This window comes from Stenotrophomonas sp. STK16_22 (genome assembly GCF_051984505.1).
Lineage (GTDB): Bacteria > Pseudomonadota > Gammaproteobacteria > Xanthomonadales > Xanthomonadaceae > Stenotrophomonas > Stenotrophomonas maltophilia_A.
The window spans coordinates 4,737,501-4,794,875 of sequence record NZ_CP196972.1; the positions used below are offsets into that span (position 1 = coordinate 4,737,501).

Consider the following 57,375-nt stretch of genomic DNA (forward strand, 5'->3'; position numbering starts at 1 on the left):
TGATCCAGCCGCCAGCGCTGGCGATAGATCGGGAAGTTGCCGCCGACCACGCTGGCGTACAAGGCCATCTCGCCCTCCAGCCCGGCAGCCGCAGCCCTGTCCGGTGCAGCGACCGGTGCACGATAGGGATCGGACGGGTCGCCGACATCCGGCGCGATGCCCTCAACCGCAGGGGCTGCGTCGATATCCAGGGCCGGAACCACCTCGACGGGGGTGGAAGCCTGCTCCAGTTCCGCCAACGGCCGCCATGAGGGCATACCTTCGCACCAGAGCAGGGTGCGCGCCGTAACCGTCCCTTCCTGCTGCAGCTGGCGAAGACCGGCCAGATCCACCGGCCCACTGCTCTGCCTGCCATTGGCGTACCACCATTGTGCTTCCTGCATGTTTTCCGTCCTTGCTACCTGCATCGACAAACTGAAATCGTTGCCCGCGCCTACAGCGCGGTACTGCCCAGGGTCTGCACCAGCTGATGGCGCGCACCCGGCGCAAGCGTAATCTGCTCCGGGCCTGCGTTGGCCACTTCCAGGCATACGTAATCGCGCCAGCCCTCGCCGACATCGGCCATTTTCGCTGCCGCCTCCGCACCGGGATTCCAGGCCACCAGCGTCTGGCTGCCTTCGCTGCGGATCTCGATCCGCCTCTGCAGTACGGGATCACGCAGCACGTAATGGCCGCCGGCACCGGTATAGATGCGATCGCTGCGACCGGGGTCACGCGGATCGCGCAATGACCACGGTCCCTGTTGCAGGCGAAGCTGCGCATAGTCCTCGTACTTGTCCAGGTACTGCAGGCCGTCAAGGCCCTCGACCTCGATCTGGTTGGCATCGCCCACCCGGAAATAGCTGTGCAGGGCCTGGGTGAAGGTCACCGGCGAGGTTCCGGTGTTTTCGGTGACGAGCTGCTGACGCAGCTGGCGGCCGATGCGCAACTGCATCTGCAGGCGCAGGCCGGGATCGGCGCAGGGTGCAGGTGCCAACTGCAGCTCGACCTCACCGTCATCGCTCTGGCTGGCCTGCAGAAGCTCCCAACGCGCGGTGCGCACCAGGCCATGCGCGGGCACATCATTGTTCTGGCCCTGGCGGCCGAACCACGGCCAGCACACCGGGACGCCACCGCGGATGGGCGTGGGCAGCTCGGCGCGCGTGGGCGAAAGCCACAGTACATCGGGCTGCCCATCGGGAATGAACGACAGCAGCTGTCCGCCGAACACGCTGATGACCGCCGTCGCGCTGGGGGTGCGCACGTGCCAGGCCTCCAGCCCGTGATACAGGCCGCTGCTGATGTCCGGATCCGACTGCATGCGATGACGCTCCTTGAAGACCGCGGCGATGATGTCGCGGTCAGCGTGCCTGGGGCAAGGCCTTCTGCGCAGCGGGTGCGATGGCGGCCGCCTCTTCCTGCAGCGCGCGCAGGATGCGCTGGCCGGCACGCCCATCGGCGTTGGCCCAGCCCAGGCGCTGCTGCTCGGACTGGATCGCGCGACGGGTGGCGGTACCGATCATGCCGTCGGCGGTACCGATGTCGTGGCCACGCGCCAGCAGCAGGGTCTGCAGCTGACGGCGTTCATCACGGCCGATGCCGGGATCATCCGTCGGCCAGGCGGTAGCCAGCCCGTTGCCGCCACGCAGCTGGTCGGCCAGCGTGGCGATCGCCAGCGCATAGCTTTCGGCGGCGTTGTAGCTGTAGATCGCGTCATAGTTGCGGAACACCAGCAGCGCCGGACCCTTGATCCCTGCCGGCAGCAGCAGGGCGGCGCGCGCATCCGCCGGCAGGTTGGCCGGAGCCAGCACACTGCCATCCAGCGCGGTCAGGCCCTGCGCACGCCAGTCGGCCAGGGCGCGACGCTGGGTACGTCCGGCCTGGCTGGCGTTGAAGCCAGCGGGAACAAGAACTTCCATGCTCCACGGCTCGCCACTGCGCCAGCCGGCGCGCTTGAGGTAGTTGGCAGTGGAGGCCAGCGCATCGGGAATGCTGCCGACCAGATCGCGGCGGCCATCGCCATCACCGTCCACGGCGATGCGTGCGTAGGTGCTGGGCATGAACTGCGTATGCCCGAAGGCACCGGCCCAGGAACCGGTGAGGCCCTGTGCCTGCAGGTCGCCGCGGTCGATCAGCTTGAGCAGTGCCAGCAATTCACCGCGGAAGAAGGGTTGGCGACGGCCGGCGCAGGACAGCGTGGCCAGTGACTGCAGCAGGGGGCGCTTGCCGAACACGCGGCCGTAGTCGCTCTCCACGCCCCAGACCGCGACGATGGTGGCGGCATCGACACCGTACTGCGCCGACACCCGATCGAGCAGGTCGCGATGCTGCTCCAGCATGGCGCGACCATCAGCCACGCGCTGGCGATCGACCAGCGCGGCCAGGTAGTCCCAGATCGGCGTGGTGAATTCCGGCTGCGCATCGAGCAGGCCAAGCACACTGGGGTCCGGGGTGAGCCCGGCGGTGATTTCATTGAAGCGATCGGCACTGATGCCCTGGCTGGCGGCCGTGGCCTGCAGGCCCGTCAGGCAGCGGCTGAAGGCCGGATCGACGCTGGCATCCGGTGCTGCAGGCAGCGCGGGGGGCGAGGCGAGAGCGGCCGCCAGGCCGAGGGTGGTCAGAATGGGCATGGCGTCCTCCGTGTTGCCGTTGCACGGCCATCTTAGGGGTAGCGGTGCTGCAGAACCTGAAGGGGTACCGGCTGGCCGGCCGCCCTAGATGGCACGCAGCAGGCGCATGCCGTAGGCGGGACTGTCGGCATTCCAGCGCTGCGTGACCTGCAGGCCCGCCTGCTGCAGCAGCGCCTCGAAGCTGTCGTCGGTGTACTTGTGGCTGTACTCCACACGGATCGGTTCGTCGGCGGCGAAGTGGAAGGTGCGGCCGTCCAGATGCACATCCTGCGCCCAGCGGCTGACCAGATCGGTTTCGATGCGCAGCCGCGCGGTGCTGTAGCAGGCACGGTGGTGGAAGCCGTCGAGGTCGAAGTCGCTGCCGATCTCGCGATTGAGCCGGGCCAGCAGGTTGAGAGTGAACGCGGCGGTGACGCCCTGCGCGTCGTTGTAGGCCGCTTCGATCAGAGCCGGGTCCTTGTGCAGATCGATGCCGACCAGGGCCAGGCCGTCGCGGCCCATCGTCTGGCGCATCGCCCGCAGCAGTGCGTCCGCGTCTTCGCCTTCAAAGTTGCCCAGCGTGGAACCGGGGAAGAACAGCAGCCGTCGCGCGGGTTCGCGCTCGGGCATGGGAACGGCGACGGGGCGGGTGAAGTCGGCACAGACCGGCAGCATCTCCACCTCCGGCAACGCCGGCGCCAGATGATCGATGCTGGACAGCAGCGCGGCCCGCGAGATCTCGATCGGCGTATAGGCCACCGGGTCGTGAAGTGCGGCCAGCAGCAGCGCGGTCTTGCGTCCGCTGCCGCTGCCCAGCTCCACCACGTGCAGACGCGGGCCAACGCTGCGGGCGATGTCCGGCAGCACACGCTTCAGCAGGGCCAGCTCGGTGCGCGTGGGGTAGTACTCGGGGGTCTGCGTGATCTGCTCGAACAGGCGCGAGCCACGCGCATCGTAGAAGTACTTGGACGGCAGCTGCCGCGGCGTACGTGAGAGCCCGGCCACCACGTCGGAGAGGATCTGCTGCCGCCCGGGGGTGAGATCGGTCAATGCCTGCAGCGCGTTATGCACGGTGCTCATGTGAGGTCCCTGGCCAGGCGCAGCCCGGAGAACTGCCAGCGCGCCGGCGGCATGAAGAAGTTGCGGTAGCTGGCGCGCACATGGCCGCGGGGTGTCGCGCAGCTGCCGCCACGCAGCACCCACTGCCCGCACATGAACTTGCCGTTGTACTCACCGAGGTTGCCGGCGAAGGGACGGAAGCCCGGATAGGCGCCATACGCGCTGTGGGTCCACTCCCAGACATCGCCGAACAGCTGCCGCATTCCACTGCCCTGCGCTGCCAGCGGGTGCAGCCGGTCGTCGTCAGCGAAATGGCCGCGCAGCGGCTGCGACGCAGCGGCGGCTTCCCATTCGTACTCGCTGGGCAGGCGCGCGCCGGACCAGCGGGCGCAGGCATCGGCCTCGTAGTAGCTGAGGTGGCAGACCGGCGCGTGCGGATCCAGTTCGCGCCAACCGCCCAGGGTGTACTCGCGCTGCAGGGCGTCATCCCAGTACAGCGGGTGCTGCCAGCCCTCGGCTTCGCGCAGCGCCCAGCCTTCGCTGAGCCACCAGCGCGGTTCACGGTAGCCGCCGGCGTCGATGAAGGCCCGATACTCGGCATTGCTGACGGGACGCTCGGCCAATGCGTGCGCGGGGAGCAGCACGCGGTGCGCTGGCGATTCGTTGTCGTAGGCGAACGCGGCCTGCTGCGGCCATGCCGCGGCGCCGACGGTGACGATGCGCTCGGGTGATTCGATCCAGCCCTGCGCACTGGCAGCGCTGGTGGCAGGCTGCAGGTCCTCGCGGTAGGTGGGCTGCAGCGGGTTGCACCAGAACGCATGCTTGATGTCGGTGAGCAGCAGCTCCTGGTGCTGCTGCTCGTGCTGCAGGCCCAGCTGCAGATGTTGCAGTGCCTGTTCATCGAGATCGCCCGCCGCCAACCGCGATTGCACCTGCGCATCGACCTGCTGGCGGTAGTCGCGCACCTGCTGCAGCGAGGGCCGCGACAGCAACCCGCGCTGTGGCCGCGCATGCGCCGGGCCGATGCTCTTGTAGTAGCTGTTGAACAGGTAGTCCCAGGCAGGGTCATGCGCCGGTGCAGGTGGGAAGCCGGCCAGCACGAAGCGTTCGAAGAACCAGGTGGTGTGAGCCAGGTGCCATTTGCTCGGGCTGGCGTCAGCCATGCTCTGCAGCATGGCGTCCTCGGCGCTGAGCGGCGCGGCCAGCTGCAGGCTGCGCGTCCGTACATGGGCGAACTGGCGGGCGAGATCGTGCTGCGGGGCAGCGACGGCGGCGGGTACGCTGTCCATGTGGGCAGCATCGGCGCTGGACGGTGAGTGCGACGTCATGGTTCGGCGTCACTTCGTTCACATGGATGAGCCTGCCGCATTCAAGAAGCCACCACGAACGCCGCTAACGGCAATGCTGCGGCCGCGTCGTCACCGCGCTGGAATTCCTGCTTGCCCCTGCATCCGCTCCGCCAGCCTGCGCATTACCTGTTCGTGCTGCCTGCCGTGCTGGTTGCCGTGGTGGTGTGGACCGCATTGGATACCGCAGACGTAGCCAGCCCGGCGCAGCGCATCCTGCCCTGGCTGCTGGCCTGCCTCGGTGCCGGCCTGGCCCTGCTCTACCACCAGGTGCGCACGTTGTGCCTGCTGATGGTTGTGGCGGTGATGTTCGCGCTGCTGCACCAGGACGTCGCTGGCTACCTGCGCAATGGCCATGTCACCACGCTGACACCGCTGCGCTTCCACGCCATCTCGGCCTGGTTGCCGCTGTTGTCTGCCGGCCTTGCGTTGTGGCCGGAGCGCGGACGGCGGCGCCAGGACCTGCTGCTGCGCGGTATTGCCATCGGCACCGCGGTGATGATCTTCCTGCTGCTAGCCACACAGCAGCCGCGCGGCATGCACGATCTGCTGTCGAACCGTCACTGGGCCTGGATTCCCGCCGACTGGAACGCGCTGGCGCAGCTGCCGGCGCTGCTGTTCCTGCTGGCGACCGCAGCGTTGGGCTGGCAGGCGTGGCGGCACCCGCGCCCACTGCATACGGCGATGCTGCTGGCCCTGCTGTGCCTGTGGTGGATGCTGCCACGGGTGTTCCTGCACCCGGTGCTGCTACCGGCGCTGAGCAGTGCCGCCCTGCTGCTGATGCTGGGTGCGATGCTGCAGGAGTCCTTCCACATGGCCTTCCGCGATGAGCTGACCGGCCTGCCCGGACGCCGGGCATTCAACGAGACCCTGCAGCGGGCACGCGGCACCTACAGCATCGCGATGGTGGACGTGGACCACTTCAAATCATTCAACGACACCCATGGCCACGACACCGGAGACGATGTACTGCGCCTGGTGGCCTCGCGGCTGGCGCGGGTGGGCGACGGTGGCCGTGCATTCCGCTATGGCGGTGAGGAGTTCGCGGTGGTGTTCCTGGACCGCCCTGCGGCGGCCTGCATGGATGCCGTGGAGGCGCTGCGGCAGAGCATCGAGGAGACCCGCATGCAGCTGCGCGACCGCAGCACCCGCAGCCGCGATGACGAAGCCGGCCGCCAGCAGCGCGGACGCGGTGGCAGCGGCCAGGTGGTACAGGTGACGGTGAGCATCGGCCTGGCCGACAGCCATGTGGATCCGCGCCCGATGGCAGTGGTCAAGGCCGCCGACCAGGCGCTGTACGTGGCCAAGGACGGGGGGCGCAACCAGGTGCACGCGCACGGCGGTCAGCGCGTGCTGGCCGTGCGTGGCGGCTGAGGCTCAGACCGCGTCGAGGTAGTACCAGCGGCCGTCGATGCGCTGGAAGCGGCTGTGTTCGGTCATCTTGACCGCACTACCGCCGCCGATGCGATAGCGCGCGGTGAAGCGGACATCGGCGCTGTCAGCACCGGTGACGGTGTGCTCGTGCACGGTCAGGCCCAGCCAATGGGTACGCTGGCCGGGCGCATCATCCAGCGACAACTCGGCCGGACGCGTGTCCGGATGCCAGCTCTGGCGCAGGTAGTCAGCCAGACCGCGCACGTAGGCGCTATAGCGCGAACGCATCAGGCGCTCGGCATCGGGCGCGGGTTCACCGGCGTGGAAACGGCCGCAGCAGGCGGCATAGTCGGCGGGCAGGCCACAGGGACAGGGATCGGCGGGCTTTCGGCTCATGCCGGCATTGTCGCCGGGTTGCGCGGATTGATCCACGCGCGGCACGGGCCAGCTGAAGCAGGACAGGCGTATGCTGTCGCGCCCCCACCTTGATTGATCGCCGTGCTGGAACTGGTTCCCCCTGAGTTGTGGTGGCTGGTGGTGATCGCCTTCATCGCCGGCCTTGTGGATGCCGCCGTGGGTGGCGGTGGCCTGGTGCAGCTGCCCGGCCTGTTCACGGTGCTGCCGCAGCAGACGCCGGCGATGCTGTTCGGTACCAACAAGTTCAGTTCGATGTTCGGCACCGGTGCGGCTGCCTGGCGCTATGCGCGCAACGTGCGCTTCCCGTGGAAGCCGGTGCTGTTCGCGGCCGGCACCGCCTTCATCTTCTCCTTCGCCGGGGCCACCGCGGTGAGCCTGCTGCCCAAGGACGCGGTGCGCCCACTGGTGCTGGTGCTGCTGATCGCGATGCTGGCCTACACGTTGTGGAAAAAGGACTTCGGCGCGCTGCACCGGCCGCAGGAAGTCGGCCGCCGCGAGCTGGTGATCGCGCTGGCGATCGGTGCGGCGATCGGCTTCTACGATGGTTTCTTCGGGCCGGGCACCGGCAGCTTCCTGATCTTCCTGTTCGTGCGCTTCTTCGGCCTGGATTTCCTGCGCGCGTCGGCCGCGTCGAAGGTGGTGAACCTGGCGACGAATGTTGCAGCGATCTCGTTCTTCGTGCCGACCGGCAACATCCTGTGGCTGTTCGCGCTGCCGATGGCGGCGGCCAACATCATCGGTTCGGTGGTGGGCACGCGGTTGGCGCTGAAGGGCGGCACGCCGTTCATCCGCAAGCTGTTCGTGGGGCTGGTGGTGGTGCTGATCGCGCGGATGGCGTGGGATACGTTGCGCGGAGCGTGAGTGCGGTTGCCGGCCAGCGGCCGGCACTACCGGGTCATGAACCCCGCCCATGGGTAGTGCCGGCCGCTGGCCGGCATTCCCATTCAATCGGCCGGGTCAGGCCTCGGCTTCTTCCGGTTCGTTGGCCTGCTGGCGGCTGCGCTCGGGCAGCTTCAGGCGCTTGCCTTCTTCGTCGTACTCGATCAGCAGCACGCCGGAGTCGTGGCGGCCGCTGATTTCGACGAAGCAGGCGCCACCGATGAACGGCTCCAGCGTCATCACCGACTTCAGCGGGGTGGCCACCACCATCTGGAAGCCGAAGTTGTCGAAGATGTTCATCGCCAGTGCGGTGAACTCGTTGTCGGCCTTGTCGAAGGCTTCGTCAAGCACGACCGCGGCGTAACTGGGCAGCTGGCTGTCGGCACCGCCAAGCTGGTAGCGCAGCGCTGCCGCCAGGCAGGTGGTAGCCAGCTTCTGGCGCTGGCCGCCGGACTTGCCGGCGCCGCTGCGGTAGATCTCGACCTGCTGGCGCGTTTCCGCATCCAGCTCGACGCCGATGAACTCCACGTGCATGCGCACGTCCAGCACCAGCTCGCGCCAGCGCTTGTCCTCGCCTTCCTGCGAGCCGAGCCGGTTGACCAGCTGGCGCAGCACGGTGAACTGCGACTCGGCCAGCTCGCGCTGCTCGGTCTGCTGCTGCGACAGCACCTCACGCAGCTGCAGGTGGAATTCGCCGACTTCGGGCAGGCGGCGGTCGCTCAGTTCGATGGTCAGCAGCGTGCCACGGTTGAACGGCACCTGCTCCAGGCTGGCGTTCACTTCGTCCAGGCGCTGGCCGATCGACTTGCGTGCCTCTGCACTGTGGCGCTGCAGGGCCAGCAGGTTGTTCTTGCTCTGGTTCTGCAGCAGATCGAAGAAGCGCTCTTCGTGCTGCGGCAGGCCATCGCGCTCCAGGCGTTCGAGGCGGGCGAGGAAGTCCTCGGCCGAGGCCACCGAGACGGTGAAGTCGCCCGATTCCTCCGGCCACTGCTGGATGAAGCGACGGAAGCAGCCGATCAGCTGGTTCTCGATGCGGTTGAGGTCCTGCTGCGAGGACGACAGCTGCTCGTTCAGCGCGTTGCTGACCTGGCGCATGTGCGCTTCCAGCGTTTCCAGGCTGAGCGGGCCCTGCTCCTGCAGGCGCTCGGCGAGGCCGGCTTCCTGCTCCTGGGCCAGGCTCGGCAGCACCAGCGCACGGCTCTGCTGGCGGGCGCGGTCGAGGCGATCACGTTCCTTGACCAGCTGGCCACGCTCGACACGGACGTCTTCATAGGTGCGGCGGGATTGTTCGATGTCGGCGCGCACGGCGTCGATCTGCTTGGCCAGCTTGGCGAGATCGGCATTGCCTTCGCGCAGGTCGCGCAGGGTGGCTTCGATATCGGTCAGGCGCTGCTGCGGGGCAGCGATGTCGATCTCGTTCCAGCTGATGCTGACCAGCTCGTGGCAGGCCAGGCGACGTTCGTTGTCGCGGTCACGCTGGCCGCGCAGGCGCGCGATGTCGGTCTCGCAGCTGGCGATGCGCTTGGCCAGTTCCTGCGCTTCGCGCTCGAAGGCGCCCACCTTGTCGTGGTTGTTGAAGCCGAGGATCCAGCGGCGACGGTCGCCCACCGCACTGCGGTCGTCCTTCTCGAAACGGTCGCCCGGATGCTTGACCTGGCCTTCGCGGGTGATGCCACGGTCGACGTTGCGCAGCTGCTTGGCATCCACGCATTCGTAGTCAAAGCGCTTGCCGAGCTCGCGCCGCAGCCAGCTTTCGAACACATGCTCGCGCAGCTCCAGCTTGTGCAGCAGCGACTTCGCCGACGGCTCGCGCGCGAACGCATCATCGTTGCGGCGCACGCGGTAGTAGGTGAAGCGCATGCCCAGGTGGGTACGGTTCACCCACTCGGCGACGTCGTTGTAGTGCTTGTCATCGACCAGCAGTGACAACGCGAAGCCGCCCAGCACGCGCTCGATGGCGCCCTGCCAGCCCTGCTCTTCCGAGCGGACCTGGATCAGCTCGCCGACGAACGGCAGCGCCGCTTCAGCGATGCCGGTTTCCTCGGCCAGGCGCGCGCGCAGCTTCTGCATCGGCGCCGGGATGTTGGAGGGCGTGCGCTGCATCGCTTCGAGTTCGCTGCGCACTTCACCGAAGCGGCGCTCGTCATCGCGCTTGCCGCCGAGGCGATCGCTGATCGCATCGTCCAGTGCTGCCGAGGCACGCTGGCGGTCCTGCAGTTCGTTCTGCGCGCGCTCGACCAGCTCGGCGAAACCATGGGCATCGTCGGGCAGTTCGGCCTGCAGCTGCTGTGCCGCCTCCTGGGCCTGGTCACGCTTGGCCTTGCGGCGGTCGCGCTCGGCTTCGGCGCGGCCCTGCTCGCGCTCCAGTTCCTCGATACGCTCACCGCCCTGCTGGCGGCGCTGCAGTTCCAGTTCGGCCAGGCGCTCGGTGTGGTTGTCGAGCGCGGCGCGGCGCTGGGCCTCTTCGCCGAGCAGGCCACGGTCACGCACGTCCATCTCGCGCAGGCGCGCTTCGATCAGCGCCTGGCGGCGGCTTTCGCGGAAGCTGTCGACGCCGAGCTTCAGTGCTTCGTCGTCGCCACGCTGGCGGTGCATCTCTTTCAGATCGTTGTAGTAGGCGCGTGCCGGCAGCAGGGTTTCCACCTGACGGCGCGCGGTGACCACGGCCTGGTGCGCGCCATCGAGCTCGGCGAAGTCGCTGACCAGGCGCTCGGCGGCGTCGAAGGTCTTCGGCGTGTCGAGCATGAAGTCGCGCAGGAAGACGTTGAGGTCGCCCAGGTTCTTCGCCGACTGCGTCTTGTGCAGCAGACGCAGCGCCATTTCGTTGTCGATACCGAGCAGGTCGCGGAAGCGCTCGGCGTAGCCGGAGAAGGTGTCGAAGTGGTGCAGGTCGGACAGCTTCTGCTTGAGCTTGCGCAGGTCCAGATCGAAGCCGCCGAGATCCTTGGCGATGTCGAACGGGCGCTCGGCAATCATGTAGTGCTTGCGCACGTCGCCGGCCGAGGTGCCGTTGCCGGAGATCCACAGCAGGCGCACCAGGCTGACCACGCGGCCATCGCCGGCGCGGTACTCCAGCACCAGTGCGGTCCAGGTCGCGCCCTTGCGCAGGTACTGGGTAGCGATTTCGCCGGTGCCGCTGTCCTGCTGGTCAGCCCACGCGCCACGCACGTAGGACACCAGGTTGCGGTCGCGGCCGCTGCGCTCGGCTTCACGCGCGGCGGCGTTGAAGTCGACGATGGCCGGCGGCGTCAGCAGCGCGGACATGGCATCGAGCAGGGTCGACTTGCCCGAGCCGGAACGGCCGACGAACAGGAAGCCGCGCTCGGCGATCGGCACTTCGGTCAGGCCGTTGAAGGTGCCCCAGTTGTGCACCTGCAGGCGGCGCATGCGGAACTGCTGCAGGCGCGGGTCCGGCAGGCCTTCGTTGAACAGTGCGGGAGTGTGCTTGGAGATAGCCATGCGATGGTCGGGTCTCTCAGGCCTCGGCGGCCGGGGTTTCGCGCAGCTGGCGGTACACCGCCGAAAGCTGGGACACGTCTTCGGCGGAGAACAGCAGCTTCAGCGCCGGCGAGACTTCGTGGCGGTCTTCCTGGCCGCTGAGGCGGGTCAGGATGTGGTTGTCCTTCATCTTCTGCACCGCCGAGGCGACGCGGCGGTTGAAGCCGGCGCGGTCGGTGGACAGGTTCTTCTCGTAGATGGCCAGCGCTTCGGCCATCTCGGCGTCGGCGACCACCGCGCGGTTGCCGCGCGCATCGGCCTCGGCCAGCTGCTGGCGCAGGTACAGCAGCAGCACCGAATCGATGAAGGTCAGCGGCGAGGTGCGCAGCAGCACCGGCGCATCCACGTCTTCGGTATCGGCCTGGCGGGTGAACGCCACGCCGCTGTCACGGTCGAGCACCAGTTCCAGGAACAGGTCCGCCAGCGACGAGCGGATGGCCGCCTCGCTGCGGATCAGCGCCGGCCACAGCTTGGCGTGGCGCAGCTGGTCGATGCTGGGGCCGATCAGCAGCTGGCACAGCGCACGGCGCGCATCCAGCGGCAGGCGCCCGGTATCGCCGAGGTAGTACACGTCGTTGCCACGGCGGGGCTGCGCCACGGCCGCCACCGGCTCGGCTTCGTAGGCGTCTTCCGCCACGTCGGCCTGCGCTGCGTCGATGGGATCTTCATGCCAGCTCATGGCGTCTCTCCTGGGTGAACCAAACCAGCGGGATGCGGGCGCGACGGATCTGGCCGTCGCCACCACGCCATTCGGCAAGCTCCTGCTCGCCGGCGACCACGTTGCCGAAGCGCGTGCCCAGCGACAGATAGCCGATGACGCTGCCAAGACCCTGCGGCGCCTCGCGCTGCGACAGGGCCTGGGCGATGCTGAGCCGCGGCTGTGCATCGAGCAGGTCGTGCAGGTCGCGACGCAGGGTGCGGAAGTCGATTTCGGACGAAGCGACCAGATCGCCGACGCTTTCCAGGCTGATCGCGGCCGCGTCGTTATACTCGACGTTGCCATCGACCTGGGCGCTGCGTGGATCGTGCAGCCTCCACTGCGACCACGAGCGCAGGCGGCTGGTGGTCAGCTGCAGGTCACGGCCGATGCCGCGTTGTGCGGGGAACTCGTCGCGCAGGGCCAGTGCTTCGGACTGCGCCTGCTTCAGCAGCTGGTTGAGGCGGCGCTGTTCCAGGTAGCCACGGCTCTGCACGAAGCCACGCAGGCTGCGCGCGAAGTTCTGCAGCACATCGTGCACCTGGCCACCGCGCTCGAGCATGGTGCTGGTAAAGCCGCGCAGGAAGTTGCGCTCGTTGCGGTCCAGGCGGCGCGCGAAGCCGCGCGCCAGCACCGCTTCCAGCGCGGCATCGAGCTGGGCACTCTGTTCGGCGTCGTTGAGCAGGCGCCAGAAGGCCTGGAAACTGCGCCCGGCGTCACTTTCGCCAATGACATCCACACCTTCGAACAGCTGCGACAGCACATCGCCGCGCTCGCCCTCGTCGTCGATGATGCGTTCGCGGAAATCGCGGTTGAGCTGCTCGAAGTCATCGCGCACGCGGCGGAAGTCCTCGGTCAGCTCGTCGGCCAGGCCGATGATCTGGCGGGTGCGTTCCAGCGCGCGCTTGCCGTCCAGCGCAACCACGCGGCCGGTGCCGACCCGGGCGATTTCGGCATCGATGCGGTCACGCTCGTCGTGCAGCGCGGACAGGCGCGCATCGGGATCGGCTTCGGTCTGCGCAGCCAGCGCCGAGAGCTGCTCAATGACCAGCGCCAGGCGGCTTTCGGTGGCGGCCACGCGGGCCTGCTCGAGGCCGTCGGCGAAGCGGATCGCCTGCAGTGCCGCGGTCGCCAGCTCGTACTGCTCCTGGTCGGCGCCTTCGGGCAGACGGCGTTCCAGCCAGCCCTGGGCCAGCCAGTGCGCGATGTAGGCCTGCGCGGTACGCGGCAGGTCGCGCGACAGTTCGTCGCCGTTGAGCTGGTCCAGCGCACGTTGCAGGCGCTCGTTGAGCACCGACGACGACAGCGTGCGCTCGCCGTCCATCAGCAGCCCCTGCAGCAGGCCGATGATTTCCGGAGCGTGGTCGGCGGCGAGCAGCTTCCACTGGGGCTGTTCGCGCAGATGGCGGTAACGGGAGATGCGTTCGCGATGCTTCATGCAGCGAAAGAGGTCTGTTGGGCTGACAGGGACGAGCCGCCACGCACGGCTGCCGCGCGGGCAGCCGTGGGCATGCCGGCCCGCAGCGGCCGGCGGGGTGCAGGCAAGCGGCTCAGCGCTTGCCGCCCACTTCGATGAAGCGCAGGAACTCGGCGCGGGTACGCGCGTCGTCGCGGAAGCTGCCCAGCATCTTCGAGGTGACCATGCTGACGCCGCGCTTGTGGATGCCACGGGTGGTCATGCATTCGTGGGCGCCTTCGACGACCACGCCGACACCGATCGGCTGCAGCACATCCTGGATGCACTGGGCGATCTGCGCGGTCATCTTCTCCTGCACCTGGAAACGGCGGGCGTAGGCTTCAACGACGCGGGCCAGCTTGCTGATGCCCACCACCTTGCCGGCCGGCAGGTAGCCGACGTGCACGCGGCCGATGATCGGGGCCATGTGGTGCTCGCAGTGGCTTTCGTACTCGATGTCGCGCAGGACGATCAGCTCGTCGTAGCCGGCCACTTCCTCGAAGGTCCGCTCCATGTAGGCGCGCGGGTCGTCGCGGTAACCGCTGAACCAGTCGCCATAGGCTTCGGCGACACGGCGGGGGGTATCCAGCAGGCCTTCACGGGACGGGTCCTCACCGGCCCAGCGCAGCAGGGTGCGCACGGCATCCTCGGCCTGGTCCTGGGTCACGTCGCCCTGCGGGGCGGCCTTTTCGTTGTTCTTGCTCATTGCGTACAGCGTCCCGAACGGGGGGCGAGCATCGTACCCGACCGGGGGGTGGGTCGTCCTGTTGGGACGGTTCATCGGGGGTCGTTGTTGGCGCGTCGTTGCTATCGGTTTGGAGTGGGAGAGGGGGCAGCGCAGGACACGCCGTAAACCCGTCCATGGGGGCTCGATGGCGCCATCCATGGCGCCAACGGTCCTGCGCAGCCCCCTCTCCCACTCCCTGGCGGTGTCCTGCGGGCGCGACCGGACCGCCTGAAAGCGGGGGCAAAAGCGGGGGTTCATGGCTTCGGAAGCGGCGCGCCGCTGCTGTGGTGTTTTGTGCTTTGGTGGGTGCGGACCGTTGGTCCGCACTGCTTCTGCTCTTGCTTCCAAGAGCCAACCCACCGCGCTCGCGGGGGGATGGGAAGGCAGCGGGGGCCGGGCGGGGCAGGACCGTCCGCGGCATGGGCCCGAGGCATGCCTCGGGCGGGTTGGGCAGGACGCCCAACGCCGGTCTTGCCGTGTGCGCAGGACGCGCACACGAGCAAGCCGCGGCCGAGCCCCCAAGGGTGAGGGCGCTTGCTTGCGAGGCATGCCTCGCAAGCGCCCGAACGCCCAGCCGCCAGCGGCTGGGCCGGACCCCGGAGGGGGGTTCACGGCGTGTCCTGCCCCGCCCGGCCCCCGCTGCCCTACCCGTAGCAACGTGGCGCAACGCTTTCCTCACTACACCCCGCCCATTCATAAAAACCCATTGATAGGAATGAAATTAGTAGTATCCTATCTATCTCTTATGGACCGACCCCTCGACGAACGCACCGTGCTGCAGATGCAGCTCAGCTCCGGCCTGCTTTACGCAGGGCGGCAGTGGCAGCGCCTGGCCGACAGCCGGCTCGGCAGCTACGGCATCTCCACCGCCTGCACCATGCCGCTGCTGATGATCGGCCGCTCCGGCGGTGGCATCCGCCAGGTGGCGCTGGCCCAGCAGCTGGGCATGGAAGGGCCTTCCCTGGTGCGCCTGCTGGACAAGCTGTGCGCCAGCGACCTGGTCCGCCGCGAGAGCGACGCCAGCGACCGCCGCGCCAACCTGCTGTGGCTGACCGACGCGGGACACGCGCTGGTCAGCGAGCTGGAAGACCAGCTGATCGGCCTGCGCCAGGACGTGTTCGGCGAGCTTTCCATGGATGAACTGCACGCCGTGCTGAAGGCATGGCGCCTGCTGGCCGAGGCCGCCGACCGCATCACGTAAGAGCGCTGCCCCCGAATACCGCCGCTGCCGTGCACACGCCAGCGGCTTTTGCCCGTTGCTGTTGTTTCGTTGTTCCTCCCCCTCCCCCACCTCGCCCCCGCCCCCTACCGATGCCCGGTGAATTCAGTCTCCACGGAGTGTTCGTCCCGACCCTGCTCGGGTTGATGTTGTTGGCCTATCTGGTCAACAGCGGCCTGCACGCGCTGCTGCAGCGTGCCGGCGCCTATCGCCATGTATGGCACCCGGCGCTGTTCAACCTGGCGCTGTACGGAATCGTGCTGGGCCTGCTGTTCCACCTCCTGCGTTGGATGCAATCGTGAACAAGATCGTGAAGAAGACCCTGCCGGTGCTGCTCACCAGCGCAGCCGTGATCGTCGCCCTGCTGGTGCTGCGCCAGCTGTGGGTCTATTACATGGATGAGCCGTGGACCCGCGATGCCCATGTCGGCGCCGACGTGGTGCAGGTGGCGCCGGACGTATCCGGGCTGGTGGAAACGGTGCAGGTGGCCGACAACCAGGCGGTGAAGAAGGGTGACCTGCTGTTCGTGGTCGACCGTGCCCGTTACCGCATCGCGCTGGAACAGGCCAAGGCCAGCCTGGGCGAGCGCCAGGCCTCGGTGGCACAGCTGCGCCGCGAGATCGGCCGTGACCGCAGCCTGCAGGACCTGGTCGCCGCCGAGGACGCCGAAGTGCGCCGCGCCAAGCTGCAGGCCGCACAGGCCGCGCTGGCCACCGCACAGGCCGCGGTCGACCTGGCCGAGCTCAACCTGGGGCGCACCGAGGTGCGCGCACCGGCCGATGGCCGGGTCAACGACCGCACCATGCGCGTGGGCGACTACGTGGTGGCCGGCAAGCCGGTGCTGGCGCTGCTGGATACGGGCTCGTTCCGCATCGATGGCTATTTCGAGGAAACCCGCCTGCGTGGCGTGGCCCCGGGGCAAGCCGTGGACATCCGCCTGATGGGCGAATCGACCCCGCTGCGTGGCCATGTCGAAAGCATCGCCGCCGGCATCGAGGACCGTTACCGCAGCAATGGCAGCACCCTGCTGCCGAACGTGACCCCGGCCTTCGACTGGGTGCGGCTGGCCCAGCGCATCCCGGTGCGCATCGCCATCGACGAGGTGCCCAAGGGCGTGGAACTGATCGCCGGCCGCACCGCCACGGTGACCGTGGACACCGGCCGCCATCCGCACAACGACAAGGCCGGCACCGCGCCGACACAGGCGGGCCTGTGAACGCCGCCCTGCCCCGTCTCGGCCTGATCGTCGCGCTGGCCAGCCTGGCCGCGTGCAGGACCGTCGGCCCGGACTATGCATTGCCGGAAGGTTCGGCGTTCAAGCGTCCGCAGGCCAATGCCGCCTTCATCGATACCCAGAACCCGCAGATCGCCGCCAACCAGGCGCTGCCCGACCGCTGGTGGTCGCTGTACAACGACCCGGTGCTGGATGGCCTGATCACCCAGGCGCTGCGTGACAACGTGGAACTGAAGGCCGCCGATGCGCACCTGCGCCGTGCCGCGGCGGTATACGAACAGGCGCTGGACGCCGGTGGCTTCGAGTATGAGGCCGAGGCCGGGATCAGCCGCGCACAGCTGTCGGCCGAATCGTTCCTGCAGGAGCACGAGCTGCCGGTGATCAACCTGGCCGATGGCAAGTTCGCGGTCAGTTACCAGTTCGATCTGTTCGGCAAGCTCAAGCGCGGCGCCGAAGCGGCCCGTGCCGACGAGCAGTCGGTCGCTGCGGCACGCGATCTGGCCCAGGTCAGCGTGGTCGCGCAGGTGGCCGACAGCTATCTGGAAATCTGCCACGCCAACCACGAACTGCACGTGGCCGAGCATTCGCTGCAGCTGCAGCAGCGCAGCCGCACGGTCACTGAGCGCCTGATCGCGGCCGGCCGCGGCACGCCGCCGGAACTGGCCCGCGCCAATGCCCAGGTGGCGCTGCTGGAAGCTGCACTCCCGCCGCTGCAGGCGCAGCGCTCGGCCGCCGCCTATTCGCTGGCCGCCCTGCTTGGACAGACCCCGGGCCAGCTGCCGGCCGGTGTAATCGACTGTGCACATGCCCCCAGCCTGGCGCAGCCGCTGCCGGTCGGTGATGGCCGTGCACTGCTGCAGCGTCGCCCGGACGTGCGCCAGGCCGAGCGCAAGCTGGCCTCGGCCACGGCGCGGATTGGTGTCGCCACCGCCGAGCTGTACCCGGACATCCGCCTGGGGGCCTCGCTCGGTGCCGCCGGCCTGCTGGAAGACTTCGGCACGCCGATGACCCAGCAGTGGTCGATCGGCCCGCTGATCTCGTGGACGCTGCCGTCCTCGGGCACCCACGCGCGCATCCACGCCGCCGAAGCCGGTGCCGATGCGGCCCTGGCCGAGTTCGACCACACCGTGCTGCAGGCGCTGCGCGAGACCCAGACCGCGCTGGATCGCTATGCGCAGGACCTGCGCCGGCTGCAGTCGCTGCGCACTGCGCAGGAGCAGGCCGCGCTGGCCGCCGAGCAGAACCGCCGGCTGTACCAGGGCGGCCGCACGCCGTACCTGTCCAGCCTGGATGCCGACCGCAGCCTGGCCACCAGCGATGCCACCCTGGCGGCCGCCGAAGCGCAGGTCTCGCGCGACCAGATCCACCTGTTCCTGGTGCTGGGTGGTGGCTGGCAGGCCAACGCCGCCGCGCCCAACGCCTCGACCGCAGCGAAGTAAGCCATGAACGCGCTGACCGACCGCCAGGCCTGGCTGTTCTCGATCAAGACCTACCTGGCCGCGGTGGCCGCGCTGTACATCGCCATGGCCGGCAACCTGTCGCGCCCGTACTGGGCGATGGGCACGGTGTACATCGTCAGCCAGCCGCTGCTGGGCCCAACCCGGGCCAAGGGCGTGTACCGCATCGTCGGCACCCTGGTGGCCGGCCTGGCCACCCTGCTGGTGCTGCCGGCGCTGGTGGAATCGCCGCTGGTGCTGAGCGCGGCGATGTCGATCTGGTTGGCCGGCTGCCTGTTCATGGCCCTGCTCAACCGCGGCCCGCGTGGCTACGCGTTCCTGCTGGCCGGTTACACGACGGCCTTCATCGGCTTCCCGGCGGTGACCTCGCCGGAAACCATCTTCGACACCGTGGTGGCGCGCAGCGAGGAGATCATCCTCGGCACGGTGGTCGCGGTACTGTTCGCCTCACTGCTGTTCCCGGCCTCGGTGCGTCCGATGCTGCGCGCGCGCATCGGCAACTGGATGGAGGACGCCGCGCAGTGGTGCCGGCAGATTCTTGAACGTGGCCGCGCGCATGCGCCGCGCAACCGGCTGGCCGCCGACCTGGTGCAGTTCGAGGCGCTGATCGAATTCCTGCGCCGCGATGATCCGCGCCATGCCGGTTCGGCGGTGTCGATGGAGCGCCTGCGCGAGCGCATGCTGCTGCTGTTGCCGGTGCTGTCGTCGATTGCCGACCGCCTGAGCGCGCTGCGCAGCGATGGCCAGGCCCTGCCGGAAGGGCTGCCGGCGCTGGTCGACGACATCCACGACTGGCTGGATGGGCCGACCAACGCCAGCGAGTACGCCCGCCTGCGCGCGCGCATCAGCGCACTGAAGCCGCAGGTGGACCGCGACCTGCAGCACCTGCAGCTGGCCAGCCTGCTGCTGCGCCTGGAGGAGCTGGTGGACCTGTGGCAGGACTGCCGCACCCTGCAGCACGCGATCGACCACGGCACCGCGCCGCTGGACCGCGCGCACTACCGCATCCGCACCGAACGCGTGGCCGCCGACAAGCACGTCGACTACGGCATGGCGCTGTTCTCCGCGCTCAGTGCCGGCGTGGCGCTGATGAGCTACTGCGTGCTGTGGATCGCGCTGGGTTGGGAAGGTGGTGGCAACGGCGCGATGATGGCCGCGGTGACCGCTGCATTCTTCGCTGCACAGGACGACCCGGCACCGAGCATGGTGTCGTTCCTGGTGTGGGCGATGGTCGCCTCGGTGGTGGCTGGCGTGTACCTGTTCGGCGTGTTCCCGGCGGTGCACGACTTCGGCCTGCTGGCATTGGTGCTGGCGGTGGCGTTCCTGCCGCTGGGCTTGATGCTGCACCACCCCAAGAGCGCATTGTTCGCGTTGCCGTTGACGGTGAACCTGGCCGCGCTGCTGAGCCTGCAGAACACCTACAGCGCCAACATCCAGACCTTCCTCAACTCGTCGATTGCGATGTTCATCGGCATTGGCTTTGCGGTGGTGATGACCCGCCTGTTCCGTTCGGTGGGTGCCGAGTGGACCGCACGCCGGCTGGTGCGGCAGGGCTGGACCACGCTGGCCGAGGCCGCCGAAGGCCGTGGCCAGCAGGACCGCCAGCGCTTCGCCGCACGCATGCTCGACCTGCTGGGCCTGCTCGCACCGCGCCTGGCAGCGACGCCCGAGGGCAGCGATATCGCCTCGGTGGACATGCTCAACGAGGCGCGCATCGGCCTGAACATCCTGCAGTTGCGTCGCGCACGGCTGGAACTGCCCGAGCGCAGCCGCGAAGCGGTCGAGCACATCCTCGAAGAAATCGCCGTGCATTACCGCCGTCAGATCGCCGCGCGCAAACCGATTGTGGCGGCCGAGGCGCTGCGCGAGCGGCTGGATACCTCGCTGGGCCGGGTCGGCAGCGTGGCCGCCTGCAAGGCGCGCGACGAGGCGCTGATGGGCTTGATCGGCCTGCGCTTCGCGCTGTTCCCGGAGGCGAAGGCGTTGGCGCCGGGGCTGGCGGATGCCAACACTGCATCGGCCTGATAATGAGCACTAGCGCCGGGCGACGCCCGGCAGCCTTTCACCACGCCCGCAGGACGGTTCAATGAGTTACGACATGATGGTGTTCGAGGCCAGCACCGCTCCACGTGAGGCGGCGGCCTTCATTGCCTGGTTCGAGAAGCAGACGCAGTGGAACGAGCGCCACGAGTACGACGACCCGGCGGTGAGCAGCCCGGCGCTGCAGGCGTGGTTTGCGGAGATGGCGCAGGAATTCCCGCCGTTGAACGGCCCATTGAGCAACGACGATGACGAACGTGCCGAGGTGACCGAGTACAGCATCGGTAGTCAGGTGATCTACGGCGCGTTCGCCTATTCGGTGGCCGAACGTGCGCACGGCCGCGTGCAGGACCTGGCCGAGAAGCACGGTGTGGGCTTCTTCGACGTGAGCGCTGATGAAGCGGCGATCGTTTTCCCCGATGGCCTGGTACTGATCGCGTAGATCCACGCAATGCGTGGATGAACCCCGAAGCGATCAGGACGCTCTTTTGTAGAGTCGAGCCATGCTCGACTCCATGGCCCATCAGCCGAGCATGGCTCGGCTCTACATTATTGCGGCGCAGTCGAGCATGGCTCGACTCTACAGGGGCGCATCGCGCCCGTTTCAGAACAACGTGCCCTGCACCGTGGGCTGTTCAATACGCGCCGGTGCTTCGGCCACTTCTTCCACACCCAGCCGCCAGGCCAGACCACCCAACCGGCTGGCATGGCGCTTCAACGCCGCCTGCAGCACGTCGGCGCTGCCGGCCACATGCAGCACCTGGCGGGCGCGGGTCAGGCCGGTATAGACCAGTTCGCGTGACAGCACGCGGCTGTCCTGGCGCGGCAGCTGCAACCACACTTCATCGAACTCCGAGCCCTGTGCCTTGTGCACGGTCATCGCGAAGGCGCTTTCGTGCGCGGGCAGTGCGGCCGGGTGGAAGGCGCGTGGCTGGTCGATGCTGTCTCCGGGGAACCAGGCCACCATCGCGCCGCTGCCATCGCGCAGGCAGATACCGATATCGCCGTTGAACAGGCGATGACGGTAGCTGTTCTCGGTGACCAGCAGCAGGCGACCCTGGAAGTAGCCGGGGGTGTTGCCGGCCAGCAGCTGTTCGATGCGGCTGTTGAGCCCGCGCGCGCCCTGCGGGCCTTCGCGCAGTGCGGTCAGCACGCGCAGGCGCCCGGCCTGCTGCAGGGCAAGCACTGGATCGGCCGCGTCGGCCAGTGCACGCCAGTGGCTCAGCAGGTGCTCGCGCTGGCCACGCAGCGGATCGGCTTCGCCTTCGTGGAAATGCACGCCGGCCAGTTCACCACTGCGCAGCAGCTGCAGCGCGGTGCTGCTGTCGCCCTCGCGCACGGCATGGGCCAGCGGTGCCAGGTCCAGCGCATCGCTCTGCCGGTAGCCGCGCTGCAGCTGCACGCGGCGCCCGGCGAAGGCGCGTGGTGCCGCCTGCGGCTGCAGCGTGGCCGGAAGCAGCAGATCATGCAGTGCCTGCGCGTCATCGGCGCGGGTGCCGATGCCATCACCGCTGGCACGCAGGATCGCGCTGAGCACATCACCGGCCTCGACCGACGGCAGCTGATCGGGATCGCCGAGCAGGATCAACCGGGTGCCGCTGGCGATTGCGTCGACCAGCTTGGCCATCATCGGCAGATCGATCATCGAGGCTTCGTCGACCACGACCACATCCACCGGCAGCGGATTGTCGGCGTGGTGGCGGAAGCGCGGTGAATCGGGAATCACGCCGAGCAGGCGATGCAGAGTGGTGCCGGTACTGGGCAGCGCCGTGCACAACGCCGGGTCCAGTCCTTGTTCCTGCAGCCGTTGCACGGCGACGCGAAGGCTCTCGGCCATGCGCTCGGCGGCACGCCCGGTGGGAGCGGCCAACGCCACCTCGGGCAGCGGCTGGCCAGCGTGCCGGGCCTGTGCGGCCAGCAGCAGCAACAGGCGCGCGATGGTGGTGGTCTTGCCGGTGCCGGGACCGCCGGTGACCAGCGCCAGCGGATGGCGCAGGGTCACGCCGGCAGCGCGTGCCTGGTGATCCTCGCTGCCCGATGCCTGCGGGAACAGCTGCGCGAACAACGGTGCCAGCGCGGCCATATCCGGCGCCGGCAGCGGATGCCGGCCGATGCGCTGCAGCCCAGCCGCCAGCTGACGCTCGTACTCGCGATAGCGGCGCAGGTAGAGCAGGCCGTTCTCCAACACCAGCGGCGCATCCTCGGCGATGGCGTCGGCCTGCTCCGGCGTCGCTACCCATGGCGATGCACGCAGCTGTGCCAGCCAGTCCTGTGCGGCAGGCCACTCGGGTACGCCTTCCAGCAACCGTTGCGGTTGTGCCGGATCGAATGCAGCGTGGCCTTGCGATACCGCCAGCGACGCAAGCGCAGCCGCCAGCGCCACGCTCTCGGGCGTGTCGTCGCGCAGCCGCTGCAGGCTGGTCGCCAGTGCATGGTCGAGGGTGCGCAGCAGGCCCTTCTGGTGCAGTTCCTTCAGCAGGCTCATGCACTGGCTCCACGGGCACGCGCAGCCAGTTCGGCCTGGGCCTGTTCGCCACCGGCGAACAACGCATCCAGGGCATCCACCAGCGCCAACGGGAAGCGGTCCACATGCACACCGTTGCCGGCGGCATCCAGGCCACGGCAGAACAGGTAGCGGATGCCGCCCATGTCGCGCTCGTAGTCGTAGGCCGCACCCAGGCGGAAACGCAGCCAGCGATGCAGGGCCACGGTGTAGATCAGCGCCTGCAGGTCGTACTCGCTGTGGCGCATGGCAATGGCCAGCAGGTCCGGGCTGTAACCAGGCAGGCGGTTGGACTTGTAGTCGAGCACGTACCAGCGCCCGTCGCGCACGTAGGTCAGGTCGATCATGCCGGTCATCAACCCTTCCAGGCGGCGGCGCTGGCCGAAGCCGCGTCGCGTGCTGGAAACACCGTGCGCATGCAGCACCTGCAGCAGCGCCGGCACCGTGGTCGGCTCGATGGCGAAATGGAAGTCGATTTCCGCGCGGCGCTCGCCTTCACCCAGGCTGTGCAGCGCGCCGCCTTCGGGCAGCGGCACGGTGAGCGTGTGGCCGACCAGCGGCACCAGCACCGCCACGCCATCATCCAGGTCGACGTCGGCATAGCCTTCGTCGTGCAGCGCCTTGCGCAGTACCTCGGCCTGTCCCTCAGGGGCTTGCAGACCTGGCTGCCAGTCACCCCATGCGGCGAAGTCGACGTTCTCCATCGCCTCGTGCAGCACATTGCCGAAGCGACTGCCCATGAAGCGCGGGTCGATCGGTGTGCTGTCTTCGGCCGCCGCGGCGGGTTCCGGCAACGCCGGTTCCAGTGGCAGTTCCGGGCCAGCGGGTTCGTCGGCAGCGGGCGCCGGCAGCTCGGTGGCGGCGGCTTCGATATCACTGCCCGCGCCGGCATCGGCGTGGGCCAGCTGGGTGAAGCTGTACACCCACCAGTCGTGCGGGACGCGCCGGGTCAGGGCACGCACCGCCGGAAGGTCGCCTTCCACTTCGGCCGCCAGCTGCGGCAGCGCGGCCGCTGCCTCACTGTCATCGATGTGCACATCGGCGCGCGCGCGCAGCGCCTGCAGGTCACCCAGCAGCGGCGCCAGCCGCGTCTTGCCGAGCCCGGCCAGATCACCCACGGCGATCCACAGCGCATGCTCGGCACGGGTCAGTCCCACATACAGCAGGCGTGCATCCTCGGCGCGCTGCTCGCGCTCGCGCTGGGCACTGGCCGCTTCCCAGGCTTCGTCCTTGTCCAGCTTCCAGTGCAGCTGGCGCTGGCCATCCACATGCACCGTGCAGTGCGACGCCGTGTTCGGCGCGCCGCCGTCGATGCCGACGAACGGCAGGAACACCAGCGGGTACTCCAGGCCCTTGCTCTTGTGCAGGGTGATGATCTGCACGCGGCGCGCATCCGATTCCAGGCGCAGCAGCTGCTGCTCGTCATCCTGGTCGGCGCTGGCCATCTGCCCCTGCAGCCAGTCCAGCAGGCCATGCATGCCCAGCGCCTGCGCCGAGGCTTCCTGCAGCAGTTCACCCAGCTGCAGGTAATTGGTCAGGCGGCGCTCGCCATCGATCAGCGCCAGCAAGCGTTCGCCCTGTGCAGCACAGACGTCGGCGATCACTGCGAACGGTCCGCCGCGCTGCCAGCGCTCACGCCAGTTCAGCAGCTGTGCCTGGAACTCGCGTTGCAGGTCGCCCTCGCGCTCCATCGCGGCGATCGCACTGGCCCGCTGGCCAAGCAGCACGGTGGCCAGCACCGCACGCAGGCGGCCTTCGTCGGCCGGTTGCAGCAGCGCCAGCAGCAGCGCGCGCAGATCACGCGCTTCGGGGGTGGCGAACAGGCTCTGCTTGCCGGCCGCCACGGCGGGAATGCCGACCGCGGCCAGCGCGCGCTGCACCAGCGTCGCCTCGCGATGCGAGCGCACCAGCACCGCGATGTCACCGGGCTGCACCGGGCGCCCACGCAACACGGCATTGCCCGCACGCGCCTCGACCAGGATCTGGTGAATCGCAGCCACGCAGGCCTGGGTCGCGGCATCACGCGAGGCGTCCGCACTCATCGCCTTGTCACCGCCACTGCGCAGCACGCGTAGGGTGAGTGCCGCGGCGGCATGGCCATCACGCTGGTAGTCCTCGTCGATGCGCACGCCACCGGGCCGCACCGGCTCGAACTGGATGTCGCGTTCGAGGAAGGCGTCTTCGCCACCGTTGTCGTACAGCGCCTGCAACGCGCGCAACACAGCCGGTCGCGAGCGGAAGTTCTGGTCCAGCACCGGCGCCTGCTGCGCCACCTGCTTGGCCTTCAGGTAGGTGTGGATGTCACCGCCGCGGAAACCGTAGATCGCCTGCTTGGGGTCGCCGATCAGGAACAGTGCCGGCGCCAGGCCGAGTTCGCGCACCTCCGGCGAATCGCCGAACACGGTGTGGAAGATGCCCCACTGGCGATCGTCGGTGTCCTGGAACTCATCGACCAGCGCGATGCGGTACTGCGCACGCAGTTGTTTCACCAGTGTCAGCCGTTGCGGGCCTTCCAGCGCCACCGCCACGCCATCGATCAGATCGTCGTAGGTCTGTACCCGGCGCGTGCGCTTCAGCGCCTGCAGGCGTTGCATGGCTTCGGCGCGAAGCGCGTGCAGGAAGTTCAACGCGGTACCACGCAACCAGGCATCGCGTTCGGCCAGCAGCGCGACATAGCGCGCCAACGGCGCCTGCAATGGCGACGATGGCGTGCGGTCGGGGAATTTCTTGTTGGTCTTGTCGGCCAGCACCTCCGGCAGCAGTGCCGGCAGGCGCTCGCTGACCAGCAGCTCGCGCGGGTCGCCGCGCTCGGCCCAGGCCAGCATCTGCCGGCCCAGCGGATGCAGCCAGCCCAGCTTGTAGGACACGCCGTTGAGCCACTTGTTGTCGACCGCATCGCAGAGATCGATGAAGAACTGCTCGCCATGCTCGCGCACGCTTGCGGACAGTGCTTCCGCCGCACTGTGCAGGGCCGGGTGTGGATCGGCCAGTGCCACCGGCTGTGGCAACGGGTGCAGTGGCGGCGTGCCCAGCAGCGCGCGCAGATCAGCGGCCAATGCATCCGGGTTGGACCACAGCCAGGTCAGCGGTTCCAGCGTGGCCGGGTCATTGGCATGCACGCGCCATAGATCAGCGGCCAGCTCCTCCAGCAGTTCACGATCGCTGGCCAGCAGTTCCGGCGGATCAAAGGTGTGGCCGCTTTCCAGCGCATGCTCGCGCAGCACGCGGGTGCAGAAGCCGTGGATGGTGAAGATGGATGCCAGGTCGATCTCGTCGGCAGCCACCTGCAGGCGGCGTTTCAGTGCGACCGCGCTCTCGGTTCCGCCCTGTAGATGACGCTGCAGCACGTCGCGGGTCAATCTCGCGTCGGGTGCTTCACCCTCGGCCGGTTCCAGATCGACCAGGCGCGCGGCCAGCGCCAGGCGCTCACGGATGCGCTTGCGCAGTTCCTGGGTGGCCGCATCGGTGAAGGTCACCGCCAGGATCTGGCCGATACGCAGGCCCTGCTCCACCACCAGTCGGGTGAACAACGTGGCCAGGGTGAAGGTCTTGCCGGTGCCTGCGCTGGCTTCAATCAGGCGGATGCCGTCCAGCGGCAGGGCCAGGTAAGGATCGCCCGCCATACGCTGGGTTTCCTGATCGGCGATGGCGGTGTTCATGCGTTGCCCTCCTGGCGTGCTTCGGTACCGAGAGTGCGGCCTTCGCGCACCGCGCTGAAGACCACCTGGCTGTTGCGCAGCAGCTCGGCATAGCTGGCATCGGTGGCGAACGGGTCGGCACCGCGCAGCAGCAGCTGCCAGGCGTCGCTGCTGGATTCGCCCCAACTGCGGTCACTGCCATGCCACTGCTTCCAGCCTTCGCTGCGCTGTTTTTCTGCCGGTGCGTTGTACAGCACCCAGCCGGTATACGGGGCAAAGCGCAGCGGCTCACGCAGGCCGCGCTGGCGCAATTGCAGCAGCGCACGCAGCGCGGCGCGTGCAGCGGGGGCGCTCAGTGCTGGCAGCACATGCGGGCCGGGACCGGCGTCACCGCCATCGTGGAACTGCACCAGCGGCAACGCATCGCCGGCGGCGTTGGCCAGCAGCCAGTCCAGGCCCTGGCGGATCACTGCATTGCCATTGAGCGTGCCGACCCGCAGGCGCACCAGCCCTTCGGGATGCCGATCAGCCACGCGGCCGTGCAGGCGCACGCCGTCGATGTCCACTTCGTAGCGACGGCTTTCCAGCGGTTCGCCCTGCATCCAGCCCAGCAACGCACTGGCATACGGACGGGTCTTCAACTGCTCCACCTCGAACTGGCGCTCGCCCAATGGGCCCGACGGCAGCAGGCCACGCGCGCGCAGCCGCGGGTACAACGGCTCGGTATCGCCGCTGAGCGTGGCGCGCACCACCGCCGCCTGTACGCTGCGCTTCTCCGGGCCGCGCGATGACAGCACCAGCGGTTCCAGGTCATCGACCTCCTCGATATCGTCGGCCAGGCGCAGGCCCAGCGACTGCGCGAGGAACTGCCCGGCCGGATCGCACAGGAAACGGCGCAGGGTATCGAGTGCGACGTCGTCCTCCACCGCATCGTCGAGCGGCGGTGGCAGCGGTGCGTCGAACCACGGCTGCAGTCCACCGCGCTGGCCAGTGAGGCGACCGGCCGCCGGATGCCACTGGCGGCGATAGCTGAAGCGACGCGGATCGCCATCACCAAACGCCGCCGGTGAGAACGGCTGCAGTGCGTGGCGCACGGTGAAGTCGCGGACCGCCGCAGGCCGATCGAGGTGATACGCAGCGGCGGCATCGATCAGTTCACTGACCAGCACCGACGGCTCGCGCACGCTGCCATCGCGCGGATCGGCACCGAGGTAGCTGAGGTAGAACACCTCCTGCGCGGCGGCGAACAGCTGCAGGAACAGGAAACGGTCGTCCTCGCGGGTGGAGCGGTCGCCCGGCCGGCGGCGCGGCGTGTCCAGTTCGGCGGTGAGCTGGTTGAGACCGGCCGCCGGGTCACGGCGCGGGAAATCGCCATCATTGAGGCCCAGCACGCAGATCACCCGGAATGGCAGCAGTCGCATCGGCACCATGCGGCCGAAACTGATGCCACCGGTCAGCAGCGGTGCGCGCGTATCGGCCTCGCCCAGCGCGCCGGCGAAGTGCGCACGTACCACCTCCGGCGGCACGCCTTCCGCGAAGCCGGCCTTGGCAGCATCCTCGGCGAACTGGTTGAGCAGCTTGCGCAGGCGCTCCAGGGCACGCTGGCTGTTGGGTGAACTCGGCGCGGTGGGCAGCAGTGCATCCAGCAACGACAGCAGGCGCTGTCGCCACTGCGCCGGGGTCAGCAGCTCACCGAGGCGACGCTGATAGACCGCCAGCACGCGCAACAGGCGCAGCAGCCGGTCCAGCGCGTCCAGTGCACCACCTTCCAGTTCGATCCACGGTGCGACACCGGCCAGGTCGGCCTCGCTGCCGGTGGCATGGCCGAGCACCAGGCGGTCCAGTGCGAACTGCCAGGTGTAGGCGTCGTCCGCCGGCGCCTGGTGCTGGTGGCGGTGCTTCGCATCCAGGCCCCAGCGTGCACCGGCCTGCTGCAGCCAGCCATGCAGGCGGTCGAAGTCCACCGCTTCCAGCCCGGCCGCTTCGGCCAGCGGCGCGCTGGCCAGCAGGTCCAGCACTTCATTCAGGCCAAAGCGCGAGACCGGCAGGCCCAGCAGGTGCACGAACACATCAGCCAGCGGTTCACCGGCCAGCGGGCTGCTGTCGGCCAGCGCATAGGGGATGTGCTCCTCCTCGCCACCACGGCCGCCGAACACCGCTTCCAGGTACGGCACGTAGGGATCGATGTCCGGCGCCAGCACCGCGATCTCGCGCGCCTGCAGCGGCGGGTCGAAGCGCGGGTCCTGCAGCAGGCTGCGCAGCTGGTCGTGCAGCACCTGCAACTCGCGCAGGCGGGTGTGGCAGGCGTGCACCTGCAGGCTGGGGTCGTCGCTGCGCAGGCCGTCGCGCAGCTCGCCCGAGGGCAGCGCGCGGCGGTGGAACAGATCGCGCTGCAGGCGATGCAGCAGGCTGTCGGACAGGCCGCCTTCGTCCAGGGTCGGCCGGGTGTCGTCCTCCGGATCGGAATAGGCGGCGATTTCGCCGGCCGGGTGCACCACCTCGTAACTGCCCAGCACCGCCATGAAGTCGCGCCCGGCCGCGCCCCAGGCTTCCAGCAGGCGGTTTTCGCCGGCTGCTTCGCCGAAGGGATCGGGCGCGCCGCTGCGCAGGCGCTCGGCCAGGGTCTGCAGATCGCCCCAGTACGACTGCACCGGGGTGGGCATATAGAAATGCAGCTCGCCAACACGTGCCTGGGTGGCCATCACCCGCAGCACATCGGGCGAGATGTTGAGCGTCGCGAACGCAGACATGCGCGGTGGCAAGCCCTTCGGCAAGGGTTGGCCGGCCCCTTCGAAGCGGTCCAGGTATTCCTGGATGCGGCGCGCGCGGTAGTCGTGGCCGTGGGTGATGGTGCGCCACAGGATCGCCTGCGGATCGGACGGATCGGCACCGGCCGCCCAGCGCAGCAGCCAGTCGCGGCGCCACGCCTGGTACTTCTCGAACACCGAGGCCAGCTCGCCAGCCAGCGCCCACGGCTTCAATGCGTCATCGCCGGCAAGATAGGACTGCAGCGCGCGCATCGGGGGCTGCGCCAGCAGTACCGGGTCACGCAGTGCCTGGTACAGCTTCCAGTGCAGGCCGGCCGCGTCCAGGTCGTCCTGCTCGCCGCTGACGTTGGCCTTCAGCGCGCGCGCCACGAACTCACCCGGGGTGAGGAATTCGAGGTTCGCAGCCACACCGAACTCGGCGGCCAGTGTCGCTTGCAGCCAACGCCGCATTGCTACCTGCGGGATCAGCACCACTTCCGGTGCCAGCAGCGGCTGGCCAGGAACGGGCGCACGCACATTGCGCGCCAGCAGCGCGGCCAGCACGTCCAGGGAGTTGGAATGGTAGAGGCGGAAATCGCTGCCTGGGTCACTCATCATGCACAGTGTGCAGGACAGCAGGCAGTATTCAATGGTTGGGCCGCGAGCGGTACGGATTGTTCCGGGACGCCAGGCGATTGTCCCGGCCTCCGCCGAGGCTTGTCGTGCAACAATACTGCACCGTCCAGTCTGCTTATGTTCAGCCGACGGGCCCGATCCTTCGATGTCTAAAAAACGTTAATGGTGCCCATGTCGGCTTCCACCTCCAGTCTGGTGCAGTTATCCAACGTCCGCATCGACCGGAGCGGACGCACGATCCTGCGCGACGTGTCGCTGCAGGTGCCCAAGGGCAGCATCACCGCCGTTCTGGGTCCGTCCGGCAGCGGCAAGTCGACCCTGCTGGCGGCGCTGACCGGCGAACTGCGCCCGGTCGCCGGCGAGGTCACCCTGTTCGGCAAGCCGATTCCGCATGACAGCGGCGCGCTGCTGGAAATGCGCAAGAGCGTGGGCGTGCTGCTGCAGGGCAACGGCCTGCTGACCGACCTGACCGTGGCGGAAAACGTGGCGCTGCCGCTGCGTACGCACACCCGCCTGCCGACCGCCGTGCTGCGCCGGCTGGTGCAGATGAAGCTGCATTCGGTGGGCCTGCTGGCCGCCGCCGATGCCTGGCCGCGCGAGCTGTCAGGTGGCATGGCGCGCCGCGTGGCGCTGGCCCGTGCACTGGCGCTGGACCCGCCGCTGATGATCTACGACGAGCCGCTGACCGGGCTGGACCCGATCGCCTCGGGGGTGATCATGAGCCTGATCCAGCGCCTCAACCACAGCCTGGGCCTGACCAGCATCATCGTCAGCCACCACGTGCACGAGACCCTGCCGATCTGCGACCAGGTGATCGCGATCGCCAATGGCGGCATCGTGTTCCAGGGCACGCCCGAGGCACTGCAGTCCAGCCAGGACCCGCTGCTGCGGCAGTTCCTGCACGGCCAGCCCGATGGCCCCATCCCGTTCGATGCCGCGCCGCGCGCGAGGGTCGCCTGATGCCGTTCGTTCAAGCCACCCGCTCGCTGGGTCGTGCCGGCCTGTTCTCGCTGACCGTGCTGCGCGGTTCGCTGCCGACCCGTGATTTCCTGGCCGAGTTGACCCGCGAGATCTACAAGATCGGTGCGCGCTCGCTGCCGATCATCGCCGTCGGCGGTGCCTTCGTCGGCCTGGTGCTGACCCTGCAGGGCTACCGCACGCTGACCACCTTCGGTGCGGCCGACGCACTGTCGACCCTGCTCGGGCTGTCGCTGTACCGCGAGCTGGCACCGGTGCTGACCGCGCTGCTGTTCATTGGCCGCGCTGGCAGCTCGATCGCCGCCGAGCTGGGCCTGATGCGTGCCACCGACCAGATCAAGGCGCTGGAGCTGATGGCGATCGACCCGGTGGCCAAGGCGGTGGCGCCGCGCTTCTGGGCGGCGGTGCTGACCGTGCCGCTGCTGACCGGCATCTTCTGTTCGCTTGCAATCAGTGCCAGCTACTTCGAAGCGGTGCACGTGCTGGGCCTGGACAATGGCGTGTTCTGGTCGGCGCTGCGCAACAGCGTGGACTTCTGGGACGACTTCGGCGTGGCAATGCTGAAGTCGGCGATCTTCGGCGGCACTGCCGCGCTGGTTGCCGCCTATGTGGGTTTCCACGCCGAGCCGACCATTGAAGGCACTTCGGTGGCGACCACCCGTGCGGTGGTCAACGCTTCACTGCTGGTGCTGATGTTCAACTTCGTGCTGTCGGCAATGTTGTTCACCTAACCCCTCCACCGGCGGTGCGCAGGCGCGCGCGGCCACAACGACTCGATCAGGTAATCCACATGGCCATCCGCGGTCCCAGACTCGAATTTTCCGTCGGCGCCTTCCTGCTGCTGGCCCTGGCCTCGCTGATGGTGCTGGCCGTGGCCTCGACCAACCAGCGCTGGAGCTGGGGCAGCGAAGGCTACGACCTGAAGGCACGCTTCTCCCAGGTCGGCCAGCTGCGCAAGCAGGCGCCGGTGAAGATCGGCGGCGTCACTGTCGGCCAGGTCGCTTCGATCGACCTGGACCCGGTGAAGTTCGAATCGATCGTCACCCTGCGCATGGACAGCAAGGTCAAGGACCTGCCGGCGGACACCTCGGCCGGCATCTTCACCAGCGGTTTGCTCGGCGAGAGCTATATCGGTCTGCAGCCGGGCGGTGATCCGGACGTGCTGAAGGCCGGTGACGAGATCGTCTTCACCCAGCCGGCGGTGGACCTGATCCAGCTGGTCGGCAAGTACATGTTCAGTGGCGGTGCCGGTGGCGGCGCTGCTCAGAAGCCCAACGATGGCGCGCAGGCGCCTGCAACGGAACCGCAACCATGAAGATGAAACTGATCCCGGCCCTGCTCGCCTCGGCGCTGCTGGCGGCCACCCCGTTCCTGGCCCAGGCCCAGGCCGCTGCGCCTGCCGCTGCCGCAACGCAAAGCCAGGCCGGCAAGGTGGTGATCGATGCCAGCAGCCGCATCCTGTCCACGCTGCAGCAGCGCAAGAGCGAGTTCACCAGCAACCCGGCCAGCCTGCGCAGCTACATCGACAGCGAGCTGACCCGCACCTTCGACCGCGACTACGCCGCGCGCCTGGTGCTGGGCCCGCACGCCCGCGGCGCCTCCGACGCCGACATCAAGCTGTTCGCCGATGCCATGGCCGACAGCCTGATGCAGCGCTACGGCTCCACCCTGCTCAACATCCAGGGCAAGCCGAGCTTCCGCCTGAAGGGTGAAAGCCCGCTGCCGGGCAATCGTGGCGTGCGCGTGAGCACCGAACTGGTGCGCGCCGGCAACGAACCGACCCCGGTCGAGTACTGGATGCGCAACGTGAACGGCCAGTGGAAGATCTTCGACGTCAACATCGAAGGCATTTCCTACGTGCAGACCTTCCGCAACCAGTTCGACACCCCGCTGCGCCAGAAGGGCATCAAGCAGGTGGCCAACGAACTGCACAGCGGCAGCATGCAGGCCGGGCCCGCGGGCAATGGCAAGTAACGCACTGGCGCTGCTGGAAGGCGACACCCTGCGCCTGCGCGGGGTGCTCGACCGTGCCGCGGTGATCGCGCTGTGGCCGCAGCTGCAGGCCCTGCCGGCAAAGCTGTCACGGCTGGAGCTGAGTGAGGTCGAACGCGTGGACAGCGCCGGCCTGGCGCTGCTGGCCGAGCTGGCCGCACGTGCGCGCAAGAGCGGTCACCCGCTGGCAGTCTCCGGCGCGCCGGCCGGCTACAACGAGCTGAGCGCAGCCTACCGGCTGTCGCCCGACCTGGATTTCAACGCTACTTCTGCTGCGAGCTGACATGAACGTCGTACGCACTTTCCCCCTGATCGTCCTGGCCACCGCCCTGACCGCCTGCGCCGGCAAGCCCGCACGCAGCGATGCGCCCGCAGCCAGCACCGTGGTCCCGGCCAGCACCATCGCCGAGGCCTCTGCCCCCACCGCCGATACCGCTACGGTCGATGCCGCACCGGCAACAGCCGTGGTTGCCGCACCTGCGCCGGCCACGCCGCCATCCGCACCGGCCCGCAGCGCCGACACCGATGCGGCCAGGGCCGCGGCGGCGACCGCCCCCGGTGGTGACGACGACTTCGATGCCCTCTACGGCGGTGCCGGCAACACTGGCAGCGCGGCAGCCTACGATCCGTGGGAACCGTTCAACCGCAAGGTGCACACGTTCAACAACGCGGTTGACCGTGGCATCGCCCGCCCGCTGGCCACGGCCTACACCCACGTGGTGCCGCGCTTCGCCCGCACCGGCGTCAGCAACTTCTTCAGCAACCTGCGCGCACCGGTGACCATCACCAACCAGCTGCTGCAGGGCCGTGGTGCCGATGCGTGGGACAGCCTCGGCCGCTTCCTGATGAACAGCACGCTGGGTATCGGCGGCCTGTTCGATCCGGCCAGCAAGGCGATGGTGCCGCGTCGCAATGAGGACTTCGGGCAGACCCTGGGGGCCTGGGGCTGGCGTCGTTCGCGTTACGTGGAACTGCCGTTCTTCGGCCCTCGCACCGTGCGCGATGTGTTCGGCCTGGCCGGTGACATTCCGCTGTCGCCGATCCGCCGCATCGAAGAGGACAAGATCCGCATCGGCCTGCAGGGCATGCAGCTGGTCGATACCCGCGCGCAGCTGCTGGCAATCGACGACCTGCGTGACACCGCCGTGGACGAGTACTCGCTGGTACGCGATGCGTGGATGCAGCGCCGCAACTACCAGATCGAGAACGATCTGCGCAGCAAGCGCGACCGTGGCCACGACGATGCCAATTCGCCGATCCCGGTCGATGCGATGCCGATGCCGCAGTGGACGCACTGAGTCCGGTCTGCAGCGCATGAAAAACCCCGCCTCGGCGGGGTTTTTCTTTTCCGGTAGGTGCCAACCTTGGTTGGCACGCTTTCCTCAGGCTGCCAGCGCTGCCTCGATGGCCTCGCGCAGGCGCGCGTCATCGGCAGCCACGTCCGGGGCGAAACGCGCGATGACCTTGCCGTCGCGGCCAACCAGGAACTTCTCGAAGTTCCACAGCACCGCCGGTGCTGCGTGGATCGGGATCTCCTTGCTGGCCAGGCGCTCACGCAGCGGGCCTTCGCCGATCGACTGCGGCTGGGCGGCGGTCAGCTGCTGGTACAGCGGATGGGTATCGTCACCGGCCACGCTGATCTTGGAGAACATCGGGAAGCTGACGTCGTAGGTGAGCTGGCAGAACTGCTGGATCTCCGCCTCGCTGCCCGGCTCCTGGCCGAGGAAGTTGTTGGCGGGGAAGCCCAGTACTTCCAGACCCTGCGCGTGCTTTTCCGCATACAGCGCCTGCAGGCCTTCGTACTGCGGTGTCAGGCCGCACTTGGAGGCGACGTTGACCAGCAGCAGTACCTTGCCCTGGTAGTCGGCAAGCGAGGACGGCTGGCCGTCGATGGTGGTGAGGGAAATGTCCTGGATCGGGGTGCTCACGCGGGGGCTCCGGCAACAGCGGGGAATGGCCCACCAGCATAGCGCCGCGCGATGGCGGTAGTGCCGGCCGCTGGCCGGCAGTCGTGCGACCGTTCGCAAGGGTTCATGCGGTTGCCGGCCAGCGGCCGGCACTACGATCAGTCCACGCAGATCGTGCCCTGCGCCTTGCCGTCATCAATGCGCTGGCGGCAGCCGAAGTTCTGGCGCACATCGCGCTGGCAGGTACCGGTAGCGGCGCTGCCAGCGCCCACCTCGGGACCGGCCAGGCACTGGCCCGTGCAGTCGCTTTTGCGGCTGCAGGCCTTGCCGGCATCGGCATAGGGAATCACGCACTGCTCGCGTTGCAGCCGGCCCAGCCGTTGCAGGCTGCCGCCGGCGGCCTGGCAGTCAACGTCGCGCGCTTCGCGATACGCCTCGGCCGCTTCAGGGCTGGTGGCTGCGGCAGGTGCCGCGGTCGTATCGGCAGCCGGTGGTGCGCTGCTGCAGGCGGCAAGCAGCGCGGTCAGGACAAGGCTGGTGAAGCGGCGCAGGCGCATGACGATACCTGATCGAGGCGGACAGGCCGCCAGCATACGCATCGGCGATGCAGGCGGCGTGTCAGCGTGGCTCAGGCCTCGTCGCCGTCACTGCCTTCCTCTGCTGGCAGCGCGTCCGGCAGCAACTGGCGGCTCTGCTCAACCGGCAGCGACTCGACATCCCTCAGCTTGCGGGCGATCGCGCGGGTGCGCACCCCGGTCTGGTCGATCTGCTTGCTGGCCTGGTCCAGCTTGGCCTTCACGTTGTCCAGCACATCGCCGAACTTGCCGAACTCGGTCTTCACCGCACCCAGCAGGCTCCACACCTCGCTGGACCGCTTCTCGATGGCCAGCGTGCGGAAGCCCATCTGCAGGCTGTTGAGCAGTGCGGTGATCGTGGTCGGCCCGGCGACCACCACGCGGTGGTCGCGCTGCAGCAGATCGACCAGGCCGGGGCGCCGGATCACCTCGGCATACAGGCCTTCGGTAGGCAGGAACATCACCGCGAAGTCGGTGGTGTGCGGCGGCACGATGTACTTCTCGCAGATCGACTTGGCCTGCACCTTCACCGCACGCTCCAGCTGCGCACCCTGCACGCGTACCAGTTCGGCATCACCCTGCTCCTGTGCGTCCAGCAGGCGCTCGTAGTCTTCGCGTGGGAACTTGGAGTCGATCGGCAGCCACACCGGCGTGTCATCGCTGCTGCGGCCCGGCAGGCGCACGGCGATGTCGACCATTTCGCCACTATCCGGGCGTACCTTCACCCCGCGCGCGTACTGCTCCTGGATCAGGGTCTGCTCGAGGATGTTCTCCAGCTGTACTTCACCCCAGCTGCCGCGCGTCTTGACGTTGGTCAGCACGCGCTTGAGGTCACCGACGCCGGTGGCCAGCTGCTGCATCTCGCCGAGGCCGCGCTGCACCTGTTCCAGGCGCTCCGAGACCAGTTTGAAGGACTGGCCAAGGCGTGTTTCCAGGGTGGACTGCAACTTCTCATCCACCGTCACGCGCATCTGTTCCAGCTTCTGCGCATTGTCGCTCTGCAGCGCGCGCAGCTGCTCTTCCAGCGTTGTGCGCATCTCGGCGATGCGCTGCTCGTTGCGCTGGGTCAGTTCCTGCAGGCGCAGGCCAAGGCTTTCAGTCAGGCGCTGCTGCGACTGCGCGCCCTCCTCGCGGCCCTTGCGTGCATCGTCCACCAGGGTCTGCCGCAGCGCGCCGAGCTGGGTATCGGTACGCCCGGTGAGCTCCTGCAGCTGCTGGCCAAACGCATGGATGCGGGCTTCCTGCTGCTGGCCGAAGGTCTCCAGCTGGCCGCGCAGCTCCTGCAGCCGCTGTCCCATCAACGCCGCGCCGCGCTGCTGGCTCTCGGCCGCTTCGGCGCGCGCCTTGCGGGCATCTTCGCCCAGCGCTTCGCGCAGCAGGTCCAGGCGCTGGTCGGTGCGGGTGGACAGATCGGTCAGCGCGCGGGCGAAGCCATCGAGCTGTTCGCGCAGCTCGCTGCGCCCGGCCCGCGCCTCCTCGCGCACCGCCTGTTCCAGGCGGTCATGCGGCGGGCGGCGCAGCAGGGCGACCAGCTGCAGGATGAGCACGGCCAATAGAAGGCCGCCAATGAGCAGATATTCGGTTTGCATGGGGCAAGTGTAGGCTGGCCGAGTCTCAACTGCTGCGTCAGGACCATGGTCGTCCTCTACGGAAAGCCCACCTCCATCAATGTGCGTAAAGTGCTGTGGCTGTGCGCGGGGCTGGATCTGCCCCTGCACCACGAACCGGCCCCCTCGCCGGACCTGCTGGCCACGCTGAACCCCAACCGGCAGGTGCCGGTGCTGCGTGATGGCGACTTCGTGCTGTGGGAATCCAACAGCATCTGCCGCTACCTGGCCGCACGCGCCGGTCGCGAGGATCTGCTGCCACATGCAGCAAAGGACCGGGCCCGGGTGGAGCAGTGGATGGACTGGCAGGCCAGCGACCTCAACAGCGCATGGCGCCATGTGTTCATGGCGCGCGTGCGCCAGCATCCGGACTATCCGGATGACGCCCGTGCCGAGGCCAGCCTGGCGCAGTGGAACCGGCTGATGGGCGTCCTTGATGCACAGCTCGCCACTACCGACGGCTACGTGGCGGGCAACACCTTCACTCTGGCCGACATCGTGCTCGGGCTGTCGACCCAACGCTGGCGCAGCACGCCGGGCAGCAAGCCGGTACTGGCACACGTAGATGCCTGGTTCGAACGCCTGCGCCAGCAGCCCGGTTTCGCCGAGTACGTCGACAACGGTGTGGCCTGAGCAGTGGCTTCCGCAGCTGTTGGCAGGTGTCGACCTTGGTCGACACGGCTGATCCACGCCATGCGTGGATGAAGCGCTGTAGAGCCGGGCGCAGGCTCGGCTCCACAGGAAAAACCGGGCCTTACCAGCCTTCCAGCACGATCTTGCCCTTGGCGCGGTGGCTCTCCAGCAGCGCGTGGGCACGCCGCAGGTTGGCCGCGTCGATGCGCCCGAAATGCTCGCCCAGGGTGGTCTGCAGCACGCCTGTGTCGATCAGCTCGGCCACCCGGTTCAACAGGTCATGCTGGCGCTGCATGTCGGCGGTCTTGTAGAGCGGCCGGGTAAACATCGACTCCCAGTGCAGTGACAACGCCTTGCGCTTGAGCGCCATCACGTCGACCTGGCCGGGATCATCGATCAGCCCCAGCTGGCCCTGCGGCGCCAGCAGTTCCACGATCTGCGCGTAGTGCTGGTCGGAGTGGGTCAGGCTGGCCACATGCTGCACCTCGCTGATGCCGAGCCGCGCCAGGCCCTCGGCCAGCGGCAGGCTGTGGTCGATCACATGGTGTGCGCCCATTGCGTACGCCCAGTCCTGGGTATCCGGACGCGAGGCGGTGCCGATCACCGTCAGTTTCGTCAGCTTCCGCGCCAACTGCACCAGGATCGAACCGACACCGCCGGCAGCGCCGATCACCAGCAGGGTCTGGCCTTCGCCGCCGCCCTCGGGAATTCTCAGGCGGTCGAACAACAGCTCCCAGGCGGTGATCGCGGTCAGTGGCAGCGCGGCGGCGGCGGCATCGTCGAGGCTGGCCGGCTTGCGGCCGACGCTGCGCTCGTCCACCAGCTGGTACTCGGCATTGCTGCCCGGGCGATCGATGACGCCGGCGTAGTAGACCGCATCGCCGGGCTGGAACAGGGTCACCTCGCTGCCCACCGCGTCGACGATGCCGACCGCATCCCAGCCCAGCACACGTGGGCCATCGGTGGCCACGCCGCGACGGACCTTGGTGTCGACCGGGTTCACCGCCACCGCGCGCACCGCCACGCGCAGGTCACGCGGGCCAGGCTGCGGCAGCTCCAGTTCGATGTCGATCAGGGCCTGGGCATCATCGATCGGCAGGCCGGCTTGGGTGTAGGCAATGGCGCGCATGGCAGCGGTCCAGTGGGGAAGGAGGCGACAGGTTGCGCCGCACGCGCTCCCGCAGAAAGGCGCAGAATCGGGCAGCACTTTCACTCTGGCAATGAAGATGATCCGCTTCGACGATCTGCAGCTGTTCGTCCGCACTGCCGCACTGGGCAGCTTCTCGCAGGCGGCGCGCGAGGCCGACCTGCTGCCCGGGCAGGTCGCCGCGGCGGTGGCGCGGCTGGAACGCGAGCTGGACCTGCGCCTGTTCGTGCGCACCACCCGCAGCCTGCGCCTCACCGGCGAGGGTGCGCTGTACCTGCCGTATGCGCAGGAGGTACTGGCCACCCTGCGCGAGGGACAGGCGCGCGTGCAGGGCGAGGACACCGAGCTGCACGGCACCCTGCAGCTGTCGGCGCCCTCGGACCTCGGCCGCAACCTGCTGCTGCCCTGGCTGAGCGCCTTCCGAGCTGCGCACCCGCGGCTGCGCCTGCACCTGCGCCTGTCCGACGAGGTGGCCGATGTATTCCGCGACCCGGTCGACGTGGCCATCCGCATCGGCCACTTCGACGACGCCAACTACGTCGCCCTGCCGCTGCTGGAAGGCAATCGACGCGTGCTGGCCGCCTCGCCCGGCTACCTGCAGCGGCGTGGCACGCCCACCCGCCTGGAGGATCTGCGCGAGCACGACTGCCTGGTCTATCAACTCAACGGCCGCGCCTACGATCGCTGGTCATTCGAGGTCGACGGGCGTCGCAGCGTGATTCCGGTGCGCGGTCCGCTGGTCTGCGACGACGCCGATGTAGTGCGACGCTGGGCCGTGGCCGGCGAAGGCATCACTTACAAGTCCTGGCTGGACCTGCGCGAGGACGTGCTGGCCAGGCGCCTGCAGCTGCTGCTAGATGGTGTTGGCAGCAGCATCCCGCTGCAGCTGGTATGCCCGCACCGCAAGCAGTTCTCGCCAGCGGTACGGCAACTGCATGCGCAGCTGCGCCAGCACCTGCAACCGCTGCTGTCTGGCATGCCCACTGGCCTCACCCGCCCCCTGTCGCCAACGGCGGCACTGGCCGACAATGGCGGCCCCCCGTAACAAGAGAACGCCGCCATGCCGTGGATGGGCATCCAGGACCTGTGGACGTTTCTGGTCGCTGTGCTGGTGTTTCTTGCCCTGCCCGGCCCCGGCACCTTCACCCTGCTGACCGCCACCGGCCGTGGCGGCGTGCGCGGCGGCTACACCGCGCTGGCCGGCCTGCTGGTCGGCGACCAGATCCTGATGTGGCTGGCGTTGGCGGGCGTGGCGGCGCTGCTCAAGGCCAACCCGCTGGTGTTCCACGCGGTGCAGTACCTGGGTGCGGCCTACCTGGTGTGGGTCGGCATCAGCCTGCTGCGCACGCCGAAGCACGAGGGCGGCGACGCCGGTCCGATCCGCATGCAGCCGGGCCGCTACTTCCAGCAGGCGATCCTGGTCAGCCTGCTCAATCCGAAGGCGATCCTGTTCTACATGGCCTTCCTGCCGTTGTTCATCGATCCGAAGGCACACCAGGGCATCGCCACCTTCGCTGCGCTGGCGGGCATCATCCTGGTGGTCAGCATCGCCTACTGCTCGATGTTGATCGGCGTGGGCAACCTGGCCCGCCGCCGCCTGATCCAGCACCCGCGAATCAGCGATGCGCTGCGCCGCGTGGCCGGCCTGTTCCTGGTGGGGTTCGGCATCCGGTTGGGGCTGAACGGATGAAACCCTGGCCGACGGCGATGGGCGCCCTGCTGCTTCTGGCCAACACGACCGCCCCGGCGGCCACCGCACAGGACCATCGCTGCCTGAGCGGCGGCCGCAATGACGGCATCCATCTGGAATGGCGTTGGCTGGATGACGGCCAGGCCGACGTTCGCTATGCCGGGCAGCGCGAACGCCTGCTGCTGCGCCGGGTTTCAATGGAGACCACGGTGCTGGCCGAAGACCGCCCCTACCAGTTCGACAGCGTCTGGGAAGAGCGCATCAACGGGCGCCTCAACGGCCGCTACCTGCTGAGCACGCAGGGCGCGCTGGTGCTGGACCTGAGCTACGAGCGTAGCCGCGACGGACGTCGCACCACCTTCCACGATGACGTCGAGGCCTGGCAGGAAGACGGCTGCCGCTGGCCCGGCAAGGTGGCCGAGTGAGCACCATGGACGACGACACCCTGCTGGAGCGCAGCTGGGAATATCGGGAGGAGACGCTGTACCGGCGGTTGTTCGGCGATACCGGGCCGGGGATCTATCCAATCGACATGGATCTGCTGCGCAACGTCTTCAAGCAGGACCAGATCGACCCGCGCTGGCTGCATGTCGGCGTCAATGCCTGCCCTCCGCACGGTGATCGAAGGCACTGGATCTATGTCAGCTCCGGCCTGTCCAACCCCTGGGAAGGGCGGCACGAAGATGGCGATTCGGGGTTGGGCATCGAACTGATGCTTGAGACGCAGGAAGAAGCGACCTGGGCACTGACCACCTTGCGCTGGTTCACCGCGTACCACCTGCTGCTGTGCCACTCACGCATGCCCGGCAATCCGTTGGCGCCATGGGACCGGCTGAAGCTGGGGGGGCCGGTGGATCACGCAGGGAGCATGCTGCAGGCGGCCGTCTTCGTTCCGTCACTGCATTTTCCTGGACCCCAGCAACTGCCATCGGGACGATTCGACTTCCTGCAGCTGCTGCCATTGACCCTGGACGAGCATGCGTTCGGCCGCGCCCAGGGCTTCGAAGTGCTGGTGGCCCAGTTGAGAACCCAAGGTGCGGCGCCGGTGGTCGATCCGCAGCGGGTCAGCATCGATCTGGCCCCTGCTCCCACGCTTCAAGCGCCTCCCGGCTCGCCTTGAGGGATCGAATCATTTCGAATCCTGCCGGCATTTGTGCCGATTCCGGCAGAATGCTCGGAGTACAGCCGCGCCGGTGACGCATCTGACACTCGCATGACCCCCGTCAGTGGTAATGCTGCGCTGCGTTCGGTCACACTCGGGAACTTGTCGTTCTTAGTCACCCCTTCCGAGGCCTGCATGTCCCTGTTCCGGCGCAAGTCCCTAGATTCCGTCACCGTCCACGAAGCCGGCAGGCGCCTGATCCCGACGCTCAGCTGGCCGCACCTGATCGCGCTGGGTATTGGCGCCATCGTCGGTACCGGCATCTACACGCTGATCGGCGTCGGTGCCAACCTGGCCGGCCCGGCCGTGCTGATCTCCTTCGCCATCGCCGGTGCGGTCTGCGCCTGCGCGGCACTGTCCTACGCCGAGCTGTCGACGATGATGCCGGCCGCCGGCAGTGCCTACACCTACAGCTACAGCGCGCTGGGCGAGGTGTTCGCCTGGGTGGTGGGCTGGAGCCTGATCCTGGAGTACTCACTGGTGGTGAGTACGGTGGCGGTGGGCTGGTCCGGCTACTTCGTCGGCTTCCTCGAATGGGTCCACACCCAGTTCGGCTGGAACGTGCACCTGCCAGCGTGGCTCGCAGCCGGCCCGCACGTGGAAGGCGGCATGATCAACCTCCCGGCGATCGTCATCACCTGGCTGGTGGCCGGCATGCTGATGGCCGGCACCAAGGAAAGCGCCACCCTCAATGCCATCCTGGTGGTGTTCAAGCTGATCGCGCTGGCCATCTTCGTGGCCGTGGCCCTGCCCGCCTTCGACAGCGCCAACCTGCAGCCGTTCATGCCGTATGGCTTTGCCAAGTCGATGGGCCCTGATGGCGTCGAACACGGCGTAATGGCGGCGGCAGCGATCATCTTCTTCGCCTTCTACGGCTTCGATGCGATCTCCACCGCCGCCGAAGAAACCAAGAACCCAGGCCGCGACCTGTCGATCGGCATCATCGGTTCGATGATCGGCTGCACCATCGTCTACGTGCTGGTCGCGCTGGCCGCGGTCGGTGCGATGAGCTACGCGGTGTTCGGCCACAGCGCCGAGCCGCTGGCCCTGATCATGCGCCAGCTGGGCCATCCGACCGCGGCGATGGTGATCGGCGTGATCGCGATCATCGCGCTGCCGACGGTGCTGCTGGCCTTCCTGTACGGCCAGAGCCGCATCTTCTTCGTGATGAGCCGCGATGGCCTGCTGCCGCGTGGCCTGTCCAAGGTCAACGCACGTACCGGCACGCCGGTGGCGACCACGCTGTTCACCGCGGTGGTGGTGTCGGCGCTGGCCGGCGTGGCCCGCCTGGACGAGATCGCGGCGCTGGCCAATGCCGGCACCCTGGCCGCGTTCACCGCCGTGGGCATCTGCCTGGTGGTGCTGCGCCTGCGCGAGCCGAACCGCGAACGTACCTTCCGTACCCCGCTGGCCTTCGTGGTTGGTCCGCTGGCCGCGCTGGGCTGCATCTATCTGTTCCTCAGCCTGCCGCACAGCACCCAGCTGTACTTCCTGCTGTGGAACCTGGCCGGCCTGGTGCTGTACTTCCTGTACAGCCGCCGCCACGCACTGATCGCGAAGTAAACGGATCACCGGTCGTGCCGGCCAGCGGCCGGCACCTCTCATCCTGTTGATACGGGCAATGCCGGCCAACGGCCGGCACTACCGCAGGGCGGTCAACCGCCCTGCTTTGCCGCGTAGTCCTGCGCCTGGCGCATCACCCGCAGCAGGTTGCCGCCCCAGATGCCGGCAATCTGCTGCTCGGTATAGCCCTTGCGCAGCAGCCACGCGGTGATCTTCGGCAGCTGGCTGACATCGGGCAGGTCGCTCAGGCCACCGCCGCCATCCCAGTCCAGGCCGATGCCCACGTGCTCGGGGCCCACCACCTTGAGGATGTGCTCGAAGTGGGCGAAGAAGTCGTCGAGGCTGGCATGGCGCACCGGGTGCTCGTGGTCCAGCGCCTGCTCGGCCTTCAGCAGGGCAACGCCCTGTTCGATGCCCATGCCTTCCCAGCCACCCAGCTGCTTGCTCAGCGCTTCCTCGGCCTGCTTGCGCTCGGGCGTCTTTGCGGTGTCGATCAGGTAGCCACCATAGGCGTTCACCTGGATCACACCGCCGGCCTTGGCCAGCTTGCGCAGGCGCGCGTCATCCAGATTGCGCGGGTGGTCGTAGACCGCCTTGGCCGAGCTGTGCGAGAGCACGAACGGCACCGGCATCATCGCCAGCAGGTCGTCGAACACCGCGTCGGACGCATGCGACTGGTCGATCACGATGCCCAGCTTCACTGCTTGCCGCACCAGATCCTTGCCCGCCGGGCTCAGGCCTTTCCACTCCGCACCCTTGGGATCGGTGGCCGAATCGGCGAACTCGTTGTTGGCGAAGTGCACGGTGCTGAGCAGGCGCAGGCCGGCGCGGTGGTAGAACGACAGCAGGCTCGGGTCTTCCACCAGCGGGCTGGCGTTTTCCATGCTGATGTAGACCACGCGCTTGCCGGCGGCCTTGATCCGCGCCGCGTCATCGGCGCTCAATGCCAGCGCGAAGCGCTCGGGGTTGGCCGCCAGCATTTCGCGGATCTCCAGCAGCCGCTGCAGGCCATGGTCACGCTCGGCGAGGTGCGCGGCGGGGCTGCGGTCGCCCTGATCGGTGTAGATCGCCCAGAAGCCGCCGTCCAGCGCGCCCTCGACCATGCGCGGGTAGTCGACCTGCGAAAGCGCGTTGCGGTCGTGACGCTGCTCGATGTCGAAGCCGGTCCGGCCGAAATTGGCCGGCGTATCCAGGTGGCTGTCGAGCGTGACCAGGCGCTGCTGCAGCGCCTTGGCGCGGGCCAGTTCCTGTGCGCTGAACTCGATGGCATGAGCCGACAGCGGCGCACACAGCGCCAGGGCAAGCACGACGGACAGGTGGCGCAACGATGGCATGGGCTCTCACCGGCAATGGGAAGAGCCCGACCATAGCGCTGCAGCCAGCAGATTTGTAGAGTCGGGCTCACGCTCGGCTGCCAGGCACCGCGAGTCGAGCATGAATCGTATTCACGGCCCAGCGGCCAGCTTCCCGCGCATTGCGATGCGTTCGAAACAATGGCGCCCCCAGGATCAGGTGGCGCGGCACGCCTCTACATCGTCCCGCGGTCAATCGACCACGCGGCAGAACACGGCCTTCAGGTAACGCGATTCCTGCACGTGGGCCATGAACGGATGGTCCGGACCCGCACCAGCGACCTTCAGGATCTGGATCGTGCGGCCGGAGAAATAGGCCGCGCGGCGCAGCATGTCGAGGAACTGGTCCTCGGCCACCAGGCCGGTGCAGGAGAACGTGGCGAACAGGCCGCCCGGCTTGACCACGCCCAGCGCCAGCTTGTTCATGTCCAGATACTTCTTCAGCGCGGTGATGACCTGGTCGCGGTCGCGGGTCATCTTCGCCGGATCCAGGATCACCACGTCGTACTGCTCGCCGCGGTTGGCGGCGTCGCGCAGCCACGGGAAGATGTCGGACTGGATGAACTTCGGGCGCACGTTGTTCAGGCGCGAATTGCCCTTGGCGATCTGGATGACGTCCTCATCGATGTCGATGCCGACCACTTCCGAAGCGCCACGCGCAGCGGCATACACGGCAAAACCGCCGGTGTTGCAGCACAGGTCCAGCACGCTCTTGCCTTCCACCTGCTGGCTCAGCCACTCGCGGTTCTCGCGCTGGTCGGCGAAGAAACCGGTCTTGTGCGCGCCGGCCGGGTCGGCGCGGAACTTGATGCCGTACTCGGTGATCACCGACGCTTCGGTGGTGGTGTTGCCGTGGAAGTCGAAGCTCTCCTGCTTCTGCACGTGTTCGTCGGCGAAGCTGTGGAAACGGCAGCCCGGGAACTGCTCGCGCAGGGCGTCGTAGATCCATTCGCGGTGGCGGAACATGCCGGCGGCGAAGAACTCGACCACCACCAGGTCGCCGTAGCGATCCACCACCAGGCCGGACAGGCCGTCGCCTTCGCTGTGCACCACGCGCCAGGCGTCGGAGACCGCGTCGAGCTTCAGCACCTCACGGCGCAGCGACACCGCCTGGGCGATCTTGCGCGAGAACCAGCCGGCATCGACCGGCACGTTCTGGTCGGTTTCGAGGATGCGCACGGCGATGCGCGAGTGCCCGTTGTAGAACCCGCGGCCAATGAACTCGCCATCGATGCCGACCACGTCGACGATGGAACCGGGCTTGGGCCGGACGGTCGGCTTCTCGACCAGTTTCTGGAAGATCCACGGGTGGCTGGAACGCCACGCGTTCTTGAGGCGGACAATCGGAAGGGGGGTATTCATCCACCTATTGTAGCCGGGGGGCGCTTTCGTAGAGTCGAGCTGGCGCGACGGGCGTTGCTGAACGGCCCGGGCAAGGCGTGCCAACCAAGGTTGGCATCTACCAGAGCGGGGACCCCGGCCGCCCGGCATTTGACGGCAGCCCGGCCAGGCCGCAGAATCGGCGCCAGAAGGGGAGTAGCTCCCAGACGTTGTCGCCGTCATTTCGAGCCCGCAGGCTCCGGTGCAACGGCAGTTCCAGCCGACTGGAACTGCGAGCGAGACCTTCGCCGTACTGGCGAAGCTCTGTCCCTGGATCCCCCTCCCGATCCTCCGTTGCAGATCCTCGCCGTCCGGCCTGGCATTCATCTTTCCAACGGACATTCCCAATGCAGACGATCGGTAACGTGTGGTTGTGGGGCGGCTTCGCAGCGGTGGTGGTCATCGCCCTGCTGGTCGACCTCGTGTTGATGCGCCATGGTGGGCCGCACAAGGTCACCTTCAAGGAGGCCCTGTGGTGGTCCATCGGCTGGGTCGCGCTGGCCCTGCTGTTCAATGCGGGCCTCTGGTACTACCTGAATGAGACTGCGGGCCAGGTGGTGGCCAACAAGGTCGGCCTCGAATTCCTGACCGGCTACCTGGTCGAGAAGGCGCTGGCGGTCGACAACATCTTTGTCTTCCTGATGATCATGAGCTACTTCGCGGTGCCGGAGGAGCAGCGCCAGAAGGTGCTGATCATCGGCATCCTGGGCGCGATCGTGCTTCGTACGATCATGATCTTCGCCGGCAGCGTGCTGATCACCCAGTTCCATTGGCTGCTCTACGTGTTCGGCGCCTTCCTGCTGTTCACCGGCTGGAAGATGTGGTTCGCCGCCGGCCAGGAGCCCGATCTGGAAGCCAACCCGGCCCTGCGCTGGATGCGCAAGCACCTGCGCCTGCTGCCGGACTACGCGGGCAATGCGCTGAGCGTGAAGCGCGGCGGCGTGCGCTGGTTCACCCCGCTGTTCGCGGTACTGATCCTGATCGCGGTCACCGACGTGATCTTCGCGGTGGACAGCATCCCGGCGATCTTCGCGATCACCACCGACCCGTTCATCGTGCTCACCTCCAACGTGTTCGCTGTGCTGGGCCTGCGTGCGATGTTCTTCCTGCTGGCCGGCATGGCCGACCGCTTCCACCTGCTGCCGTACGGCCTGGCGCTGGTGCTGGGCTTCATCGGCATCAAGATGATGATCATCGACCTGTTCAAGATCCCGACCCCGATCTCGCTGGGCGTGGTGGCGGTGATCATCGCCGCTACCGTGGTGTTGAGCCTGAAGTACCCGCCGAAGGAAGGCGAAGGCCAGGCCTGAGCCTGACCCGCTGGATGGCGCGGCCGGTGGGATTGTCCCGCCGGCCGTTTCCACTCTCCCGCCGCGGTGGCCTTGGTTTCGCGCCAACCACCGCCATTGCTGAGGTATGAACAACAACGCGCCCCTGCCCGCTGGCGACGCGCCGGCGCTCCGCAATGACCGCTCACGCATCCTGCGGGCGTTCAATGTCAGCCTGGCCGCCGTGCTGGTGCTGGTGGCCGTGTTCGCCCTGCAGGGCACCTTCGACTGGCGACCGTGGGCGGTCGCGCCGCTGGAAGCCAAGGGCCTGCTCGGCCTGATCGGCGGCCCGATGCTGCATGCCTCGGTCGAGCACATCGCCGCCAACAGCATCGCGATCCTGATCCTCGGCACGCTGGCCGGCAGCGTCTACCCAAAAGCCACCGTGCGCGCCCTGCCCCTGCTGTGGCTGGGCTCGGGCATCGGCGCGTGGATGCTGGGCAATCCGGGCAGCGTGCACCTGGGCGCCAGTGGCGTCACCCATGGCCTGATGTTCCTGCTGGCCAGCCTCGGCCTGCTGCGCCGTGACCGTGCGGCGATCGCCACCGGCCTGATCGGCATGCTGTTCTACGGCGGCATGCTGATGACCATCCTGCCGCACGCCGACGGCGTGTCCTGGCAGTCGCACATGGGCGGCGCCTTCGCCGGCATCATCGCCGCGCTGCTGTTCCGCAATGCCGACCCGCTGCCGCCGCGCCCGCGTTACAGCTGGGAAGACGAAGAAGACGAGGCCGAACCGCTGGCCGACGACGAGCTGGAACCGCCGTCACCGCAGCGCGTGCCGGTGCTGTGGCAGCCGCGCGAGGGTCAGGACTACGTGGTGATCCCGTTCCGCCGGCCGGACGAGCCGCGCGGCTGAGCGATGGTAGTGCCGGCCGCTGGCCGGCAACCTCATGACCCGGTAGTGGCCGACCTTGGTCGGCGCTCCCGCTGCATGCCAACCAAGGTTGGCAACTACCAGAGCATTCCGTCACATCCGGTAGCGCCGGGCCATGCCCGGCGGCATTGGCCGGTCAGTTCGCCGCATTCCCCGCCGCGCCCATGCCATCCACCGCCTGCCGGCCCAGTGCCGGGTCGTCGGTGAAGAAGGCATCGATGCCGGTGGCCAGATAGGCGCGCATCTCGGCAACCGACCCCTCGGCATTGCGCGCGTTGTCGGCGCCCTTGCGCAGGTTGCTGGCCTGGAAATGGTTCTCCGGGCGAAAGGTATACGGAATCACCATCAGGCCCACTGCATGTGCGTCCTGTACCAGCGTGGTCGGTGTCCCCAGTGCACCCTTGGCGTCCAGCGGAATGATCGAGCGCAGCTCCGGGCCGATGCTGTCGGCGTAGCTGGCAATGTCCTTCAGTCCGGCCGGCGTCATCATCTGCGCGTAGGTCAGCTTGCCACCGGCCTTGGCGATGTCGGCCGGCTGGGTATCGCCCTTCCACAGCAGCTGCAGCAGGCGGATGTTGCTGCCCCGCCCGATCTTGCCATGCAGGTAACGCAGGTTGGCGGTCTCGAACGACTGGATGGTGACTGGGCCGACGTTGGTGTACGCATTGCCACGCAGCGCGGCCAGCAGCTTGTCCTCCATCGGCAGGCCGATGGACTGGAAGTAGGTCGGGTGCTTGATCTCCGGCACCAGGCCGATGCCGCGGTTGGCGCGGCCAGCCTGCTGCACCAGGAACGCAAGGATCTCGTCGAGGCTGGCGATGCGGAACTGGCCATCGTAGGCGGTGCTGCGCAGTTCCGGCAGGCGCTCACGCGCGTACAGCGTCTTCAGCTCGGCCAGGGTGAAGTCTTCGGTGAACCAGCCGTCCACCTTCTGCCCGTCGATGACCTTGCTGGTGCGGCGGCTGGCGAATTCGGGATGCGAGGCCACATCAGTGGTGCCGCTGATCTCGTTCTCGTGGCGGGCGACCATCACTCCGTCCCTGGTCATCACCAGGTCCGGCTCGATGTAGTCGGCGCCATCGGCGATCGCCTGCGCATAGGCGGCCAGGGTGTGCTCGGGCAGCAACGCGCTCGCCCCGCGATGGCCATAGACCGACACCTTGTGCGCGGCCGGGGTGGAGGATTCAGCACTCATGGCCACCGATGGTGCCACGGCCAGCGACAACAGCAACGCACAACCCCACGACTTCACTGCGACTTCCCCAAGCGGTATGTGATGGGCGTCAGTATGCGGCGGCAATGTGACAGGTGGGGGAAGCGGGCGCGGGGTCGGATCCCCGAAAGGCTTCGATCCAGTTGATGCCGCATAGGCCGCTGCACTATTTGCAGATGCTGGGGCGCTCGGGGAATTCTTCCAAGCCGATGGCACTCTCAGGCAGCCTGCCCCAGAGGAAGTGCGTTAAGTTCCGCACGAGCATCCCGCCAGGCGGGATAGTGCTGCTGTAGTAAGGCGATGAAGTGTTCGCTGTGTGTAGGCTCGATCAGATGGATCATCTCATGCACGATTACGTATTCGAGCAGGTCTCGAGGCTTCTTTACCAGTTCCGTGTTGAGCCGAATATGAGCGTGCAGGTGGTTACAGCTGCCCCATTTGGTCTTCATGCGTTGTAGGAAATATCCCTTCAACTTCACCCCGATACGTTGTTCCCAATGTGCGATCAAAGGCGGAATCGCTTCATGCAATAGGGATCGCTGCCAATGTCGATAAATGGCCTCGCGTCTGGCTGCGTTGGCTCCAGGACGAACCTGTAGAGTGATGCGCCGGTGATCCATCTTCACCACAGGTAAGGCGTCATGCTCCACCACCGTGAGCAGATAGCGACGCCCCCAGATGTAATGACTTTCCCTCGTGACAAACTGGCGGGTTGTTTCACGTGCCTGTGCCTGCAACTGCGCCTGTTGCTGACGAATCCAGCGCAATTTGGACACGGCATAGGCACGCGCCACTTCCAGCCGTGTGCCAGTCGGCGCCACGAGCGTCACCCGACCTTGGGGCGGATGCACGGAAAGATGGACGTTCTTCACCGCCTTGAAGATGACGGAAATGTCCAGCTTGCCCAAGCGGATAAGCGTCTGTTTCATCAGTAACCCGGCTGAGTTTTCAGTAGATCGAATAGCTTGAATGTGGCCTTTCGGTCGCGGCCGGTCAGCGGATACAGGATGTTCAGTACGATGCGCTCCTTGGCTTCATCCCCCCGCCATCCCGCCGGGGCTTCGTCCCGCATCAGGCGGTCAACCCTCAGTGCCAAGAAGGCCCACGGGTCTCCGTAATCGGTCTGTAGCTCTTTGGCTGCAGCATCCGTATGGGAAAGTGCATCGCCCGATATGATGCCGGGCAGATTGCGATAGATGACCAAAGCACCGGCATTGCCGTGCAACATGGCGGGCTCATCAAGGTCATGTTGTTTCGCCCGATGCCTCTTCAGAATGTCTTCTGCCTTGCTGAGGAATGCTTCGTAAGCTTCAGTGCCTTCACGGCTTTGCTGGATCAGGTCGTCGAGCAACTTGGACATCTGCTCATAGAAGCGCGGATCGGTCAGGCGGTCGCGGATGATGGTCTTGCGGACGTTGTTGATGATGGTTTCCGCAATGGCGTTCTTCGATAGCTTCCCCTTCTCGTTGAGCTTCTTGGCGATTGCATCGTGGATGCCGGTCTCGATGATCAACTCGGTCAGCGACAGTTCGGCCAAGTCCCCCAATGCCTGCGCCGGTTCGGCCTGGATGTAAGTATTGATGAGGTGGCGCATGTCGGCCTCGTAGGGCTTGATGTCCAGTTCCTCGCCGCTGTAATGCTTGATGGCCGAACGCACCTCGGCATAGAACTCGGTTTCCTGCCGCAGGGTGTTGGCTTTGCTTTCTGAGTAACCCGCCTCAGTCAGGTTCAGGGCGATGTCCGCGAAGGCACGCAGATAGGTCGCCACCGCCTTGTAGAAGGCAATACGCAGCGCCTCGCTTTCCAGCAGCGCCTCCGGATCACCGGCGTGGCCGCAGAAATAGTGGATGAACTGCTCCAGCTCACGCGGCTGCGGCACCGGCTCGCACAGGTAATGCAGCGCTTCACGGGCCTCGTCCAGTTGCTTGCGGCCTTCGTCCAGCCAATTTTTCAGATGGACGTTGTTGTCGCCGCCATTGCCCGCATCGATGTCCAACTCGTGGGAGCTGTACACCGCAATGGCCTGCTGCACGTCACCGAAAAGCTCCTTGTAATCGACGATATGACCATAGTCCTTGTCGTCACCGTCAAGCCGGTTGGTACGGCAGATGGCCTGGAACAGATTATGGTCGTGCAGTTCGTTGTCCAGGTAGATGTAGGAACAGCTGGGTGCATCGAAACCGGTGAGCAGCTTGCTGACCACAATCAGCAGCTTCATGCTGGCAGGCTCTTCGATGAAGCGTCGCTTGGTTTCTTCTTCGTACTGCTTGGTGGCTTGGCCGGCACGCAGCACATGCTGCTTGTAGGTGTCGTATTTGAAGCGTTCGTCGCTGCCGGCCGATTCTTTCGAGATGGCAACCGGGTTGGGTTCGTACGAGGTGATGATGCCCACATGGGGGCCGAAATGCGTATTCTGGAACAACCGGAAGTAATGGCAAGCATCGTAGATCGAAGCCGCCACCAGAATCGCCGTGCCACGATCATTGTCCAGACGGGGCTTGAGGCTGAAATCCTCGATGATGTTGGCGACGATGCGATCCTTGCGCTCCTTGGCGCTCATCAGTTCTTCCATGGTGGCCCAGCGCCTGCGCAGGACTGATTTCTGAAAGTTGTTCAGTCCGCGCGTTTTCTTCTCGAACCAGGCATCGATGGCCGTGCGTGAAGTCAGTCGCTGCGGCACATCCCGCGCCTCGTACTTCAGGTCCAGAACCACCTTGTCGGCCACGGCTTCGTGGAACTTATAAGTGTGGATATACGTGCCGAATACTTCACGTGTGGTCTGCCGGTCCTTGCGCAACAACGGTGTGCCGGTGAAGCCGATGAAGATGGCTTCGGCCAGCCAGCGCTTCATCTGCTTGTTCATGTTGCCGCCCTGGGTACGGTGGCATTCGTCCACCAACACGTAGAAGCGTCCATGGATAGGCGGTGGTGCGCCCTTCAGATCGGCCGCATCGAATTTGTGAATCAGCGCGCACAACAAGCGCGGTAGGGTGGCACCGAGTTTTTGCACGAAGTCTGCGCGTGATGTGATGCGAGGGGAAGCAGATCCCTCGCCGATCACCCCGGCGTTGCGCATCACGCCTTCGATCTGCTTGTCCAGTTCGTCGCGGTCGGTCACTACCAGCACCCGCGCCTGTGGGTCACGCTCCAGCAACCACTTGGCCAACAACACCATCAGGATGCTCTTGCCGCTGCCCTGAGTGTGCCAAATCACGCCACCCTCGTGTTTGACGATACGATCCTGCGCAGCCTTGATGCCTTGGTACTGGTGCTGCCGAGGCACCTTCTTGAAGCCCGCGTCGAAGATCACGAAGTTGTGGATCAAATCCAGCAACCGCGCCTTCCCGCACATCTGAGCCAACGGACGATCCAGCAACGCGCCAGCTGTTACCTTGGTTGACGGTTGCTCATCCTTCCACTGCACGAAAAACTGTTCCGGAGTGCCAGTGGTGCCATAGCGCAGGCCTTGCGCATCACTGCCTGCCAGCAGCAACTGCACAGTGCTGAAGAAGCCCTGATTGAAGGTTTCCTCCTGATTGCTGCGCAGCTGGCGAATACCATCACCCACATCAACCGAGCTACGTTTGAGCTCGATCACCGCCACCGCCAGGCCATTGATGTACAAAATGATGTCCGGCCGGCGGGTGCTCCCGCCACGTAGCGTCACTTCCTCAGCCAACGCGAAGTGATTGCGCTCGGGCTCTCCCCAGTCGATCAACTGTACTGTCTCATGCGATCGGCCCGCCGAGATCTGCACCGGCACGCCGTAGCGCAACAACTGGTAGGTACGCAGGTTGGCCTGATAGGGCGTGATGCCGGTAACATCCACCGCGACTTCCAGCTTCTGCAAGGCGGCGCTAATGTGTGCGGGGGAGTACCCGCGGGCGGCCAAGTTGGCGCGCAGCAACTCGGTTTCGACGGCGCGGTTATTGTCGCGCTTGCTCCAATTGCCCAGGTGTTCGTAGCCCAGGCCTCCATTGGCCAGTGGAGTGGCAAACAGCTGCGCCACGCGGTCTTGGCTGTTGCGCTCGGAACGCGGCATGAGTTGGGTCATCGCATCATTCCTTCGTGCTTCCATTCGGAGGGGTCGCCAATTCCCGCTCGATCTGTTCGATGCTCGGCAGGCTGGTTTGTAGCTCCTTCGGCAGGGATTCCACCAGCTTGTATTCGGCAATGCCCATTGGCTGCGACTTGTCTCCCAAAGCGTACTCGGCCACTACCTTGTTCTTGCTCTTGCACAGCAGCAGTCCGATGCTCGGATTGTCCTGCGCGTGCTTCACTTGCCGATCCACCGCCGTCAGGTAAAAGCCCAGTTGCCCCAAATGCTCGGGCTTGAACCTGCCGGCCTTCAATTCGATCACCACGTAGCAGCGCAGCTTGAGGTGGTAGAACAATAGGTCGATGAAGAACTCCTCGCCACCCACGTCCAGCAGCACTTGCCGCCCGACGAAGGCAAAGCCCGCGCCCAGTTCCAGCAAGAAATCGGTGACGTGTTGTACCAGCGCCTTCTCGATTTCGCGTTCCTGTGCTTCCTCGCCCAGGCCGAGAAAATCGAAGCGGTACGGATCTTTCAGCGACTCGATGGCTAGATCGGACTGCGGTGCAGGCAGGCGCTGATCGAAGTTGGTAATGGCCTTGCCCGTGCGCTCCAGCAGGCGGGTTTCGATATGGATGTTCAACATATTGCGCGACCAGCCATATTCGATGGCCGCATGGGCATAGGCCAGGCGCTCCATTGGCGCTTTCAGGCGGTCCAGCAATACCAGGTTGTGGCCCCACGGCAATTGTGCAGCAGCCTGTTGCACAATTTCGGCATCCGGCCAGGCCTCGGCAAACGCCCTCATGTACTTGAGGTTACGAGGCGAAAAGCCCTTCATGTCCGGGAAGGCAGCACGCAGGTCATGCGCCAACCGCTCGATCACCTTCGCACCCCAGCCCTGCTCGGCCTGCCGCGCCAGGATGTCGCGGCCAATCTGCCAGTACAGCTCCACCAACTCCCGATTAACCGCCAGCACTGCACGCTGCTGCGCGGTGTGAATGCGCCCCTTGAGCTCGGACAGCCAGTCGGAGTAGCCCTGGGGAACGGGGATCAGAGAGCTGAGTTCATCGGTCATTGGCGTTCCATCTTCTGCGTTATCCGTGGGCAGCACAGGGGCGCGCGACCTGTTCAGACCAGCCGCGTCCTGCCGGTCAGCAGTTCCTGCATCATGGCCTGCTTGAGGGCGCGGATCTTGGCGTGGCGGGTTTCTAGGGAGGTGATTTCGGTGTCCATATCGCTGAGGATGGTGGCGATGGCGGTTTGTTCTTCTGGATCCGGAAGCGAAAGTTCAATAGATTCTATTGTTCTAGCGTTGAGGCTTGGAACACCAGATGCCTCGTTGTACTGCATCCAGTTGATCAAACAGAACCTGTAGTATAAGAACTTGGCTACGTTGCCTTTCTTCATCTCAGAGTAGAAGAGTGTATCGACTGACCAAAACGGTTGATCCATATATTGCGGTTGGTTGATTGTTCCCTTTCTTCCTATCAGCACTGAGGATTTGTCATAGATAGGCTGAGAAGCGAGGCCTATTTGGCCGCCCGTTGCAAGGATTGGATATGAGCCGTCACTTGCTTCTACGTATTTCTGACTCTTTCCATGCTTGATAGTGAGTACATCACCCAATCGCTTTACCTCCCATTCGCCATTGAACCCCGGCAGCCGGATTTGACCGGTAAGGAGTTGCTGCATGGTGGCCTGTTTGATGGCGCGCTTTTTGGCAATCAGGCGATCCAGTCCGTCCAGCAGCGCGTCCATGTCGCTGAGGGTGGTGGCAATGGCGCGTTGTTCCTCGGGCTTAGGAACAGGTAGTGGTACCTCTAAGAATTTCTCTCTTGGAAGGTGGGCAATACTAGTTTGCGTGACGTAATTGGCGAGTATGCCGCTGCAGCTCCATTGATGTAACAACTCAACCATCAGTCTGCTATCGAATTCGCGCAATGGGCGCAGTCTATGAAGTGCTTTTTGGTAATAGCACTCTTTAAGAGAGTCATCCCAAATTGCAGCACGCCCAACGTCACCTCCTTCGCAAACCAGAAGGTCGCCTCTTTTCAGCCGGAACCGTTCCAAGTCGGAACGGGTCATCCGCATCGTGGATAGGTCGGTTACATCAATTTTTCCCCACTGAACATTACGATTTCCCAAATATGGTTTAGGGTCACCCATGTTTTTGGCTGCATCCAGCATCTTTCCGAGTTGGACGTCGAATTCATGACCAACCACGGAAACCTCCCAATCCTCCGGAATCACCCCCACTTCCGTCTGCTTGTACCCCGGTCTCATTTCCATGTCGCCCCCATCCTTTTGAGGTGCTCTTCCATCTTGGTGCTGAGGGCAGCCACATCATCTTCCAGCTTGGGCAGAGGTGTTTCGTAGCGTTCAGCCAGTTCGCAGATGCGCTGGGCGAGGGTCTGGGAGATACGATCCAGCTCTTGCTGCACGTCGGCTTGCAGGCAAGCCAGCCATTTGTCTTGCACCACCAGCGCTTTGACCTCGGTTTCGCTGAGATTGAAGTAATGGTCATGGGCTTGCCGGTCGAGTTCCGCCTCCAGCGTTTTGACGGTTCTTTTCAATGCGGCTTCGCGGGCGCTGAGTTGCTGCCACTGCTTGAGCACGACGCGTTCGTCGGTGCTGTCGGGATCATCGCCAATCTCGGCGAGGCGGTCTTTGACCTGCGCGGCGCTGACCTTGTCGAAGCCGGAGAGCGCGCCGTCTTCGCCACCGTGTTCTTCCTCCAGTTCGGCAATCTGGCTGGCAACTCCTTCCAGTTCGGCATGCTTTGCCTCCAGTTCGGCTTGCTCGGCAGCGAAGTAGCGAGCGACGATGTAGGGCTTGGGCAGCAGGTCGCAGGTCCAGCCCTTGTCCCTGGTTTTGCCCTTCTTGTCGGTCTCAAGGATGCGCCGGGGTAACGCCACCCAGCCATCGGCAGCAATCAGGTAGGCGTCGTCCTGCATGGCCTCGGCCCAGTAGTCCATCAGGTGCTGGTAAATGTCGTAAGGGTCAAGCAGCGGTGCAGCGCGGAAGGTGGTGAGCAGGGTTTCAGAGACCTGCACGATCAGCGCCTTGGGTTTGTCGCCAAGCTGGATGCCGGTGAACAGCGGCATGACGGCCTGCTGCCATTTGCCAAACAGGGTTTCCACCTTGTTGCGGAATTGCTGGAACTGGGGGTGGGCGAGGATGATGGAGCGCACTTCGGCCATTGGCTGGCGCAGCCGCGCGTAGCCGGGACGCTCGGCCTCGAACAGCGCCTGACGAAGGGATGGCATTTCCTGCCAGTCGGCGGCGAAGGCATCGATGTCGCGCGAGGGAATGCCACCGTTGAGGTGGGCATCAATGTCGTGCAGGTCTTCCGGCTCGCTGCTGTCCATGTAGCGCGGTAGGTTGAGGTTGTAATCGTTGCGCTCGCTGGCGATTTCATCCAGCGGCACCATGCGCGCATAGCGCGGCTCGTCCACGCCCCGGCGGAAGGTGTCGACAATGCGGTGAATGTCCTGCTCACGCAAGCGGTTTTTGGCGCCGTCCTTCATGAAACCTTTGCTGGCGTCGATCATGAAGATGCCCTTACGGGCACTGGCGTTTTCCTTGTCCAGCACCAGGATGCAGGCGGGGATGCCCGTGCCGTAGAACAGGTTGGCGGGCAGGCCGATGATGCCTTTGAGCATGCCGGAGCGCACCAGTTGCCTGCGGATGTGGGCTTCGACATTGCCACGGAACAGCACGCCGTGCGGCAGGATGACGGCGCCCTTGCCGGTGGTGGCTTTCATGCTGCGGACAATGTGCAGCAGATAGGCGTAATCGCCCTGCTTGGCGGGCGGCTCGCCCCAAGCGAAACGGTGGTACGGGTCGTTGGCCGGGTTGAGGCCGGTGGACCACTTCTTGTCGGAGAACGGCGGATTCGCCACCACGTAGTCGTAGGTTCGCAGTTGTTCGCCGTCCTTGAACTTGGGGTTCACCAGCGTGTCACCACTGAAGATGGTGGCACTGGGGAAATCGTGCAGGATCATGTTCATCCGCGCCAGGCCGGCAGTGGTCACGTCCTTCTCCTGCCCTTCCAGGGTGATGTGTCGACCGGCCTCGGCTGCCACCTTCAGCAGAAGCGAACCCGAACCACAGGTCGGGTCATAGGCGGTGGTAGAGCCTCTGGCGTTGGCGTGCGAGATTCCGATCACCTGGGCGATGACGCTGCTGACTTCGGAGGGCGTGTAGAACTGCCCCTTGCTCTTGCCGGAATCCTGGGCGAAGTGGCGCATCAGGTATTCGTAGGCATCACCGAGCAGGTCGTCGTTGTCGGCGCGGTTGTTGGCGAAGTTCAGCTCGGGCTTTTCGAAGATTGCGATCAGGTTGCCCAGCCGCTCGACCATGGCCGCGCCTTCACCGAGCTTGTTAGGGTCGTTGAAGTCGGGGAAGTCACTGCGCG

The 57,375-nt window shown here is 66.6% G+C and carries 47 protein-coding genes (2 of these 47 running past the window's edge); 22 read left to right on the forward strand and 25 right to left on the reverse strand.

Annotated elements, in window-relative coordinates:
• The 5 genes from ACSYAO_RS21845 to egtB form a co-directional block, all read right to left on the reverse strand.
• Window positions 1-383 carry the start of a DUF2628 domain-containing protein gene (locus ACSYAO_RS21845; protein ID WP_049460673.1) on the reverse strand. The gene continues 391 nt to the left of window position 1, outside the view, so 383 of the gene's 774 nt are visible here — the first part of the coding sequence; its start codon is at window positions 381-383; the stop codon falls past the left edge of the window.
• A 50-nt stretch (window positions 384-433) separates the two neighbouring features.
• Complete coding sequence (locus tag ACSYAO_RS21850) at window positions 434-1,300, reverse strand: D-hexose-6-phosphate mutarotase (RefSeq protein ID WP_049460674.1); 867 nt, start codon at window positions 1,298-1,300, stop codon at window positions 434-436.
• Window positions 1,301-1,340: 40 nt separating this feature from the next.
• A complete protein-coding gene (locus ACSYAO_RS21855; RefSeq protein ID WP_049460676.1) occupies window positions 1,341-2,609 on the reverse strand; it encodes a lytic murein transglycosylase in 1,269 nt (422 codons plus the stop codon).
• 84 nt (window positions 2,610-2,693) lie between these two features.
• Window positions 2,694-3,668, reverse strand: a complete 975-nt coding sequence (egtD, locus tag ACSYAO_RS21860; protein ID WP_049460678.1) for an L-histidine N(alpha)-methyltransferase — start codon at window positions 3,666-3,668, stop codon at window positions 2,694-2,696.
• Window positions 3,665-4,936 (reverse strand): ergothioneine biosynthesis protein EgtB, encoded by a 1,272-nt coding sequence (gene egtB / locus ACSYAO_RS21865; RefSeq protein WP_049460680.1) that lies wholly within the window; start codon window positions 4,934-4,936, stop codon window positions 3,665-3,667. The genes egtD and egtB overlap by 4 nt, the downstream gene beginning before the upstream one ends.
• 150 nt (window positions 4,937-5,086) lie before the next feature.
• Between egtB and ACSYAO_RS21870 the strand changes: the two genes are divergently transcribed.
• Complete coding sequence (locus ACSYAO_RS21870) at window positions 5,087-6,367, forward strand: GGDEF domain-containing protein (RefSeq protein ID WP_049460682.1); 1,281 nt, start codon at window positions 5,087-5,089, stop codon at window positions 6,365-6,367.
• A 3-nt stretch (window positions 6,368-6,370) separates the two neighbouring features.
• Here ACSYAO_RS21870 and ACSYAO_RS21875 read toward each other — a convergent pair whose 3' ends face one another.
• Window positions 6,371-6,763, reverse strand: a complete 393-nt coding sequence (locus ACSYAO_RS21875) for a YchJ family protein (RefSeq protein WP_049460684.1) — start codon at window positions 6,761-6,763, stop codon at window positions 6,371-6,373.
• Window positions 6,764-6,865: 102 nt separating this feature from the next.
• Here ACSYAO_RS21875 and ACSYAO_RS21880 point away from each other — a divergent pair, with 102 nt between their 5' ends.
• Window positions 6,866-7,645 (forward strand): sulfite exporter TauE/SafE family protein, encoded by a 780-nt coding sequence (locus ACSYAO_RS21880; protein ID WP_049460691.1) that lies wholly within the window; start codon window positions 6,866-6,868, stop codon window positions 7,643-7,645.
• 96 nt (window positions 7,646-7,741) lie between these two features.
• Here the strand turns inward: ACSYAO_RS21880 and ACSYAO_RS21885 are convergent, their stop codons facing one another.
• From ACSYAO_RS21885 to folE, 4 genes are all read right to left on the reverse strand, one after another.
• A complete protein-coding gene (locus ACSYAO_RS21885; protein ID WP_049460686.1) occupies window positions 7,742-11,122 on the reverse strand; it encodes an ATP-binding protein in 3,381 nt (1,126 codons plus the stop codon).
• 16 nt (window positions 11,123-11,138) lie between these two features.
• Window positions 11,139-11,840: a DUF4194 domain-containing protein gene (locus ACSYAO_RS21890; protein WP_005411692.1), complete on the reverse strand. Its 702-nt coding sequence runs from the start codon at window positions 11,838-11,840 to the stop codon at window positions 11,139-11,141.
• On the reverse strand, window positions 11,827-13,296 hold the full coding sequence (locus tag ACSYAO_RS21895; RefSeq protein WP_049460689.1) for a DUF3375 domain-containing protein: 1,470 nt from the start codon (window positions 13,294-13,296) through the stop codon (window positions 11,827-11,829). The genes ACSYAO_RS21890 and ACSYAO_RS21895 overlap by 14 nt, the downstream gene beginning before the upstream one ends.
• Before the next feature lie 112 nt (window positions 13,297-13,408).
• A complete protein-coding gene (gene folE / locus ACSYAO_RS21900) occupies window positions 13,409-14,020 on the reverse strand; it encodes a GTP cyclohydrolase I FolE (RefSeq protein WP_004141296.1) in 612 nt (203 codons plus the stop codon).
• A 766-nt stretch (window positions 14,021-14,786) separates the two neighbouring features.
• Between folE and ACSYAO_RS21905 the strand changes: the two genes are divergently transcribed.
• From ACSYAO_RS21905 to ACSYAO_RS21930, 6 genes are all read left to right on the forward strand, one after another.
• Window positions 14,787-15,242, forward strand: coding sequence for a MarR family winged helix-turn-helix transcriptional regulator (locus ACSYAO_RS21905; protein WP_012481667.1), 456 nt, complete (start codon window positions 14,787-14,789; stop codon window positions 15,240-15,242).
• Window positions 15,243-15,352: 110 nt separating this feature from the next.
• Entirely contained in the window at window positions 15,353-15,562 is a 210-nt protein-coding gene (locus ACSYAO_RS21910) for a DUF1656 domain-containing protein (RefSeq protein ID WP_010487502.1), read from the forward strand.
• Entirely contained in the window at window positions 15,559-16,476 is a 918-nt protein-coding gene (locus ACSYAO_RS21915; protein WP_032973896.1) for an efflux RND transporter periplasmic adaptor subunit, read from the forward strand. Before ACSYAO_RS21910 ends, ACSYAO_RS21915 begins: the two co-directional genes overlap by 4 nt.
• On the forward strand, window positions 16,473-17,933 hold the full coding sequence (locus ACSYAO_RS21920) for an efflux transporter outer membrane subunit (protein WP_049462914.1): 1,461 nt from the start codon (window positions 16,473-16,475) through the stop codon (window positions 17,931-17,933). The genes ACSYAO_RS21915 and ACSYAO_RS21920 overlap by 4 nt, the downstream gene beginning before the upstream one ends.
• Before the next feature lie 3 nt (window positions 17,934-17,936).
• The gene (locus ACSYAO_RS21925) at window positions 17,937-19,976 is read left to right on the forward strand and encodes an FUSC family protein (RefSeq protein WP_049462913.1); all 2,040 of its coding nucleotides are present in this window, start codon (window positions 17,937-17,939) and stop codon (window positions 19,974-19,976) included.
• Between the two features lie 61 nt (window positions 19,977-20,037).
• On the forward strand, window positions 20,038-20,433 hold the full coding sequence (locus tag ACSYAO_RS21930) for a hypothetical protein (RefSeq protein WP_049462912.1): 396 nt from the start codon (window positions 20,038-20,040) through the stop codon (window positions 20,431-20,433).
• Window positions 20,434-20,595: 162 nt separating this feature from the next.
• Here the strand turns inward: ACSYAO_RS21930 and recD are convergent, their stop codons facing one another.
• Genes recD through recC form a run of 3 tightly spaced genes read right to left on the reverse strand, consistent with a single transcriptional unit; the run spans window position 20,596 to window position 29,497 of the window.
• Entirely contained in the window at window positions 20,596-22,476 is a 1,881-nt protein-coding gene (gene recD, locus ACSYAO_RS21935) for an exodeoxyribonuclease V subunit alpha (RefSeq protein ID WP_049462911.1), read from the reverse strand.
• Window positions 22,473-26,153 carry an exodeoxyribonuclease V subunit beta gene (gene recB / locus ACSYAO_RS21940; RefSeq protein ID WP_049462910.1) on the reverse strand — a complete coding sequence of 1,227 codons (3,681 nt, stop codon included), beginning with the start codon at window positions 26,151-26,153 and terminating at the stop codon, window positions 22,473-22,475. The genes recD and recB overlap by 4 nt, the downstream gene beginning before the upstream one ends.
• The gene (gene recC, locus ACSYAO_RS21945; protein ID WP_049462909.1) at window positions 26,150-29,497 is read right to left on the reverse strand and encodes an exodeoxyribonuclease V subunit gamma; all 3,348 of its coding nucleotides are present in this window, start codon (window positions 29,495-29,497) and stop codon (window positions 26,150-26,152) included. The genes recB and recC overlap by 4 nt, the downstream gene beginning before the upstream one ends.
• 189 nt (window positions 29,498-29,686) lie before the next feature.
• Between recC and ACSYAO_RS21950 the strand changes: the two genes are divergently transcribed.
• The 6 genes from ACSYAO_RS21950 to ACSYAO_RS21975 are packed head-to-tail and all read left to right on the forward strand — an operon-like array spanning window position 29,687 to window position 33,783.
• Complete coding sequence (locus ACSYAO_RS21950) at window positions 29,687-30,475, forward strand: ABC transporter ATP-binding protein (RefSeq protein WP_049462908.1); 789 nt, start codon at window positions 29,687-29,689, stop codon at window positions 30,473-30,475.
• Window positions 30,475-31,224: an MlaE family lipid ABC transporter permease subunit gene (locus ACSYAO_RS21955; protein WP_005414955.1), complete on the forward strand. Its 750-nt coding sequence runs from the start codon at window positions 30,475-30,477 to the stop codon at window positions 31,222-31,224. Before ACSYAO_RS21950 ends, ACSYAO_RS21955 begins: the two co-directional genes overlap by 1 nt.
• Window positions 31,225-31,283: 59 nt before the next feature.
• Window positions 31,284-31,808, forward strand: coding sequence for an outer membrane lipid asymmetry maintenance protein MlaD (gene mlaD, locus ACSYAO_RS21960; protein WP_010487482.1), 525 nt, complete (start codon window positions 31,284-31,286; stop codon window positions 31,806-31,808).
• Window positions 31,805-32,467, forward strand: coding sequence for an MlaC/ttg2D family ABC transporter substrate-binding protein (locus tag ACSYAO_RS21965; protein WP_010487479.1), 663 nt, complete (start codon window positions 31,805-31,807; stop codon window positions 32,465-32,467). Before mlaD ends, ACSYAO_RS21965 begins: the two co-directional genes overlap by 4 nt.
• Entirely contained in the window at window positions 32,457-32,768 is a 312-nt protein-coding gene (locus ACSYAO_RS21970; protein WP_049462907.1) for an STAS domain-containing protein, read from the forward strand. Before ACSYAO_RS21965 ends, ACSYAO_RS21970 begins: the two co-directional genes overlap by 11 nt.
• Window position 32,769: 1 nt before the next feature.
• Entirely contained in the window at window positions 32,770-33,783 is a 1,014-nt protein-coding gene (locus ACSYAO_RS21975; protein WP_032128489.1) for an MlaA family lipoprotein, read from the forward strand.
• Window positions 33,784-33,867: 84 nt separating this feature from the next.
• Here ACSYAO_RS21975 and ACSYAO_RS21980 read toward each other — a convergent pair whose 3' ends face one another.
• The 3 genes from ACSYAO_RS21980 to rmuC all read right to left on the reverse strand — a co-directional run bounded on the left by ACSYAO_RS21980 (window position 33,868) and on the right by rmuC (window position 36,556).
• A complete protein-coding gene (locus ACSYAO_RS21980) occupies window positions 33,868-34,413 on the reverse strand; it encodes a glutathione peroxidase (protein WP_010487473.1) in 546 nt (181 codons plus the stop codon).
• 137 nt (window positions 34,414-34,550) lie between these two features.
• Window positions 34,551-34,949 carry a hypothetical protein gene (locus ACSYAO_RS21985; RefSeq protein ID WP_049462906.1) on the reverse strand — a complete coding sequence of 133 codons (399 nt, stop codon included), beginning with the start codon at window positions 34,947-34,949 and terminating at the stop codon, window positions 34,551-34,553.
• Between the two features lie 71 nt (window positions 34,950-35,020).
• Entirely contained in the window at window positions 35,021-36,556 is a 1,536-nt protein-coding gene (gene rmuC, locus ACSYAO_RS21990) for a DNA recombination protein RmuC (RefSeq protein ID WP_049400349.1), read from the reverse strand.
• A gap of 45 nt (window positions 36,557-36,601) precedes the next feature.
• Between rmuC and ACSYAO_RS21995 the strand changes: the two genes are divergently transcribed.
• Window positions 36,602-37,207 (forward strand): glutathione S-transferase family protein, encoded by a 606-nt coding sequence (locus tag ACSYAO_RS21995; protein ID WP_049462905.1) that lies wholly within the window; start codon window positions 36,602-36,604, stop codon window positions 37,205-37,207.
• A 121-nt stretch (window positions 37,208-37,328) separates the two neighbouring features.
• Here the strand turns inward: ACSYAO_RS21995 and ACSYAO_RS22000 are convergent, their stop codons facing one another.
• Window positions 37,329-38,336: a zinc-binding alcohol dehydrogenase family protein gene (locus ACSYAO_RS22000; protein ID WP_049420932.1), complete on the reverse strand. Its 1,008-nt coding sequence runs from the start codon at window positions 38,334-38,336 to the stop codon at window positions 37,329-37,331.
• A gap of 91 nt (window positions 38,337-38,427) precedes the next feature.
• Between ACSYAO_RS22000 and ACSYAO_RS22005 the strand changes: the two genes are divergently transcribed.
• The 5 genes from ACSYAO_RS22005 to ACSYAO_RS22025 all read left to right on the forward strand — a co-directional run bounded on the left by ACSYAO_RS22005 (window position 38,428) and on the right by ACSYAO_RS22025 (window position 42,769).
• A complete protein-coding gene (locus ACSYAO_RS22005) occupies window positions 38,428-39,399 on the forward strand; it encodes a LysR family transcriptional regulator (RefSeq protein WP_049462904.1) in 972 nt (323 codons plus the stop codon).
• Window positions 39,400-39,414: 15 nt separating this feature from the next.
• On the forward strand, window positions 39,415-40,044 hold the full coding sequence (leuE, locus tag ACSYAO_RS22010; protein WP_005411716.1) for a leucine efflux protein LeuE: 630 nt from the start codon (window positions 39,415-39,417) through the stop codon (window positions 40,042-40,044).
• Window positions 40,041-40,469 (forward strand): hypothetical protein, encoded by a 429-nt coding sequence (locus ACSYAO_RS22015; RefSeq protein ID WP_049420929.1) that lies wholly within the window; start codon window positions 40,041-40,043, stop codon window positions 40,467-40,469. The genes leuE and ACSYAO_RS22015 overlap by 4 nt, the downstream gene beginning before the upstream one ends.
• 5 nt (window positions 40,470-40,474) lie before the next feature.
• Window positions 40,475-41,164: a suppressor of fused domain protein gene (locus ACSYAO_RS22020; protein ID WP_219631213.1), complete on the forward strand. Its 690-nt coding sequence runs from the start codon at window positions 40,475-40,477 to the stop codon at window positions 41,162-41,164.
• Between the two features lie 177 nt (window positions 41,165-41,341).
• A complete protein-coding gene (locus tag ACSYAO_RS22025) occupies window positions 41,342-42,769 on the forward strand; it encodes an amino acid permease (RefSeq protein WP_032128498.1) in 1,428 nt (475 codons plus the stop codon).
• Window positions 42,770-42,861: 92 nt separating this feature from the next.
• On the opposite strand, the gene ACSYAO_RS22030 is transcribed toward ACSYAO_RS22025, so the two are convergent.
• The gene (locus ACSYAO_RS22030) at window positions 42,862-44,103 is read right to left on the reverse strand and encodes a dipeptidase (protein WP_049462902.1); all 1,242 of its coding nucleotides are present in this window, start codon (window positions 44,101-44,103) and stop codon (window positions 42,862-42,864) included.
• 210 nt (window positions 44,104-44,313) lie between these two features.
• The gene (locus ACSYAO_RS22035) at window positions 44,314-45,483 is read right to left on the reverse strand and encodes a class I SAM-dependent rRNA methyltransferase (protein ID WP_005411721.1); all 1,170 of its coding nucleotides are present in this window, start codon (window positions 45,481-45,483) and stop codon (window positions 44,314-44,316) included.
• A 365-nt stretch (window positions 45,484-45,848) separates the two neighbouring features.
• Here ACSYAO_RS22035 and ACSYAO_RS22040 point away from each other — a divergent pair, with 365 nt between their 5' ends.
• Window positions 45,849-46,811: a TerC family protein gene (locus ACSYAO_RS22040; protein WP_049462901.1), complete on the forward strand. Its 963-nt coding sequence runs from the start codon at window positions 45,849-45,851 to the stop codon at window positions 46,809-46,811.
• Window positions 46,812-46,917: 106 nt separating this feature from the next.
• Entirely contained in the window at window positions 46,918-47,688 is a 771-nt protein-coding gene (locus tag ACSYAO_RS22045; protein WP_049462900.1) for a rhomboid family intramembrane serine protease, read from the forward strand.
• A gap of 154 nt (window positions 47,689-47,842) precedes the next feature.
• On the opposite strand, the gene ACSYAO_RS22050 is transcribed toward ACSYAO_RS22045, so the two are convergent.
• The 6 genes from ACSYAO_RS22050 to ACSYAO_RS22075 all read right to left on the reverse strand — a co-directional run.
• Window positions 47,843-48,958 (reverse strand): glycerophosphodiester phosphodiesterase, encoded by a 1,116-nt coding sequence (locus ACSYAO_RS22050; protein ID WP_049462899.1) that lies wholly within the window; start codon window positions 48,956-48,958, stop codon window positions 47,843-47,845.
• A 179-nt stretch (window positions 48,959-49,137) separates the two neighbouring features.
• On the reverse strand, window positions 49,138-49,848 hold the full coding sequence (locus tag ACSYAO_RS22055) for a M48 family metallopeptidase (RefSeq protein ID WP_049462898.1): 711 nt from the start codon (window positions 49,846-49,848) through the stop codon (window positions 49,138-49,140).
• Window positions 49,848-52,973, reverse strand: coding sequence for a type I restriction endonuclease subunit R (locus ACSYAO_RS22060; RefSeq protein ID WP_049462897.1), 3,126 nt, complete (start codon window positions 52,971-52,973; stop codon window positions 49,848-49,850). Before ACSYAO_RS22060 ends, ACSYAO_RS22055 begins: the two co-directional genes overlap by 1 nt.
• Window positions 52,974-52,977: 4 nt before the next feature.
• Window positions 52,978-54,033, reverse strand: a complete 1,056-nt coding sequence (locus tag ACSYAO_RS22065; RefSeq protein WP_049462896.1) for a PDDEXK nuclease domain-containing protein — start codon at window positions 54,031-54,033, stop codon at window positions 52,978-52,980.
• Window positions 54,034-54,086: 53 nt separating this feature from the next.
• Window positions 54,087-55,247: a restriction endonuclease subunit S gene (locus ACSYAO_RS22070; protein WP_049462895.1), complete on the reverse strand. Its 1,161-nt coding sequence runs from the start codon at window positions 55,245-55,247 to the stop codon at window positions 54,087-54,089.
• On the reverse strand, window positions 55,238-57,375 hold the 3' portion of the coding sequence (locus ACSYAO_RS22075; RefSeq protein WP_219631211.1) for an N-6 DNA methylase. It continues 640 nt past the right edge of the window; only the last 2,138 of its 2,778 coding nucleotides appear in the window; the start codon falls outside the window, past its right edge; it ends in the stop codon at window positions 55,238-55,240. Before ACSYAO_RS22075 ends, ACSYAO_RS22070 begins: the two co-directional genes overlap by 10 nt.

Bases quoted from the DNA above. Each gene is read 5' to 3' on its own strand.
- ACSYAO_RS21885 (WP_049460686.1), bottom strand. From the start codon at position 11,122: ATGGCTATCTCCAAGCACACTCCCGCACTGTTCAACGAAGGCCTGCCG.
- ACSYAO_RS21910 (WP_010487502.1), top strand. From the start codon at position 15,353: ATGCCCGGTGAATTCAGTCTCCACGGAGTGTTCGTCCCGACCCTGCTC.
- ACSYAO_RS21930 (WP_049462912.1), top strand. From the start codon at position 20,038: ATGAGTTACGACATGATGGTGTTCGAGGCCAGCACCGCTCCACGTGAG.
- ACSYAO_RS21975 (WP_032128489.1), top strand. From the start codon at position 32,770: ATGAACGTCGTACGCACTTTCCCCCTGATCGTCCTGGCCACCGCCCTG.
- ACSYAO_RS22040 (WP_049462901.1), top strand. From the start codon at position 45,849: ATGCAGACGATCGGTAACGTGTGGTTGTGGGGCGGCTTCGCAGCGGTG.
- ACSYAO_RS22055 (WP_049462898.1), bottom strand. From the start codon at position 49,848: ATGAAACAGACGCTTATCCGCTTGGGCAAGCTGGACATTTCCGTCATC.
- ACSYAO_RS22015 (WP_049420929.1), top strand. From the start codon at position 40,041: ATGAAACCCTGGCCGACGGCGATGGGCGCCCTGCTGCTTCTGGCCAAC.
- ACSYAO_RS22065 (WP_049462896.1), bottom strand. From the start codon at position 54,033: ATGACCGATGAACTCAGCTCTCTGATCCCCGTTCCCCAGGGCTACTCC.
- ACSYAO_RS22035 (WP_005411721.1), bottom strand. From the start codon at position 45,483: ATGAATACCCCCCTTCCGATTGTCCGCCTCAAGAACGCGTGGCGTTCC.
- ACSYAO_RS21985 (WP_049462906.1), bottom strand. From the start codon at position 34,949: ATGCGCCTGCGCCGCTTCACCAGCCTTGTCCTGACCGCGCTGCTTGCC.
- ACSYAO_RS21970 (WP_049462907.1), top strand. From the start codon at position 32,457: ATGGCAAGTAACGCACTGGCGCTGCTGGAAGGCGACACCCTGCGCCTG.
- ACSYAO_RS21925 (WP_049462913.1), top strand. From the start codon at position 17,937: ATGAACGCGCTGACCGACCGCCAGGCCTGGCTGTTCTCGATCAAGACC.
- ACSYAO_RS21875 (WP_049460684.1), bottom strand. From the start codon at position 6,763: ATGAGCCGAAAGCCCGCCGATCCCTGTCCCTGTGGCCTGCCCGCCGAC.
- ACSYAO_RS21905 (WP_012481667.1), top strand. From the start codon at position 14,787: ATGGACCGACCCCTCGACGAACGCACCGTGCTGCAGATGCAGCTCAGC.
- mlaD (WP_010487482.1), top strand. From the start codon at position 31,284: ATGGCCATCCGCGGTCCCAGACTCGAATTTTCCGTCGGCGCCTTCCTG.
- ACSYAO_RS21850 (WP_049460674.1), bottom strand. From the start codon at position 1,300: ATGCAGTCGGATCCGGACATCAGCAGCGGCCTGTATCACGGGCTGGAG.
- recB (WP_049462910.1), bottom strand. From the start codon at position 26,153: ATGAACACCGCCATCGCCGATCAGGAAACCCAGCGTATGGCGGGCGAT.
- ACSYAO_RS22060 (WP_049462897.1), bottom strand. From the start codon at position 52,973: ATGACCCAACTCATGCCGCGTTCCGAGCGCAACAGCCAAGACCGCGTG.
- ACSYAO_RS21895 (WP_049460689.1), bottom strand. From the start codon at position 13,296: ATGAAGCATCGCGAACGCATCTCCCGTTACCGCCATCTGCGCGAACAG.
- ACSYAO_RS22070 (WP_049462895.1), bottom strand. From the start codon at position 55,247: ATGGAAATGAGACCGGGGTACAAGCAGACGGAAGTGGGGGTGATTCCG.
- recC (WP_049462909.1), bottom strand. From the start codon at position 29,497: ATGATGAGTGACCCAGGCAGCGATTTCCGCCTCTACCATTCCAACTCC.
- ACSYAO_RS21855 (WP_049460676.1), bottom strand. From the start codon at position 2,609: ATGCCCATTCTGACCACCCTCGGCCTGGCGGCCGCTCTCGCCTCGCCC.
- ACSYAO_RS21950 (WP_049462908.1), top strand. From the start codon at position 29,687: ATGTCGGCTTCCACCTCCAGTCTGGTGCAGTTATCCAACGTCCGCATC.
- egtD (WP_049460678.1), bottom strand. From the start codon at position 3,668: ATGAGCACCGTGCATAACGCGCTGCAGGCATTGACCGATCTCACCCCC.
- ACSYAO_RS22005 (WP_049462904.1), top strand. From the start codon at position 38,428: ATGAAGATGATCCGCTTCGACGATCTGCAGCTGTTCGTCCGCACTGCC.
- ACSYAO_RS21995 (WP_049462905.1), top strand. From the start codon at position 36,602: ATGGTCGTCCTCTACGGAAAGCCCACCTCCATCAATGTGCGTAAAGTG.
- ACSYAO_RS21955 (WP_005414955.1), top strand. From the start codon at position 30,475: ATGCCGTTCGTTCAAGCCACCCGCTCGCTGGGTCGTGCCGGCCTGTTC.
- folE (WP_004141296.1), bottom strand. From the start codon at position 14,020: ATGAGCAAGAACAACGAAAAGGCCGCCCCGCAGGGCGACGTGACCCAG.
- ACSYAO_RS21965 (WP_010487479.1), top strand. From the start codon at position 31,805: ATGAAGATGAAACTGATCCCGGCCCTGCTCGCCTCGGCGCTGCTGGCG.
- ACSYAO_RS21890 (WP_005411692.1), bottom strand. From the start codon at position 11,840: ATGAGCTGGCATGAAGATCCCATCGACGCAGCGCAGGCCGACGTGGCG.
- ACSYAO_RS22030 (WP_049462902.1), bottom strand. From the start codon at position 44,103: ATGCCATCGTTGCGCCACCTGTCCGTCGTGCTTGCCCTGGCGCTGTGT.
- recD (WP_049462911.1), bottom strand. From the start codon at position 22,476: ATGAGCCTGCTGAAGGAACTGCACCAGAAGGGCCTGCTGCGCACCCTC.
- ACSYAO_RS22000 (WP_049420932.1), bottom strand. From the start codon at position 38,336: ATGCGCGCCATTGCCTACACCCAAGCCGGCCTGCCGATCGATGATGCC.
- ACSYAO_RS22045 (WP_049462900.1), top strand. From the start codon at position 46,918: ATGAACAACAACGCGCCCCTGCCCGCTGGCGACGCGCCGGCGCTCCGC.
- egtB (WP_049460680.1), bottom strand. From the start codon at position 4,936: ATGGACAGCGTACCCGCCGCCGTCGCTGCCCCGCAGCACGATCTCGCC.
- leuE (WP_005411716.1), top strand. From the start codon at position 39,415: ATGCCGTGGATGGGCATCCAGGACCTGTGGACGTTTCTGGTCGCTGTG.
- ACSYAO_RS22025 (WP_032128498.1), top strand. From the start codon at position 41,342: ATGTCCCTGTTCCGGCGCAAGTCCCTAGATTCCGTCACCGTCCACGAA.
- ACSYAO_RS22020 (WP_219631213.1), top strand. From the start codon at position 40,475: ATGGACGACGACACCCTGCTGGAGCGCAGCTGGGAATATCGGGAGGAG.
- rmuC (WP_049400349.1), bottom strand. From the start codon at position 36,556: ATGCAAACCGAATATCTGCTCATTGGCGGCCTTCTATTGGCCGTGCTC.